The 56,905-nt window shown below is 72.5% G+C and carries 50 protein-coding genes and 1 pseudogene (1 of these 51 cut by a window edge); 30 read left to right on the top strand and 21 right to left on the bottom strand.

The features are described from left to right. On the bottom strand, positions 1-801 hold the 5' portion of the coding sequence (locus ACIQM4_RS20095; RefSeq protein ID WP_401593111.1) for an ABC transporter substrate-binding protein. The gene continues 561 nt to the left of window position 1, outside the view; 801 of the gene's 1,362 nt are visible here — the first part of the coding sequence; the start codon lies at positions 799-801; its stop codon lies beyond the left edge, outside the window. A gap of 359 nt (positions 802-1,160) precedes the next feature. Between ACIQM4_RS20095 and ACIQM4_RS20090 the strand changes: the two genes are divergently transcribed. Together ACIQM4_RS20090 and ACIQM4_RS20085 are read left to right on the top strand one after the other, a co-directional pair. Continuing rightward, positions 1,161-2,420 carry an ROK family protein gene (locus tag ACIQM4_RS20090; protein WP_401593109.1) on the top strand — a complete coding sequence of 420 codons (1,260 nt, stop codon included), beginning with the start codon at positions 1,161-1,163 and terminating at the stop codon, positions 2,418-2,420. A 32-nt stretch (positions 2,421-2,452) separates the two neighbouring features. Continuing rightward, positions 2,453-3,805, top strand: coding sequence for a glycoside hydrolase family 18 protein (locus ACIQM4_RS20085; protein ID WP_401593107.1), 1,353 nt, complete (start codon positions 2,453-2,455; stop codon positions 3,803-3,805). A gap of 31 nt (positions 3,806-3,836) precedes the next feature. Here the strand turns inward: ACIQM4_RS20085 and ACIQM4_RS20080 are convergent, their stop codons facing one another. Together ACIQM4_RS20080 and ACIQM4_RS20075 are read right to left on the bottom strand one after the other, a co-directional pair. Continuing rightward, positions 3,837-4,193, bottom strand: a complete 357-nt coding sequence (locus ACIQM4_RS20080; RefSeq protein ID WP_401593105.1) for an STAS domain-containing protein — start codon at positions 4,191-4,193, stop codon at positions 3,837-3,839. Beyond that, complete coding sequence (locus ACIQM4_RS20075) at positions 4,190-4,516, bottom strand: SpoIIE family protein phosphatase (RefSeq protein ID WP_401593103.1); 327 nt, start codon at positions 4,514-4,516, stop codon at positions 4,190-4,192. The genes ACIQM4_RS20080 and ACIQM4_RS20075 overlap by 4 nt, the downstream gene beginning before the upstream one ends. 330 nt (positions 4,517-4,846) lie before the next feature. On the opposite strand from ACIQM4_RS20075, the gene ACIQM4_RS20070 reads away from it, so the two are divergent. From ACIQM4_RS20070 to ACIQM4_RS20050, 5 genes are read left to right on the top strand one after another with little or no spacing between them, the layout of a single operon-like run. Then, entirely contained in the window at positions 4,847-8,827 is a 3,981-nt protein-coding gene (locus tag ACIQM4_RS20070; RefSeq protein ID WP_401593214.1) for a SpoIIE family protein phosphatase, read from the top strand. Further along, on the top strand, positions 8,827-9,186 hold the full coding sequence (locus tag ACIQM4_RS20065; protein ID WP_401593101.1) for an STAS domain-containing protein: 360 nt from the start codon (positions 8,827-8,829) through the stop codon (positions 9,184-9,186). The genes ACIQM4_RS20070 and ACIQM4_RS20065 overlap by 1 nt, the downstream gene beginning before the upstream one ends. A gap of 24 nt (positions 9,187-9,210) precedes the next feature. Next, positions 9,211-9,774 carry a DUF664 domain-containing protein gene (locus tag ACIQM4_RS20060; protein WP_401593099.1) on the top strand — a complete coding sequence of 188 codons (564 nt, stop codon included), beginning with the start codon at positions 9,211-9,213 and terminating at the stop codon, positions 9,772-9,774. 38 nt (positions 9,775-9,812) lie between these two features. Continuing rightward, positions 9,813-10,235 carry a VOC family protein gene (locus ACIQM4_RS20055; protein ID WP_401593097.1) on the top strand — a complete coding sequence of 141 codons (423 nt, stop codon included), beginning with the start codon at positions 9,813-9,815 and terminating at the stop codon, positions 10,233-10,235. A gap of 50 nt (positions 10,236-10,285) precedes the next feature. Further along, positions 10,286-10,627 carry a hypothetical protein gene (locus tag ACIQM4_RS20050; protein ID WP_401593095.1) on the top strand — a complete coding sequence of 114 codons (342 nt, stop codon included), beginning with the start codon at positions 10,286-10,288 and terminating at the stop codon, positions 10,625-10,627. A 136-nt stretch (positions 10,628-10,763) separates the two neighbouring features. On the opposite strand, the gene gdhA is transcribed toward ACIQM4_RS20050, so the two are convergent. Both gdhA and ACIQM4_RS20040 read right to left on the bottom strand, forming a co-directional pair. After that, complete coding sequence (gene gdhA / locus ACIQM4_RS20045) at positions 10,764-12,119, bottom strand: NADP-specific glutamate dehydrogenase (RefSeq protein ID WP_401593093.1); 1,356 nt, start codon at positions 12,117-12,119, stop codon at positions 10,764-10,766. A 113-nt stretch (positions 12,120-12,232) separates the two neighbouring features. Continuing rightward, a complete protein-coding gene (locus ACIQM4_RS20040) occupies positions 12,233-13,165 on the bottom strand; it encodes a LysR family transcriptional regulator (RefSeq protein ID WP_401593091.1) in 933 nt (310 codons plus the stop codon). A 365-nt stretch (positions 13,166-13,530) separates the two neighbouring features. On the opposite strand from ACIQM4_RS20040, the gene ACIQM4_RS20035 reads away from it, so the two are divergent. Then, positions 13,531-14,649: a PP2C family protein-serine/threonine phosphatase gene (locus ACIQM4_RS20035; RefSeq protein ID WP_401593089.1), complete on the top strand. Its 1,119-nt coding sequence runs from the start codon at positions 13,531-13,533 to the stop codon at positions 14,647-14,649. A gap of 40 nt (positions 14,650-14,689) precedes the next feature. Here the strand turns inward: ACIQM4_RS20035 and nadE are convergent, their stop codons facing one another. The 6 genes from nadE to ACIQM4_RS20005 all read right to left on the bottom strand — a co-directional run bounded on the left by nadE (position 14,690) and on the right by ACIQM4_RS20005 (position 21,407). Beyond that, positions 14,690-15,520, bottom strand: a complete 831-nt coding sequence (gene nadE, locus ACIQM4_RS20030) for an ammonia-dependent NAD(+) synthetase (protein WP_401593087.1) — start codon at positions 15,518-15,520, stop codon at positions 14,690-14,692. A gap of 107 nt (positions 15,521-15,627) precedes the next feature. Beyond that, entirely contained in the window at positions 15,628-16,755 is a 1,128-nt protein-coding gene (locus tag ACIQM4_RS20025) for an LLM class flavin-dependent oxidoreductase (RefSeq protein WP_401593085.1), read from the bottom strand. A gap of 60 nt (positions 16,756-16,815) precedes the next feature. Further along, a complete protein-coding gene (locus ACIQM4_RS20020) occupies positions 16,816-18,249 on the bottom strand; it encodes an NtaA/DmoA family FMN-dependent monooxygenase (protein ID WP_401593083.1) in 1,434 nt (477 codons plus the stop codon). A gap of 17 nt (positions 18,250-18,266) precedes the next feature. Beyond that, entirely contained in the window at positions 18,267-19,520 is a 1,254-nt protein-coding gene (locus ACIQM4_RS20015; RefSeq protein ID WP_401593081.1) for an LLM class flavin-dependent oxidoreductase, read from the bottom strand. A gap of 687 nt (positions 19,521-20,207) precedes the next feature. After that, positions 20,208-20,543 carry a thioredoxin family protein gene (locus ACIQM4_RS20010; RefSeq protein ID WP_401593212.1) on the bottom strand — a complete coding sequence of 112 codons (336 nt, stop codon included), beginning with the start codon at positions 20,541-20,543 and terminating at the stop codon, positions 20,208-20,210. Positions 20,544-20,693: 150 nt separating this feature from the next. Continuing rightward, positions 20,694-21,407, bottom strand: coding sequence for an SRPBCC family protein (locus tag ACIQM4_RS20005; RefSeq protein WP_401593079.1), 714 nt, complete (start codon positions 21,405-21,407; stop codon positions 20,694-20,696). Positions 21,408-21,565: 158 nt separating this feature from the next. Here ACIQM4_RS20005 and ACIQM4_RS20000 point away from each other — a divergent pair, with 158 nt between their 5' ends. Next, the gene (locus ACIQM4_RS20000; RefSeq protein ID WP_401593077.1) at positions 21,566-22,252 is read left to right on the top strand and encodes a TetR/AcrR family transcriptional regulator; all 687 of its coding nucleotides are present in this window, start codon (positions 21,566-21,568) and stop codon (positions 22,250-22,252) included. A 131-nt stretch (positions 22,253-22,383) separates the two neighbouring features. On the opposite strand, the gene ACIQM4_RS19995 is transcribed toward ACIQM4_RS20000, so the two are convergent. The 3 genes from ACIQM4_RS19995 to ACIQM4_RS19985 form a co-directional block, all read right to left on the bottom strand. Continuing rightward, positions 22,384-23,685, bottom strand: a complete 1,302-nt coding sequence (locus tag ACIQM4_RS19995) for an amidohydrolase (RefSeq protein ID WP_401593075.1) — start codon at positions 23,683-23,685, stop codon at positions 22,384-22,386. A 195-nt stretch (positions 23,686-23,880) separates the two neighbouring features. Next, positions 23,881-24,582, bottom strand: a complete 702-nt coding sequence (locus tag ACIQM4_RS19990) for a GntR family transcriptional regulator (protein ID WP_401593073.1) — start codon at positions 24,580-24,582, stop codon at positions 23,881-23,883. A 62-nt stretch (positions 24,583-24,644) separates the two neighbouring features. Continuing rightward, on the bottom strand, positions 24,645-25,829 hold the full coding sequence (locus ACIQM4_RS19985) for an aminotransferase class V-fold PLP-dependent enzyme (protein WP_401593071.1): 1,185 nt from the start codon (positions 25,827-25,829) through the stop codon (positions 24,645-24,647). Positions 25,830-25,980: 151 nt separating this feature from the next. On the opposite strand from ACIQM4_RS19985, the gene ACIQM4_RS19980 reads away from it, so the two are divergent. Continuing rightward, positions 25,981-26,916: a LysR family transcriptional regulator gene (locus tag ACIQM4_RS19980; RefSeq protein ID WP_401593069.1), complete on the top strand. Its 936-nt coding sequence runs from the start codon at positions 25,981-25,983 to the stop codon at positions 26,914-26,916. Between the two features lie 125 nt (positions 26,917-27,041). Here the strand turns inward: ACIQM4_RS19980 and ACIQM4_RS19975 are convergent, their stop codons facing one another. Continuing rightward, complete coding sequence (locus ACIQM4_RS19975; RefSeq protein WP_401593210.1) at positions 27,042-27,746, bottom strand: TetR/AcrR family transcriptional regulator; 705 nt, start codon at positions 27,744-27,746, stop codon at positions 27,042-27,044. A 107-nt stretch (positions 27,747-27,853) separates the two neighbouring features. Between ACIQM4_RS19975 and ACIQM4_RS19970 the strand changes: the two genes are divergently transcribed. The 5 genes from ACIQM4_RS19970 (at position 27,854) to ACIQM4_RS19950 (ending at position 32,507) form a co-directional block, all read left to right on the top strand. Beyond that, complete coding sequence (locus tag ACIQM4_RS19970) at positions 27,854-28,795, top strand: alpha/beta fold hydrolase (protein WP_401593067.1); 942 nt, start codon at positions 27,854-27,856, stop codon at positions 28,793-28,795. 118 nt (positions 28,796-28,913) lie between these two features. Further along, a complete protein-coding gene (locus tag ACIQM4_RS19965) occupies positions 28,914-29,252 on the top strand; it encodes a hypothetical protein (RefSeq protein WP_401593065.1) in 339 nt (112 codons plus the stop codon). 144 nt (positions 29,253-29,396) lie between these two features. Beyond that, on the top strand, positions 29,397-30,020 hold the full coding sequence (locus tag ACIQM4_RS19960) for a dihydrofolate reductase family protein (protein ID WP_401593063.1): 624 nt from the start codon (positions 29,397-29,399) through the stop codon (positions 30,018-30,020). 166 nt (positions 30,021-30,186) lie between these two features. Then, positions 30,187-32,160 carry a bifunctional metallophosphatase/5'-nucleotidase gene (locus ACIQM4_RS19955; RefSeq protein WP_401593061.1) on the top strand — a complete coding sequence of 658 codons (1,974 nt, stop codon included), beginning with the start codon at positions 30,187-30,189 and terminating at the stop codon, positions 32,158-32,160. Between the two features lie 140 nt (positions 32,161-32,300). Then, the gene (locus ACIQM4_RS19950; RefSeq protein WP_401593059.1) at positions 32,301-32,507 is read left to right on the top strand and encodes a cold shock domain-containing protein; all 207 of its coding nucleotides are present in this window, start codon (positions 32,301-32,303) and stop codon (positions 32,505-32,507) included. A 129-nt stretch (positions 32,508-32,636) separates the two neighbouring features. Here the strand turns inward: ACIQM4_RS19950 and ACIQM4_RS19945 are convergent, their stop codons facing one another. Both ACIQM4_RS19945 and ACIQM4_RS19940 read right to left on the bottom strand, forming a co-directional pair. Then, positions 32,637-33,200, bottom strand: coding sequence for a DoxX family protein (locus ACIQM4_RS19945; protein ID WP_401593057.1), 564 nt, complete (start codon positions 33,198-33,200; stop codon positions 32,637-32,639). Positions 33,201-33,282: 82 nt separating this feature from the next. Then, positions 33,283-33,522, bottom strand: coding sequence for a DUF6479 family protein (locus ACIQM4_RS19940; RefSeq protein WP_401593055.1), 240 nt, complete (start codon positions 33,520-33,522; stop codon positions 33,283-33,285). Positions 33,523-33,709: 187 nt separating this feature from the next. Here ACIQM4_RS19940 and ACIQM4_RS19935 point away from each other — a divergent pair, with 187 nt between their 5' ends. From ACIQM4_RS19935 to ACIQM4_RS19915, 5 genes are all read left to right on the top strand, one after another. Next, positions 33,710-34,309, top strand: a complete 600-nt coding sequence (locus tag ACIQM4_RS19935; RefSeq protein ID WP_401593053.1) for a TetR/AcrR family transcriptional regulator — start codon at positions 33,710-33,712, stop codon at positions 34,307-34,309. Continuing rightward, positions 34,306-35,514: a GDSL-type esterase/lipase family protein gene (locus tag ACIQM4_RS19930; protein WP_401593051.1), complete on the top strand. Its 1,209-nt coding sequence runs from the start codon at positions 34,306-34,308 to the stop codon at positions 35,512-35,514. Before ACIQM4_RS19935 ends, ACIQM4_RS19930 begins: the two co-directional genes overlap by 4 nt. A gap of 131 nt (positions 35,515-35,645) precedes the next feature. After that, on the top strand, positions 35,646-36,317 hold the full coding sequence (locus ACIQM4_RS19925) for a histone deacetylase (RefSeq protein WP_401593049.1): 672 nt from the start codon (positions 35,646-35,648) through the stop codon (positions 36,315-36,317). 27 nt (positions 36,318-36,344) lie between these two features. Then, positions 36,345-36,863 carry a DUF1203 domain-containing protein gene (locus tag ACIQM4_RS19920; RefSeq protein WP_401593047.1) on the top strand — a complete coding sequence of 173 codons (519 nt, stop codon included), beginning with the start codon at positions 36,345-36,347 and terminating at the stop codon, positions 36,861-36,863. 76 nt (positions 36,864-36,939) lie between these two features. Beyond that, positions 36,940-37,254: a DUF6401 family natural product biosynthesis protein gene (locus tag ACIQM4_RS19915; protein ID WP_401593045.1), complete on the top strand. Its 315-nt coding sequence runs from the start codon at positions 36,940-36,942 to the stop codon at positions 37,252-37,254. Positions 37,255-37,328: 74 nt separating this feature from the next. Here ACIQM4_RS19915 and ACIQM4_RS19910 read toward each other — a convergent pair whose 3' ends face one another. After that, the gene (locus ACIQM4_RS19910; RefSeq protein WP_401593043.1) at positions 37,329-38,159 is read right to left on the bottom strand and encodes a hypothetical protein; all 831 of its coding nucleotides are present in this window, start codon (positions 38,157-38,159) and stop codon (positions 37,329-37,331) included. Positions 38,160-38,448: 289 nt separating this feature from the next. Here ACIQM4_RS19910 and ACIQM4_RS19905 point away from each other — a divergent pair, with 289 nt between their 5' ends. Further along, a complete protein-coding gene (locus tag ACIQM4_RS19905; protein WP_401593041.1) occupies positions 38,449-38,880 on the top strand; it encodes a hypothetical protein in 432 nt (143 codons plus the stop codon). A gap of 72 nt (positions 38,881-38,952) precedes the next feature. On the opposite strand, the gene ACIQM4_RS19900 is transcribed toward ACIQM4_RS19905, so the two are convergent. Together ACIQM4_RS19900 and ACIQM4_RS19895 are read right to left on the bottom strand one after the other, a co-directional pair. After that, entirely contained in the window at positions 38,953-40,653 is a 1,701-nt protein-coding gene (locus ACIQM4_RS19900; protein WP_401593039.1) for a chitinase, read from the bottom strand. 148 nt (positions 40,654-40,801) lie between these two features. Further along, on the bottom strand, positions 40,802-42,469 hold the full coding sequence (locus ACIQM4_RS19895) for an alpha/beta fold hydrolase (RefSeq protein ID WP_401593037.1): 1,668 nt from the start codon (positions 42,467-42,469) through the stop codon (positions 40,802-40,804). Positions 42,470-42,599: 130 nt separating this feature from the next. Here ACIQM4_RS19895 and ACIQM4_RS19890 point away from each other — a divergent pair, with 130 nt between their 5' ends. Further along, positions 42,600-43,568: a MerR family transcriptional regulator gene (locus tag ACIQM4_RS19890; protein WP_401593207.1), complete on the top strand. Its 969-nt coding sequence runs from the start codon at positions 42,600-42,602 to the stop codon at positions 43,566-43,568. A gap of 45 nt (positions 43,569-43,613) precedes the next feature. Here ACIQM4_RS19890 and argG read toward each other — a convergent pair whose 3' ends face one another. After that, the gene (gene argG, locus ACIQM4_RS19885) at positions 43,614-45,059 is read right to left on the bottom strand and encodes an argininosuccinate synthase (protein WP_401593035.1); all 1,446 of its coding nucleotides are present in this window, start codon (positions 45,057-45,059) and stop codon (positions 43,614-43,616) included. Between the two features lie 210 nt (positions 45,060-45,269). On the opposite strand from argG, the gene ACIQM4_RS19880 reads away from it, so the two are divergent. The 8 genes and pseudogenes from ACIQM4_RS19880 to ACIQM4_RS19845 form a co-directional block, all read left to right on the top strand. Beyond that, complete coding sequence (locus ACIQM4_RS19880; RefSeq protein WP_401593033.1) at positions 45,270-46,385, top strand: M24 family metallopeptidase; 1,116 nt, start codon at positions 45,270-45,272, stop codon at positions 46,383-46,385. Between the two features lie 327 nt (positions 46,386-46,712). Further along, positions 46,713-47,387, top strand: a complete 675-nt coding sequence (locus ACIQM4_RS19875; protein ID WP_401593031.1) for a carbonic anhydrase — start codon at positions 46,713-46,715, stop codon at positions 47,385-47,387. A 54-nt stretch (positions 47,388-47,441) separates the two neighbouring features. Beyond that, complete coding sequence (locus tag ACIQM4_RS19870) at positions 47,442-48,938, top strand: SulP family inorganic anion transporter (protein ID WP_401593029.1); 1,497 nt, start codon at positions 47,442-47,444, stop codon at positions 48,936-48,938. A 121-nt stretch (positions 48,939-49,059) separates the two neighbouring features. Beyond that, positions 49,060-49,989 carry a DUF5829 family protein gene (locus tag ACIQM4_RS19865; RefSeq protein WP_401593205.1) on the top strand — a complete coding sequence of 310 codons (930 nt, stop codon included), beginning with the start codon at positions 49,060-49,062 and terminating at the stop codon, positions 49,987-49,989. A gap of 245 nt (positions 49,990-50,234) precedes the next feature. Then, positions 50,235-52,907 carry a class III lanthionine synthetase LanKC gene (gene lanKC / locus ACIQM4_RS19860; protein ID WP_401593027.1) on the top strand — a complete coding sequence of 891 codons (2,673 nt, stop codon included), beginning with the start codon at positions 50,235-50,237 and terminating at the stop codon, positions 52,905-52,907. An 11-nt stretch (positions 52,908-52,918) separates the two neighbouring features. Continuing rightward, entirely contained in the window at positions 52,919-53,053 is a 135-nt protein-coding gene (locus ACIQM4_RS19855; RefSeq protein ID WP_401593025.1) for a SapB/AmfS family lanthipeptide, read from the top strand. A 127-nt stretch (positions 53,054-53,180) separates the two neighbouring features. Beyond that, complete coding sequence (locus ACIQM4_RS19850; RefSeq protein WP_401593023.1) at positions 53,181-55,019, top strand: ABC transporter ATP-binding protein; 1,839 nt, start codon at positions 53,181-53,183, stop codon at positions 55,017-55,019. Between the two features lie 569 nt (positions 55,020-55,588). Then, positions 55,589-56,710 (top strand): annotated as a pseudogene (locus ACIQM4_RS19845) (ATP-binding cassette domain-containing protein); the annotation flags it as partial. Between the last annotated feature and the right edge of the window lie 195 nt (positions 56,711-56,905).

Genomic DNA, 56,905 nt, shown 5'->3' with positions numbered 1-56,905 from the left:
GCCCTTGGGGAAGTAGGCGCCCTTGATGAGCTTCTCGATGTCCTTGGCGGCGGCCAGGAAGGCAGGGTCGTCGAAGGTGGCACCGGTCTTGTCCTGGCCGGCCTTGTTCAGCAGCCCGGCGCCGCCGTGCCGGGTGAGGCTGTAGATGTACCAGTACGCCTGGTAGCCCGCCTGATCGCCCTCGACGGCGAGCGGGGCGCGCCCCTTCGCCTTCAACTCGTCCAGCTTCGCGGTGAATTCGTCCCAGGAGCCGGGCCGCTTCGCGGTCAGCCCGGGGTCGCGTACCTCGTTGAACCAGAGCGAGACGCCGAGAAGTTCGTACGGGACGACGAGCGGCTGGCCGTCCCTGGTCCGGTGGTCGGCGACCAGCTTCCCGGGTACGAGCTCGGAGATCTTCCGCGTCTCGCCGGTGGGAGTGGCGTCGTAGACGTCCCGGAGTCCGAGTGCGGCGTCGGTCGGGGCGAACTGGGCGGTGAGCTTCCCGCTGTCCTGGTCGACCAGGTCCGGGGCCTTGCCGGAGTTCAGCCGCGGCATGACCTGCTGCAGGACCTGGCGGCCCGCCCACTGGACGTCGACCTTGACGCCGGTCTTCGCGGTGAACTCGTCGATCGACCTCTGCAGGACCTTCTGCTGGTCCTCGCCCTGCTTCCACATCGACCAGTAGGTCAGTGACCTGCCGTCTCCGGAGCCGCCGGATCCGCCCGGGGTGCTGTTGCCGCAGGCGGCGAGGGAGCCGACGGCGAGGGCCGCGGCGACTGCGGCTGCCGCCGCGCGGCGCGGGGAGTTTCTGTACGAAAGCATGGTGCTCGGTACCGCCTTGTCCGAGGAGGGGGCGTGGCTGCGACTCTGTCGGGTCATGGGCCGGGGCCGGTCCCGGTACTGGTCCGGTCATGGGCCGGGTCCGGACGCCGGGGCCGGCTCGGATCAGGTCGCGACCCGGGTCAGGTCGTGGACCGGGTCGGTCGCGGGGGGCCGGGTCCCAGGGTGTGGGCCGATTCCGGTAGGGCCCCGGCCGAATTGGTTCGGCTAGTGTTCTAACTAAGTCCGGCCAAGTCAATACCCCGTCGGCCAGGCGCCGATCGACCACGTGCACCTCAACCACCGGAACGCACAACAAGGTTGACTGTTGCCGTCCCGTACACACCACCGATGGAGGCCCGTTGAACCAGCGCACCCGAAGCTTCGGCGCGACCGCCGGGGACGGCCGGGACCCCGCCGACCGCGCCTCGATCCGGCGCAACAACCTCGGCATGATCCTGCGGTACCTCCGCGACCAGGGCGCGCGTTCGCGGACCGTGCTCGCCCAGGAGACCGGTCTGCCCAAGGCGACCATCTCCAGTTTTATCGCCGAGCTGGCCGAACTCGGACTGGTCCGCGAGGGCGACTTCGAACGGGACGCGCGGAGCGTCGGACGGCCCCGGCAGTCGGTCGAGCTGGACGGGCGGGGCGTCTGCGGCGTCGGCGTGGAGATCGACGCGGACCACGTGAGCGTGATCGCCATCGACCTGCGGGGCCGCGACCTGTTTGAACGGCGGGTCCCCGTCGACGTGCTCGGACTCGGCGCGGAGGGTGCCCTAGACGCCGTCGCCGCCCTCCTGCGGGAGGTGCTGGCGGCGCTTGCCTCCCGGAACGTCCGGGCCGTCGGCATCACCGTGGCGATGCCCGGCAGCACGGACGCGGCCACCGGGAGCTCCCTGGTCTCCGCCAACCTCGGCTGGCACGACGTCGGCATCACCACCGGACTGCGGGCCCGGCTCGGCGGGCAGGCCCCGCCGCTCGGCATAGGCAACGACGCCCGGCTCGGCGGCATCGCGGAGTACCTGGCGATCTCCCACACCGGTGTGCGGAACCTGCTGTACATCACCGGGGACATCGGCATCGGCGGCGGCATCATGGCCGACGGTCTGGAGCTGCTGGGCCACAACGGCAACGCGGGCGAGATCGGCCACATGCCGATGAACCCCGAACCGGTGGCCTGCGCGTGCGGCCGGCGCGGCTGCTGGGAGACGATGGTCGGCCTGGGCGTCCTGCTGTCCCGCGCCGCCGATCCGGACGACCCCGTCCACGATCCGCGAACCGACCGCGAGCAGCGGCTGGCCGAGATCCGCCGCCGGGCCAGGCAGGGCGACGCCAGGACGCTGGAAGCGCTGGAGCGGACGGCTGCCGACCTCGGGCGGGGCGTGGCCCTGCTGGTCGACGTGCTCAGCCCGCAGACCGTGGTACTGGGCGGCTACTTCGCCTACCTGGGCGAGTTCCTGCTGGAGCCCGTGCAGCACACGGTCGACGAGCGGGTCCTCTACCCGGGGGCCGGCGGAAGCACGGTGGGCCTCGCGGTGCACGGCTTCACCTCGGCCCTGCGCGGCGGGGCGCTGTTCGCACTGGAGGCGGTGTTCCAGGACCCAGGGGGACGGGCCTCTTGACCATGCGTGGTCCAGACCAATAGTTTCCACGCATGCGTCGAAGACTTCTGAAAGGGTCGGCCCTCGTGGCCGCCGCCTGCGTCACTTCGCTCCTGGCCGCTCTGGCCCCCTCCGCGACCGCCGCACCGGTCTCCGCACCTGCCTCCCAGCAGAGTGCGGGCCACGGCACGTCGCCCTCACTCAAGCGGGTCGGGTACTTCACCCAATGGGGGGTGTACGGCCGCGACTTCCAGGTTCAGGACCTGGACACGAGCGGTACGGCAGCCCGCCTCACCCACCTCAACTACGCCTTCGGCAACGTCGACAAGAACGGCAGGTGCTTCCTCACCCCGACCCCGGGCGAGAGCGACCCGTGGGCGGACTACCAGCGCCCGCTGGACGCCGCGACCTCCGTCGACGGCGTGGCCGACACCGACACCCAGGCCCTGGCCGGCAACTTCAATCAGATCCGTGAGCTCAAGGCCAAGCACAAGGGCCTCAAGGCGATGATCTCGCTGGGTGGTTGGAGCTGGTCGACCCACTTCTCCGACGCCGTGCTCACCCCCGCATCACGCAAGGCCCTCGTCTCCTCCTGCGTCGACCTGTACCTCAAGGGCAACCTGCCCAAGGACGGCGTGCGCGGTGGCGAAGGGGCGGCCGCCGGAGTCTTCGACGGCATCGACATCGACTGGGAGTGGCCCGGCTCCGCCGGCGACACCGACACGGTCTACCGGCCCGAGGACAAGCAGAACTTCACCGCGCTGGTACGGGAGTTCCGCACCCAGCTCGACGCGTACGGCAAGCAGCAGCGCAGGCACTACGAGCTGTCCGCCTTCGTCCCGACCGCCGACGAGAAGATCGACGCGGGCTTCGAGGTCCGTAAGGTCATGCGGGACTTCGACTTCGTCAACCTCCAGGGGTACGACTTCCACGTCAGCGGCGAGAAGACCACCGCGCAGCAGTCCGCGCTCTTCGCGCCGGGCGACTTCAGCGTGCACGGCACGGTCGAGTCCTGGCTCAAGCGCGGGGCGCCGGCCCGCAAGCTGGTCGTCGGCATGCCGTTCTACGGACAGGGCTGGACCGGTGTCACCGGTGGCGGCAACGGCCTCGGCAAGCCCGCGACAGGACCGGCCCCCGCCAAGTGGGCGGCCGGCTACGCAGACTACAAGGAGCTCGAACCCCTGGTCGCCGAAGGGAAGTTCAAGGTCCACCGGGACCTGCTGCGCGGCCATGCCTGGCTGTTCGACGGCACGACCGTCTGGACGTACGACGACCCGCTGGTGCTGGCCACCAAGGCGGCCTACGTGCGGGCCAGGGGGCTGGGCGGCGCGATGGCCTGGTCGCTGGACGGCGACACCGCCGACGGCAAGCTGATGCGGGCCCTCGACCGGGGGCTCGGTCGCTGAGGGCCGGACACCGGTGCGGCCCGCCGTGGGCTCAGGACGTCAGCGATTCGAGGGCGTGCTCCACGGTGGGCCGGAAGGTGAAGACCTGGTCGAGTCCGACGGTGTGGAAGACGTGCGCCAGATCGGGGCGCAGCCCGGTGAACAGCAGCCGGGAGCCGGTCGCGTTCGCCCGGGTGTAGGCCGTGATGAGCGCCGTGATGCCGGTGGAGTCGCAGAAGCTCAGCTCCGAGAGGTCGATCACCACAGGGGCCCCGGGGCCGAAAGGCGTCTGTTTCAGGGTGTCGGTGAGTTCCGGTGCGGTGTGGTGGTCGAGCTCGCCGGTCACGGTCAGCACCGTGGTGCCTGACGGGTGGGACCGGCGGACGACGGACAGCAGGGAGTTTCTCACCAGTTCTCCTGAGCGGGCTCGGCAGTGGGTACGGCAGCGGGTGCGGGATCGGCGGTACGGCCCGGGGGCGGGACCGAGAGGGCCAGCAGCGCGGTGTCGTCACTGACTCCCGGCCCCAGGTCACTCAGCAACTGGTCCACGGCGGCGACCAGGCCGCCGGCTCCGCGCCGGCCGGCCGTGGACAGCCGACGGGCCGGCCCGTCCTCACCGAGCCTGCTGCCGTCGCCCTGGCGGGCCTCCGTCAGGCCGTCGGTGCAGAGCAACAGGGTGTACTCAGCGGTCACGCCCTCGCGGAGGACCGTGGTGCCGTCGGTGATTGTCATCGGTACCTCCCTACGACCTCGGCAATATCCGCAGTATCCACACATCCGCGCGTGTGGCGTGCGGTTTTCTCCTACTGTGGTGTCACCGAACTCCGTCGGGTGATCGATCTGTTCGGTTTGCCCGGCTGCGGACGGCCGGTGGCCGCCGGAGATCGGCAGGTACGGAGAGAGGGACGATCTGTGACGCATTCCGAAGTGTTCGCCGCCGACGACGAGATCGGCAGCGACCTTGCCGCGGTGAACTGGGCGGACACCGCGGTCGGACCGCCGGACAACTGGCCGCAGAGCCTGCGGACCGCGGTCAGCATCCTGTTGTCCTCCCGGTTCTCGATGTGGATGGCGTGGGGCCCCGAGCTGACGTTCTTCTGCAACGCCGCCTACCGGGAGAACACGCTGGGCGGCAAGTACCCGTGGGCGCTGGGCCGCCCGGCCGGCGAGGTGTGGGCGGAGATCTGGGACGACATCGGGCCCCGCATCGACACCGTCATGGCCACCGGCCGGGCGACCTGGGACGAGGCGCTGCTGCTGTTCCTGGAGCGCTCGGGCTACCCGGAGGAGTCGTACCACACCTTCTCGTACAGCCCGCTGCGCAACGACGACGGGCGCGTGGTCGGGATGCTGTGCGTGGTCAACGAGGACACCGAACGGGTCATCGGCGAGCGGCAGATGGCCACCCTGCGCGACCTCGGTTCCGATCCCAGCGTGGCCAGGACCGAGCAGGAGATGCTGGCCTTCACCGGTGACCAGCTCGGCCGCAACCAGCGGGACCTGCCGTTCACGCTGACCTACCTCTTCCAGGAGGACGGATCCGCCCGACTGGCCGGGGCGACCGGCATGGCCCCCGGGCACCCGGCGGCCCCCGCGCTCGTACCGGCGGACGACGGCCCCGACGCGGTGTGGCCGACGGCCGCGCCCGCCCGCGGGGAGTCGTCGGTGGTGGAGCTGAGTGGTCCGCCGTTCACCGGCCTGCCCACCGGCGGCTGGCCGCAGCCGCCCCAACAGGCGCTGGTGACACCGCTGTTGCAGCAGGGCGGCGCGCCGTACGGGTTCCTGGTGGCGGCCCTCAACCGGTACCGGCCGCTGGACGGCGGCTACCGCGGGTTCGTGGAACTGGTCGCGGGACACGTGGCCGCCGGCATCGCGGGCGCGCGCAGCTACCAGGCACAGCAGCGGCGGGCGGAGGAGCTGGCCGAGCTGGACCGCGCCAAGACCACCTTCTTCTCCAACATCAGCCATGAGTTCCGCACCCCCCTGACGCTGATCATGGGGCCGGTGGAGGAGCTGCGCGGCCGGCTGGCAGAGGCCGGCCCCGAGGTGCTGGAGGAACTGGAGGCGGTGCGCCGCAACGGGCTGCGGCTGAGCAAACTCGTCAACACCCTCCTGGACTTCTCCCGAATAGAAGCAGGCCGGGTCCAGGCCAGGTACGAACCGGTCGACCTGTCCACGGTCACCGCGGAGCTCTCCAGCCTCTTCCGCTCGGCCGTCGAACGGGCCGGGCTCTCCTTCGACGTCTCCTGTCCCCCGCTGGGCGAACCGGTCCATCTCGACCGGAGCATGTGGGAGAAGGTGATCCTCAACCTCCTCAGCAACGCGCTGAAGTTCACCTTCGACGGCTCCATCGGCGTCCGGGTCCGCGCCGAGGGCACGTCGGCGGTGGTCACGGTCACCGACACCGGCATCGGGGTGCCGGCGGCCGAGCTGCCCAAGCTGTTCGAACGTTTCCACCGCATCGAGAACGCCCGCTCACGCTCCAACGAGGGCAGTGGCATCGGGCTCGCGCTGGTGCGGGAACTGGTCTCGCTGCACGGCGGTTCGATCTCCGCCGAGAGCACCGAGGGCGAGGGCACCCGCTTCACCATCCGGCTGCCGTTCGGCTTTGCCCACCTGCCGGCCGACGCCCTGGTGCCGGCCACGGACACCGGAGGCGAGTTCGCCGTGGCCAACCCCTACCTCCAGGAGGCGCAGCGCTGGCTGCCCGCCCCGCCCGACGGCACCCTCGCCGCGTCCGCCCACGCCGCCTCCCCCCGGACGGGCCACGCCGCCCCCGGCGCCGCCCCGGCCCGCGTGCTGGTCGCCGACGACAACGCGGACATGCGTGACTACCTCGTGCGCCTCCTGGCCGGTGCCGGTTACCGGGTCAGCGCCGCGCGCGACGGCCAGGAGGCCCTGGAGGCCGTTACCAAGGCCGCCCCCGACCTGGTGGTCAGCGATGTGATGATGCCCAGGCTGGACGGCCTCTCCCTGGTCAGGGCGCTGCGCGTGGATCCGCGTACGGTGGCGGTCCCGGTACTGCTGCTGTCCGCGCGCGCGGGGCAGGAGGCGTCCATCGAGGGGCTGGACGCGGGGGCCGACGACTACCTGGTCAAGCCGTTCGCCGCGGCGGAACTGCTGGCGCGGGTCCGGGCCAACGTGGAGTTGGCGCGGTTGCGCACGCACCACGCCCGCTGGCGTACGGCGCTGGTGGACTCCCTGCAGGAGGCGTTCTTCGTCTGCGACGAGGACGGCGCCATCATCGAGATCAACGCGGCCTTCACCGACATCCTCGGCTACGGGCCCGATGACCTGCCCTACGCGGCGATCCACCCCTGGTGGCCGGATGCCGACACCGACCCCGAGGCGCACCGCCAGGTCGCCGCGGCGTTCGACACGCTGCTCGGGCAGCACAAGGGCAGCTACACCATTCCCGTCAACCACCGTGACGGGCACCGGCTCTGGGTGGGCGCCACCTTCAGCCAGGCGCAGGACCCCGACAGCGGGCGGCGCGTCATCGTCGGCACCTTCCGCGACGTCACGTCCGAGCACTACGCCGTCCAGCGCGAGAGCGCGCTCGGCGCGCTGAGCACCCGGCTGTCCCAGGCCGCCAGCCTGCCCGACGCCCTGGCAGGCGCCCTGGCCGAGCTGAAAAGCCTCTGGCACGCCCGGAGTGTGCTGGCCGCCGTCTTCGACGGCGGCGGCGAGCCCTTCCTCACCGCCACGGGACCCGCGCCGGACTGGCACCAGCTGCCGGAGGAACGCCGGCTGGCGCTGGACGGGTTGCGCTCACGTCCACTGCTCTCGCCGACCGCGGACCAGTCGGGTGCGGGCATCCTGCTTGAGCACCCGCGGGGTCCGCTCGCCCTGTGGATCGACCTGGGCCACCGCAGGCAGTTCACCGCCGAGGACCAGCTGCTCCTGTCGCTGCTGGCCGGGCACCTCGCCCAGGGGCTCACCCGGGCCCACCAGATCGACCAGCAGCGCGAGACCGCGATCGAGCTGCAGCGCGCCATCCTGGGCCCGTCCCAGCTCCCCGACGGTTTCGCCGTGCGGTACGAGCCGGCCACCCAGCCCCTGGAGGTCGGCGGCGACTGGTACGACACCGTCGCGCTGCCGGACGGGCGCATCGGCATCGTCGTGGGCGACTGCGTCGGCCGGGGGCTGCAGGCCGCGGCCGTGATGGGCCAACTGCGCAGCGCCTGCCGCGCGCTGCTGCTCCAGGACGCCAATCCCGCGCGCACCCTGATGGCTCTGGACCACTTCGCCGCGGGCATCCCCGGCGCCCTGTGCACCACCGTGTTCTGCGGGGTCCTCGACCCCGCGACCGGGCACCTCGTCTACTCCAGCGCCGGGCACCCGCCGGGCATCCTCGCCCACCCCGAGGGAGACACCCGGCTGCTCGACGCGGGGCGCTCCACGCCACTGGCCGTACGTCCGGGGCACCCTCGCCCGGAGGCGGCGTGCGTCATGCCGGCCCGCGCCACGCTGCTGCTGTACACCGACGGCCTCGTGGAGCGGCGCCGCCGCCCCCTGATGGACGGCATCGGTCAGGCGGGCGAAGCCGTCCAGGACGGCCGGGACACCACGGTCGACGACCTCGCGTCCGAGGTGATGTCACGGCTGGCCCCGGCCGGCGGCTACGACGACGACGTCGCCCTGCTGCTGTACCGCCATCCCGCTCCGCTGGAGGTCACCTTCCCTGCCGAGTCCTCCCAACTCGCCCCGGTGCGCTCGGCGTTGCGGAGCTGGCTCAACGAGTGCGAGCTGCCCCCGCACACCATGCAGAGCGTCCTCGTCGCCGCCGGTGAGGCCTGTGCGAACGCCGTCGAGCACGGCCACCGGCACACCCCTGGCAAGAGCATCAGGCTGCGCGCCGAGGCCATGGTCGACACCCTGCGGCTCAGCGTCGCCGACTCCGGCCGGTGGAAGACCCCCCGTCCGGAGGCCAATGCCCACCGGGGGCGTGGTGTCACTCTCATGCAGGCCATGATGCAGCAGGTCACCATCACACCGGGCCCGTCCGGTACCACTGTCGAAATGCACGCGAGGATTTCCTGATGACGACTCCGCTCACCCTCACCCCGGGCCGGTACCCGGACGGCACCGCCCTCCTGAAGGCCGTCGGGGAGATCGACATGAGCAACAGCGGCGCCCTCGCCGACGCGCTGGAGAGCGCCGGCCCCCCGGCAGGCGCCGGCGTTCCCACGGGCACGTCGGGCGTCGTGGGCGCGGCGCAGCGGCTCGTGCTCGACCTGACCGACGTCGGTTACCTCGACAGCGCCGGGCTGAGCGTCCTGTTCGCCCATGCCCATCACGTCGAACTCGTCGCCGCTCCCCTGCTCGCCCCGGTCCTGGCGATCTCGGGCCTCGCCGACCTGACGACCATTCACGACGCGGCGCCCCCGGAAATCCAGTAGCGGGCGGGGGCGGCGCGCAGCAGGATGGCCGGCATGAGCGAGCAGCCCGCACGATGGACCCAGGCGACCGTCTACACCGACATGTGGGCGGATCCGCAGGACGACCCCCGCGAGGGCGAGAGTCCGCAGGGCGAGCTCGCGACCCTGCTGGACTTCCTGTCGGGCTACCGCCTCACCCTGCGGATGAAGTGCGAGGGCCTGGACCCGGAGCAGCTGGCCCGCAGGTCGGTGCCGCCTTCGACGATGTCGCTGCTCGGCCTGGTCCGGCACCTCGCCGAGGTGGAGCGGGACTGGCGCAACTGGATCGACGGCAGTGCTCCGTTGGCCAAGCTGTACGGAAAGCGTGACGCGGACTTCGAGGGGGCGCTCGCCGAACAGGGCCTGGTCGACGCCGCGTTCGCCGACCTGGAGCGCGAGCAGGCGGCGACCGACGCCGCGCTCGCCGCACACCAGGACCTGGGCGGGCGACTGCCGAAGGACGGGATCGCGGTGCGGGAACTGATGGTGCACAGGATCGAGGAGTACGCCCGCCACTGCGGACACGCGGACCTGCTGCGTGAGTGCGTGGACGGCCGGGTGGGCCAGTAGCGGGAGCGCGGGGAGGTGCCGCGCCCTAGCATTTCGGCATGGACATCACGATTCACACGAGCTTCCTGCCGCACGACGACCCGGACGCCTCCGTGGCCTTCTACCGGGACGTCCTCGGCTTCGAGGTACGCAACGACGTCGGCCAGGGCAAGATGCGTTGGATCACGGTCGGCCCGGTGGGTCAGCCCGGCACCTCCATCCTCCTGGCGCCGCCGGCCGTCGACCCCGGCGTCACCGAGGACGAGCGCCGCACCGTCGCCGAGATGATGGCCAAGGGGACGTACGGCTGGATCCTGCTGGCGACCCCCGACCTCGACGCCGTGTTCGCGAAGGTGCGGGCGGGCGAGGCCGAGGTCGTCCAGGAACCGACCGAGCAGCCGTACGGCATCCGGGACTGCGCCTTTCGCGACCCCGCGGGCAACCTGGTCCGCATCCAGGAGCTCCGCCGGGCCGGGACCTGACGGGACCTGCGGAGCAGGGGCCCGGCCGGCCGGGCCCCTATGATCAAGGGATGACTTCCGCGCATCCGTCCCTGGCCGAGATCCTTGAGGGCGAAGGCCCCGACCACGAGGACCTGCTGGTCGCCGTCGTCGCCCACGGCGTGATCATCGCGGTGGACGGGAGCGGGTCCGTCGTCTTCATCCACGGCGAGGACGGAAAGCCGTGGCTGCCGGCGTTCGCGGACGAGGCGACTTGCGCCCGGGACGTCGTGCACGGCACCCCGTTCCTGTGCGACGCGGCCCGGTTGCTCGACATCGCCGCGCGTACCGGCGTCAGGACGATGACGGTCGCCTCGGCGACGCAGTGCGCGACGGTGCCGATCGCGCTGGTGGGCAGGGCGGCCGGCCGGTAGCGGCCCGGCCGCCCTCGGGCCCCGGCCGCCCTCGGGCCCCGGCCGCCCCCAGGTCCCGGCCGCCCTCAGGCCCCGGCCGCCCCCAGGCCTCGACCGCCCTCAGGTCGCGGCCCCCGCCCTCAGGCTCCGTGACCCGTCAGATCAGCCCCTGCGCCAGCATCGCGTCGCCGACCAGCTCGAAGCCGGCGATGTTCGCGCCGACCACGTAGTTGCCGGGAGTGCCGTAGCGCTCGGCCGTGGTGTGGCAGGCGTTGTGGATGTGCCGCATGATCTCTTCCAGCCGCTGCTCGGTGTGCTCGAAGGTCCACGAGTCGCGGGACGCGTTCTGCTGCATCTCCAGGGCGCTGGTGGCCACACCGCCCGCGTTCGCCGCCTTGCCGGGGGCGAACGCGACGCCCGCCTCCTGGAAGATCCGGACGGCCTCCGGGGTGGTGGGCATGTTGGCGCCCTCGGCGACCGCGCGGACACCGTTCGCCACCAGGGTGCGGGCGTCGTTCTCGTCCAGCTCGTTCTGGGTGGCGCAGGGCAGCGCCACGTCGCACGGGACGTTCCAGACGCCGCGGCCGGCGGCGAACTGGGCATGCGCGCCCCGGCGCTGCGCGTACTCGGAGACCCGGCCGCGGCCCGCCTCCTTGATCTCCCTGAGGAGGGCGACGTCGATGCCCTTGTCGTCCACCACGTAACCGCTGGAGTCCGAACAGGTCACGACGGTCGCGCCGAGCTGCTGGGCCTTCTCGATCGCGTAGATGGCCACGTTGCCCGAACCGGAGACGGCGACCCGGCGGCCGTCCAGGTCCTCGCCCCTGGCGCGCAGCATCTCGGCGGTGAACATCACGCAGCCGTACCCGGTGGCCTCGGTGCGCGCCTGCGCTCCGCCCCAGCCGAGGCCCTTGCCGGTGAGGACTCCGGACTCGTAGCGGTTGGTGATGCGCTTGTACTGGCCGAAGAGGTAGCCGATCTCGCGGCCACCCACGCCGATGTCACCGGCGGGGACATCCGTGTACTCGCCGATGTGACGGTGCAGTTCCGTCATGAACGACTGGCAGAAGCGCATGACCTCGGCGTGCGAACGGCCCTTGGGGTCGAAGTCGGAGCCGCCCTTGCCGCCGCCGATGGGCATGCCGGTCAGGGCGTTCTTGAAGATCTGCTCGAAGCCGAGGAACTTGACGATGCTGAGATTGACCGAAGGGTGGAAGCGCAGACCGCCCTTGTACGGGCCGAGCGCGCTGGAGAACTCCACCCGGAAGCCTCGGTTGACGTGCACGCCGCCGTTGTCGTCCGCCCACGGGACCCGGAAGATGAGCTGCCGCTCGGGCTCGCACATGCGCTCCACGATGCGCGCGTCCATGAACTCGGGGCGGGCGGCCAGCAGCGGCGAGAGCGTTTCGAGCACCTCGCGCACCGCCTGGTGGAACTCGCTCTCGCCCTGGTTGCGGCGCAGTACCTCGCCGTACAGCTTCTCGATGACACCGTTCTCGGCCGTGGTAGACATCAGTTCCCATCCTCCGTGACGCACGTGCATGGTGAGTTGCTTCGGTTGCCGGTCATCCGATGTTCGGAATTACTGGTCCGGGCAGCGATTGTTCCAGTGCTGATCACGCACCCTCAGGAGCGTCCACATTCTGGCGTCCAGACCCCGTCCGCGGGTCGGCTCTGGTATACGGCGGCGAGGTGGTCGCGCAGTGCGGCGAGGGCGGGGTGGGGGTTGTCCGTGCGCCAGATCAGGGAGTGCGGGTAGACCGGGGTCGGGCCGTGCAGGGGGATGCGCCGCAGGTCGTGGCCGACCGGCCAGACCAGTGGGGTGCGCTCGCTCACGAAGGTCGCCAGGGTCGCGGAGTCGGCGATCGTGTCGAGGAGGTGCTCGATGCCGAAGTTGGGGCCGATCGCGTCGATGGTGAGTCCGAAGGCGGCGGCGAGTTCGTCGTAGTAGGCGGCCCACTCGGTGCCCGGGGTGTTGCCCGGCATCCAGATCCGGCGACCGGCGAGCTGGGCAGGAGCGACCGAGGCAGCGGTGGCGAACTCGTGGGCGGGCCCGGTGAACAGCTGGAGCGGCTCGTCGTAGACCGGAGCGGCATCGAGGCCGTCCGGGAGCCGGCGGCCGGGCAGCTCGACGGTGCGGAAGGTCGCGTCGATCGTCCCCGACCGTACGGCGGCGACGGCGGTGTCGAAGTCGAACAGCGTCACCACGTCGAGATCGGTCCCGGGGTGTGCCTGGTGGAACTCGCGCAGCAGGCCCGCCACCGACAGCCGGCGGCCGATCACGTCGACCCGCAGCGCCCGCCGGCCGGGCCGCACCGAGGCGGCGGCCCGCTCCTCGGCCTGGAGCAGGGCCCGTGCGTACGGCAGGAAGGCCTGGCCGTCGATGGTGAGCCGGGCTCCGCGCGCTGTGCGGCTGAACAGCTGCACCCCGAGGTCCTTCTCCAGCACGGCGACGCGCTTGGAGACGGCCTGCGGGGTGATCGACAGGTCGACGGCGGCTTCCTGGAACTGTCCCGCGTCGACGGCGGCGACGAAGGTGCGTACTGCGGTGAGGTCCACGTGGCCATCCTAGGTGGACAACCATTCGTTGTTTCCCGGAGGTCGCAAGGTGATCGCCCGGCGATCTGCCAGCGTTTGCGGGACCCTTCGTCACCCCTGTGACCAACCTCAGGTTTCGTGACTACCGGCGAAAGTCCCGAATCCCGCCCGCCAAGGGTCCCCGGCAGAGGGGCCGAAGGGCCCGTGTCGCGGCGGCGTTCCACGGTCACCATGAACAGGATCCGCACCACGGCCCGTCCACCGATGCGGCCCGTCCACCGATGCGGCCCGTCCCCCGACGCGGCCCGTCCCCCGACGCGGCCCGTCCACCCGCAACCCGACCCACCCGTCCGCTCCGTAACGCAAATTGTCGTGAGGCCTTCGCCATGCCTTCGTCCGCCCCGCCCCTGGAGGACTCCCTCGCCGGGCATTCCTGGATCGCCCGGACGATCCCCCGGCTGCCCTGGGCGGTCTGGGCACTCGCCGTCCTGGTGGAGCTGCTGACCGGCGACAACATCCGGATCGGCGCCGTCATGATGGCCGTTCCGCCGCTGGTCGCGGTCGCGCACGGCTGGCGGGCGGTACTGACCTCGGGGGTGCTGGCCGCCCTCACCCAGATGTTCTTCCTGCACCTGGTGCCGCCCACGAGCGAGCACCAGTGGACGTCGATGACGACCGCCGCCACCGGCGTGACCCTGGCCAGCGCCCTGGCCGCCGCCGCCCGCGGCCGCGGCGAACGGCGGCTGGAGGAGATGCACACCATCGTCGGCGGGGTCCAGCGCGCCCTGCTGCATCCGCTGCCGCCCGAGATCGGCGGGTACCGGATCGCCGGCTTCTACCAGGCCGCGCAGGCCGAGGCCAGGGTCGGTGGCGACTTCTACGAGGCGCTGGAGACGCCGTACGGGCTGCGCATGGTGCTGGGCGACGTCTGCGGCAAGGGCCTCGTGGCGGTCGACGCGACGGTCACCCTGCTGGGCGCCTTCCGGGAGGCCGCGTACGAGGCGGAGCTCACCGACGTGGCGCGTGCCATGGACCGTGCGTTGCGGCGCCGGCAGGACGCCACGGCGGACCACCGTTTCGCGACCGCGCTGATCGTGGAGGCGGGCCCGGACGGGGTGCTGCGGATGGTCAACTGCGGGCACGTGCCGCCGCTGCGGGTCGACCGGGACGGGGCGCACGAGATCGCGCTGCCCTCGGGCGCCCTGATCGGCCTGTTCCGGTTCATGAGCGCCCGGCCGCCCGTCATGACCACACACACGCTTGCCCCGGGCACCTCGCTGCTGGTCGTCACGGACGGCGTCACCGAGGCCCGTGACGAGCACCGGGAGTTCTTCGACCTCGCCGGCGCCGTCAGGGATCCTGAGCTCGGTGCCTGTCCCAGGGCGCTCAAGGACGCCGTCCTGTCCGACCTCGCCCGGCACACAAGGGGCCGCTTCTCCGACGACGCGGCGGCCCTCGCCGTGACCCGGCCCGCCGACGCCGACGAAGCCGGCGCCGACGAATGAGACGAGGGGCGCCGGGCGTGTGCCGGTCGGGGCCCCTCGCTCAGGGGGCGTACGGCAGCTGGCGCTTGTGGTCGGTGAGGCGGTAGCGGCGGACGATCGTCTCGACCACGGACTCGTCCACCGGCCTGCCCTCCAGGAAGTCGTCGATCTGGTCGTACGTCACCCCGAGGGCGTCCTCGTCGGGCCTGCCCGGGTCGAGGGTCTCCAGGTCCGCCGTCGGCACCTTCCGCACCAGCTCGGCCGGGGCGCCCAGCGCGTCCGCGACGGACCGCACCCTTCGCTTGGTCAGCCCGGTCAGCGGGACGACGTCGGCGGCGCCGTCCCCGTACTTCGTGAAGAATCCCGAGACCGCTTCGGCAGCGTGGTCGGTGCCCACGACCAGGCCGTCCTGCGCGCCCGCCACCGTGTACTGGGCGATCATGCGCTGCCTGGCCTTGATGTTGCCCTGTACGAAGTCCTGGTGGCGCTCGTCCCTGAAGGTCAGGCCGCCCGCCAGGGCGGCCTCCAGCGAGGCGTCGCTCGCGGACCTCACGTCCACCGTCAGGACCTGGTCCGGCTTGATGAAGTCGAGGGCGAGCTGCGCGTCCTTCTCGTCGGCCTGGACGCCGTACGGCAGCCGCATCGCGTAGAAGGTCGCCTCGTGCCCCGCGGCGCGGGCCCGCTCGACGGCGAGCTGGCACAGCCGGCCCGCGGTCGTGGAGTCCACCCCGCCGCTGATGCCGAGCACCAGCGCCCGCAGGCCGGACGAGGTCAGCCGCTCGGTCAGGAAGGCCACCCTCCGTTCGATCTCCTGCGCCGCGTCGAAGCTCGTGGGCACCTGGAGGTCCCGTGCGATTTCCTGCTGCAGGGTGCTGGACGCCGGGTCGGTCACGGCTGCTCCTCGTACTCGTTCGTCATGGGCTGGGGGCAGAGGGCGGAACCTCCGCTGCTCCCGACTCTATGCTGCGGGCCCCACACCCTCACCGTGTGTCCCGCCAGTCACCTCTTACGCCACTCGTCGGCCAGCAGCTCGTACGAGCGCACCCGGTCCGCGTGGCCGTGCGTGATGGTGGTGATCAGCAGTTCGTCCGCGCCGGTGGCCTCCTGGAGCTGGGACAGGCGGTCGGCGACGTGGTGCGGGGAGCCGACGAACTGGGTCTCCACCCGGTCCTCGACCAGCGCCAGGTCCGCGTCGGTCCACACGTGGGCGCGGGCCTCCTCAGGAGTGGGGAAGGGGATCGCGCCCTCGGCGCTACGGATGCTGCGCACCCAGAGCGCGTAGCCGGTGGCCAGTTCGCGGGCGCTCTCGTCGTCCTCGGCGACGACGACGTCCGCCGACACGGAGAGGTACGGCTCGTCGAGGATTTCCGACGGCCGGAACGCGGCGCGGTATCCCTCCGCCGCCTCCAGCACGGTGCCGGGGCTGACGTGGTAGTTCGCCGCGAAGCGGAGCCCGCGGCTGCCCGCGGCCACGGCGCTCTCGCCCCCGCTGCTGCCCAGGATCCACAGCTCCAGATCGGCGCCCTCGCCCGGCACCGCATGTGCCTCGACGCCCTCGTCGGAACGGTACGTGCCGGCCAGCAGTGCCCGGATGTCGTCGATCTGCTCGCCGTACTCCTGTGCCTCGGCGTGCGACTGCTGGAGCAACCGCCGTTGGAGGGCGAGCCGCGGGGAGCCGAGCAGGTGCGCGAACGAGAACCGCGGCGGGATCCGCAGGCCGTTGGGGGCGCGGCCGTCGACCACCGGGGTCGCGCCGGGCAGCGGCGCGGCGGGCCCGGCCGGCGGCCGTCCACCGGAACGGCCCAGGCCGAGGTCCAGGCGGCCGGGGTGCAGGGCGTCGAGCAGCCCGAACTCCTCGACCGTGGACAGGGCGGTGCGGTGACCCAGTTGTACGGCGCCCGCGCCGAGCCGGATCCCGGAGGTCGCCGACGCGGTCAGCGCGAGGACGACGGCGGGCGAGGTGCCTGCGACACCGGGGTTGAGGTGGTGCTCGGCGAACCAGTAGCGGGCGTAGCCGAAGCGCTCGGTCTGCCGGGCCAGGTCGATGGAGTTGCGCAGCGCCTCGGCGGCGGTGGCACCGGACGGGACCGGAACCAGGTCGAGGACGCCGAGGGGTATGCCTGACATGGCGGAGGGTTCTCCTCGGTTCGGTGGTCGGGGTGGCGGCAGATCAGGAGCTCGGGGGCTTCAGGAGGAGGTTCGTACGGCGTGGGCGTCGGGGCGGGCAGCGGCTACGGGGCGGCCGGCGGCATCGGGGTGGGCGAGGCCGAGGTGCTCCCGCAGGGTGGTGCCCTCGTACTCGGTGCGGTGGACGCCGCGTTCCTGGAGCAACGGGACCACGGTGTCGGCGAACCGGTCGAGGCCGCCGGGGGTGATGTGCGGGACGAGGATGAAGCCGTCCGAGGCGTCGGCCTGCACGAGGTCGTCGATGGCGGCCGCGACCGTCGCGGGGGTACCCACGAAGGTCTGGCGGTTGCCGGTCTCGATGACCAGATCGCGGATGGACCAGCCGTGGGCGGCCGCGCGCTCGCGCCACTCCTTGGCGATGGCCAGCGGGTCACGGTACGAGCGGACCTGCGCGCGGCCCCGGGCGACGGTGTGTTCGCCGGGGTCCGGATCGATGTCGGGCAGCGGTCCGTCCGGGTCATAGCCGGACAGGTCCCGGTTCCACACGAACTCCAGGTGCTTGACGGCCGTGGCGCCGCTGACCTGCAGGCGCCGTACCTCGCGGGCCAGCTCCTGCGCCTCGGCGTCGGTGTCGCCGAGCACGAAGGTCGCGGCGGGCAGGACCAGCAGCTGGTCGCGGGTGCGGCCGTGCCGGGCGAGACGGCCCTTGACGTCCGCGTAGAACGCCTGGCCCTCCTTGAGCGTGGCGTACCGGCTGAAGATCGCGTCGGCGCTCGCCGCGGCGAACTCGCGGCCCTCGTCGGAGTCCCCCGCCTGGAAGATCACCGGGCGGCCCTGCGGGCTGCGCGGCACGTTGAACCGGCCCTCGATGTCGAAGTGCCGTCCCTGGTGGGCGAAGGCGCCGGCCCGCGCGTCCCGCAGGAAGGTGCCGGCCCGCTGGTCGGCGACGATCTCGTCACCCTGCCAGGAGTCGAAGAGTTCGTGCGCGGTGGCCAGGAACTCCTGGGCGCGGGAGTAGCGCTCCTCCTGCGGCAGGAAGCCGCCGCGGCGGAAGTTCTCACCGGTGAAGGCGTCCCAGGAGGTGACCACGTTCCAGGCGGCGCGACCGGCGGAAAGGTGGTCGAGGGTGGCGAACTGGCGGGCCACCTCGTAGGGCTCGTTGAAGGTGGAGTTGATGGTGCCGGTCAGGCCGAGGCGTTCGGTGACGGCGGCGAGCGCGGCCAGGACCGTGAAGGTGTCGGGGCGGCCCACTACGTCCAAGTCATATATCTCGCCGCCGTGTTCGCGCAGCCGCAGCCCTTCGGCGAGGAAGAGGAAGTCGAACTTGGCGCGTTCGGCGGTCCGCGCGAGATGTGCGAAGGAGGCGAACTCGATGTGGCTGCCTGCCTCCGGGTCGCTCCACACGGTGGTGTTGTTGACGCCGGGGAAGTGCGCGGCCAGGTGGACCTGCTTGAGGGGCTTCTCGCGGCCCGCCTTGCTGGTGAAACTGCTCATCTTCGTTTCCTCGCTGCTCAGGTGGTGGACGCTCCCGCGTAGCGGTTGGCGGGGCGGGCGAGACCGAGCAGGCCGCGCAGGGTGCCTGCCTCGTACGACTCGCGGAAGACGCCGCGGCGCTGGAGTTCGGGCACCAGGCGCCGCGTGATCGCCGGGAGGTCGTGGCCCGCGACGGCGGGCCGCAGCCGGAAACCGGACAGGCCCGCCGAGGCCAACTCCTGCAACAGGTCGGCGAGTTCTTCGGCGGTGCCGGTGAAAATCCGGGCGTCGCTGGTGTACGGGTCGCCCGCGAGGGAGTCCAGCCGGTCCCTGCGGGCCGCGGCGGCGCCGGGGTCGTCGTCGAGGAACACCACCAGGTCACCGAAGACGTGCAGGGTGTCGTCGGCGCGGCCGGACGCAGCCTGCTCGGCCCGGATCCGGGCGACGACGGCGCGGGCCTGGGCGCCGTCGTGCGGGGTGACGTACCCGATGTCGGCGGACCGGGCGACCAGGCGGAACGGGGCGCCCGCGTGGGCCAGTGCGCTGACCACCGGCTGGCCCTGGGGCGGCCGGGGCGTGATCGAGGGCCCCCGCACGCGGAAGTACTCGCCCTCGAAGTCGATGTGGTGGAGCTTCTCGCGGTCGACGAAACGTCCGGTGGCCGCGTCCCGGATCTCCGCGTCGTCCTCCCAGCTGTCCCACAGCCTGCGCAGGACCTCGACGTGGTCGGCGGCCTCGTCGAGGAGTTCGCCGACCACCTGCTCCCCGGCGGCGGCGTCGTCACCCCCGGCGGGGACCGGCGCGACCGTACGGCGCCCGAAGTGGGCCGCCTCGTGGGGCCGGGCAGTGATCTGGACGCGCACGCCCGCGCGGCCGGAACTCACGTGGTCCAGGGTGGCGATCGCCTTGGAAATGTGGAACGGCTCGGTGTGGGTGACCACCGCCGTCGGCACGAGCCCGATGTGCCGGGTGCGCGGGGCGACCCGAGCGGCGATGAGCACGGCGTCGAGCCGGCCGCGCACCTGGTCGGTGCGGTCGTCGGGCCCGGTGGGGTGTGAGGACTGGAGCCCGAGGCCGTCCTCGATGGTCACGAAGTCGAGCAGCCCGTGCTCGGCCTCGGTGACGAGGTCCAACCAGTAGTCGGCGCTGAGGAGTTCGCGGGGACGGGCGACGGGCTCGCGCCACGCGGCGGGGTGCCAGCCGGCGCCGTCCAGGGCGACGGCGAGGTGCAGGGGGACGGCCGAGGATGACACGGGAGAGGGTTCCTTCCTGATCGGACACGGCTCACGCATGTCGGAGGCTTACGCGGGTGCGGACTCATCCGTCGGAGGCTTACGCGGGTGCGGACGTCATCCGTCGGAGGCCTCCACGGGTGCGTGCGCCGTACGTCGGAGGCTTACGCGGATGCGCACGTCATCAGGGGCTCACGCGGATGCGCACATCACGGTCCGCGCGGGTGCTCGCGTCAGGAGCTCGGGCACGGAAGGGCCGACCGGCGGCCGGGCGGCCCGCGACGGGCGGGGAACCCGAACCGTCAGGCTCGACGCCAAGTGGCCGTACACAGCGCGCTGTTGACGCGCAGAAGGTCGACGGAGCGGTCCGCGCACAGCAGGACGCGACCGCGGGACCGCCAGGCGGTCGTCCCCTCGGCTGCGTACATCGCGCTCACCCTCACCCGTCCGGCCCCAGGGGCCCCGACCTTGCCGGACGCGCGGCGCACATCCGTTCTGCGCCGAAGCTAGGCGGGCCCCGGGGCGATGTCAACGCCGTCGCGCCGGCCCGGAATTGACCTCTGCGGGCACTCGGACACCACCCCGAGGCGCCCACGCCTGGCCCTGCCGACCGGAATCGGCGTGCGGCGGGCAGGCGTGGAGCCCGGAAGGAGTTCACGAACCTGACACAGTGGTGCGGGGCCGGAGGTACGGACTCAGAGGTACGGACTCAGAGGTGCGGGGCCGGCGCCGGAAGGCCGTACCGGCTCAGAGGTGCGGGGCCAGGAAGTCCGTGAAGCCCGCTCGGTCCAGCGGCCCGGTCCCGGCCACCGCTTCGCCGTCCTTGATCAGTACGAAGGACGGAGCGCCGGTGACGCCGAACCGCTTCGTCGGCCCCGGGCACCGGGTCATGTCGGTCCTGATCACCGTCAGCCTGCCCGCGTAGTCCGAGGCCAGCTCCCCCACCACGGAGTCCATCTCCTTGCAGGCCTTGGCCGCCTTGGGCCAGGTCCCGAAGAAGTACGCGAGTACCGGGCCGGCCGTCCGCGCGAGAACGAAGTCGAACTCGTCGCTCTCCAACGGCTGATGCATCCTGCTCGCCACCGGCACTCCTCGGGTCCTGAATGTCTGCATGTGCGGAACTTCCACGGGATGCCGAATGTACGGGGCGCCGCGGGCCGGCACACCGCAGGGTGGGCCGCGCCCCGCGGTGTGCCGGCCCGCGGGCTCCCTCACTCCCTCAGGAGCGCTCTCTCAGGAGGAAGCAGGCCGGCCGGGCGACCCGCCGTCGTGGGCGCGGGCCTCGGCGGCGGACTTGAGCTGGTGCAGCCATGCTTCGAGGCCCTCAGCGAGAATTCTGGTCGCGGTGGGCACGTCCGCGTCGACCTGCGGCCCGGTGTGGGTCTCCTCGGTGGTCACCCGGACACCGCCCCTGACCTTCGTGAAGGTCCAGACGTGCACCCCGTCGATGTGCAGCCCCTCACCGACCGCCGGCCCCGTCCAGCGGATGCACGCGCCGCGCTCGATCTGCCGGACGGTCGAGGTGATCTCCAGGCTGGTGGCCGGGGTCGAGGGGTTGGGGGGTATCGGCGTCGTCCACCGGAACGCCGAACCCCGGCGGAGGGGGCCGTGGTCGAGCCGGTCCACGGCCTCGACCGGCGTCTGCCAGGACGGCCAGTCCTCCACGTCCGTCTGAAGCTTCCAGACGGTGTGCAGCGGGGCGTGGATGACGGTCCCGGTCCGGTGCCGGACCCGGGCGTCAGGGTCAACTCCCTTCCCGCCGCAGATGAGGGAGTTGCCGGGGTGGGCGGCGCCGGACGCACCGGCGGTACGGGAGGGCTGGCCGGCAACGGCTGCGGCTGCGGCTGCGGCTGCGGCGGGCACGGCACCGACCGCCACGAGACCGAGCACGAGCGGGACAGCGAGCAGGGCGTTGCGGGTGCTGCGGGTGCTGCGAAGGCCGGACATGACGTTCTCCTCTGCCGGTACCGCATGGATGGAGCTTCTCGCTTTAGTTAGAAGCTATAACGCCTGGGCTCGGGCGGTCAACACCGAGGGTGATACCTTCTCGCCAACCCTTGAGGGTGTAAGCAGACGCGGCGAAACGAACGAGGACGGTGGCCGGCATGGCGGCAGCGCGTGCGGAGACCCCGCGGGAGCGCTATCGGGCCCAGGTGCGGGCAGAGATCACCCAGCGCGCGTGGGAGCAGATCGCGACGGCGGGCGCGTCGGCGCTCTCACTCAACGCGATCGCCAAGCAGATGGGCATGAGCGGGCCCGCGCTCTACCGCTACTTCGCGGGGCGCGACGAGCTGATCACCGAACTGGTCCGGGAGGCGTACCGCAGCCTCGCCGACACCCTCCGCACTGCCGCGGCCACCGGCAGCACGGCCCCCGACACCGGCCGCCCACGTCTGACGGCGCTGGCGTACGCCTTGCGCGGCTGGGCGCTCGCGGACCCGCACCGGTACTTCCTCATCTACGGCACGCCGGTCCCCGGTTACCGGGCGCCGCAGGACACCACCGCGATCTCGAACGAGATCATGACGACCCTGCTCGACGCCTGCGCGGCCTCCCCGGCGCTCGCGCCGGACGGTACGGCGACGCCCTTGCGTACCCACCTCGCCGACCATCGGGACTGGGCGGCGGGCCACCCCGCCGGGCCCGGGGAGCTGCACCGGTTCCTGATTTTCTGGACCCGGCTGCACGGCGTCCTGTCCCTGGAACTCGCGGGCCAGTTCACCGGCATGGACTTCGACCCCGCCCTGCTCTTCGCGGCGGAACTCGACGCACTGCTGCCCCCCGGGAGCTGAGTTGCGCGAACCCGGACCAACTCGACGCTCCGGGCGCTGAGGTGCGCAGACCCGGACCAGCTCGCCACCCCGGGAGCTGAGTTGCACGGACTCGGACCAACTCGACGCTCCGGGCGCCGAGTTGCGTGGGCTCAGACCAGCTCGCCGCCCCGGGCCACCACCCGTCCCGCGTGCACGACCATGTCCCGCTGCGGCATGTCCACCACGACCTGCGGCGTGCACTCTGCCCGCAGCAGGATGAAGTCAGCCGGGTCGCCCGGCGCGAAGCCGGCCCGCGCCAGGCCCATCACGTCGGCGCCGCCGTGCGAGCCCACGGTGTAGCAGTCGTTCAGCTCCTGGTCGAGACGGACGTCGGTGACCCAGCCCAGGATGTGCGTGCGGTGCAGCATGTCGGCGTTGCCGAACGGGCTCCAGGAGTCGCGCACGCCGTCCGAGCCGAGGCCGACGCGCACCCCGTGCTCGTGCAGCTTCGCGATGGGCAGCACCAGCGACTCGTTGGGCGCCACGGTGGTCAGGGCGATGTCCAGGTCGCCGAGGTCGGCCGCCATCGTGTCGAGCTCGCCCTCTGCCATCTTCGTCAGACAGAAGACATGACTGACCGTCACCTTGCCGCGCAGGGACAGCGAGCGGGTGCGGTCGATGATGCCGCGCAGCACCTTGACGCCCTTGTCGTCCCGGTCGTGCAGATGGATGTCCACCCCGACGTCGTACCGGTCGGCGAGCCGGAAGACCAGGTCGAGCTGTTCGTCGAGGGCGTTGTCGAAGCTGATCGGGTCGATACCGCCGATCATGTCGACGAGGCCGCTGCGCGCGGCGTCCTCCAAGAGACGCGCCGTGCCGGGCGTGCGGATCACTCCGTGCTGCGGGAAGCCGACGATCTGCACGTCCAGGGCGTGCGCGAGTTTTTCGCGTGCCTCGGCGACGCCTTCGAGCCCCTTCAGGCCGTAGGCGGGGGCCACGTCCGCGTGGGCGCGCATGGCGCGGGTACCGCGCGTCACTGCGTGCGCCATCAGCCCGTACGCGCGCTCACCCACCGAACGGCGCTCACTGCGGAACACCTCGACGTCCTGGGCGCAGTAGTCGGCGATCCCGTTGGCGGGCCTGCGCGAGCGCCAGTCGCCGCCCCAGGTGGTCTTGTCGGGGTGGATGTGGGCGTCCACGAGGCCGGGCAGCGCGAGCCGTCCGCCACCGTCGACGGTCCGGGCGTGGGCGGGCGCGGGACGGTCGCTGATCCGGCCGTCGACCACAGTCAGGTCGACGGCCTTCTTCGCACCGAAGGGCCGTACGTTCTTGAAGACCACGGTCTCGCGGGGGCGGCGGTCGTGGCCGCCCGCCCCGGCGGCGGACGCGGCGGGCGCGAAGGCCGCGGTACCGGCCAGGGAAGCGGCTCCGGCGGCGAGGACGCCACGCCGGGAGAGGGGAGGGGGAACCATGGGGGGACTCCTTTTGACGACTGTCGCTGCGCGACGAGCACCGCCGTGGGGGTCGGTGGCTCGCGGCAGCCTCGATGCCAGTCGCACTTTTGTATACCAAAGCGCGGACGCGGACAAGAGCCGTCACCCAGTTCACGGAGATTACGGGGGTAAATGGGCGCGGTGCCGGTAGGTGACTACACCTTGGTATACAAATTACCCGTCACCGAAGAGCGAGCGCAGCGCCACCGCACGGCTGTCCCGTACGTGCAGGAACGTCACCGCCGCCGCCCCCTCCTCGTCACCGGCCGCGATGTGCCGAAGCATCTCGGCGTGCTGGGCCCGCATGGAGGCGGGTTCCTCCCGCATGCCGAAGAGGAGCTGTAGCTGCCAGCTCAGCTGCTCCATCGTGCGCACCAGCAGCGGATTGCCGGCCAGTGCCACGACCTCGTCGTGGAACGCCACGTGCGCGGCCACCTCGCGTGCGCCCTCGTCGACTGCGGCCGCCCGCTCCGCGCGCTCCAGCAGACCGCGCAGCGCCGTGACCCCCTGCGGCTCCCCCGCGACGGCCGCCACCCGGCGGGCCGCCAGCCGCGAGGCCTGGACGGCGAGCGGCTCCCACACCTCGTACAGGTGCCGTACGTCGTCCCGCTCAAGGCTGCGCACCCGGACCCCGCTGCGCGGCAGCAGTTCGAGGAGCCCCTCGGCGACCAGGGCGCGCAGGGCCTCGCGGACCGGCACGCGGGACATCCGGAGCTCCTCGGCGACCTCCCGTTCCACCAGGCGCGCGCCCATCGGGTAACGCCGGTCCACGATCCGCTGCCGCACCGCGTCGCGGGCCTGCGCGCTCAGTGAGGCACGGGGCGCGGGCGCGCCCTTCGCCGGCCGTTCCCCCGCGCCCGCTCTGTCGCCTGCCACCTGGACCGTCCTTCGCTCGCCGTGTTCCGCGAGAATACGCGGCCGGTCCGGTGCTGCCCCCGTCAGCGGCCGGTGGTGGCCCTCGGCAGCACTTCGAACAGGCGGTCCAGCTCCTCGTCGGTGTTGTAGTAGTGCACCGACGCCCGGACGGCCGTCTCCAGGCCGCGCGGTACGAAGTCCCAGCGCGCGTGGTCCGCGACGGCGACCGAGACGTTGACCGCATCGGCACGTAGCTGGTCGGCGATGCGGCGGGGGTCATGACCCTCGACGGTGAAGGTGACCAGCCCGCACTGCCGCCTGCCCCGGTCGTGCACCTCGACCCCCGGCAGTTCGCGCAGCCGGCTGCGGAGGGTGTCGGCGAGCCGGGTGACCCGCCCTTCGATGGCGTCGAGCCCGAGGTCGAGGGCGGTGTCGACGGCGACGCCGAGGCCGATCTTCCCCGCGTAGTACGTCTCCCAGTTCTCGAAACGGCGTGCGTCCTCGCGCACCGTGTAGGTGTCGGGTCCCGTCCAGGTCGCCGCGTGCAGGTCGAGGAAGGGCGGCTCCATCCGGTCCAGCATCGTGCGCGAGCAGTAGAGGAACCCGGTGCCGCGCGGGCCGCGCAGATACTTCCGGCCGGTGGAGGTCAGCAGGTCGCAGCCGATCTCGGCCACGTCGATGGGCATCTGGCCGACCGACTGACAGGCGTCCAGCAGATAGGTGACGCCGAACTCGGCCGCCACCTTGCCGATGTCGGCGGCCGGGTTGACCAGGCCGCCCTGCGTCGGCACGTGGGTGACGGAGATGAGCTTCACCCGCTCGTCCATCATGTCCCGAAGGGCCTCGACGTCCAGCTGGCCGCTCTCGTCGTCGGGGACCACCTCGACGCTGACGCCGTGGCGGCGGGCGGTCTGGAGGTACGCGACGGCGTTGCTGACGTACTCGGCGCCCGCCGTCAGGATGCGGTCGCCCGGCTGGAAGGACAGCGAGTAGAAGACCATGTCCCAGGCCCGGGTGGCGTTCTCGACCACCGCGATCTCGTCGCGGCCGGCGCCCACCAGGCGGGCGAGCGCGTCGTAGGTGTGCTCGATCTTGTCGGCGGCGGCCGCAGCGGCCTCGTAACCGCCGATGGCGGCCTCAAGTTCGAGGTGCGAGGTGACCGCGCTCAGGGTCTGACGGGACGTCAGCGCGGCGCCGGCGTTGTTGAGGTGGACCCGGTTGGCACACCCCGGGGTGTCGCGGCGGAGCATCTCGATGTCCATGCACATGCCTGCCTTCTACTCGCCTCCGGTACGCGCTCCACGATCGCAAGCGGGCTCCGCTCGGTAAAGTGAATGTTTCCGGCCGCCATCGGTCGGAATTCCCGATGGTTCGCCGTCGGCGCCACCCGCGGCGAGAGCACGAGCACCCACAAGCACCGTGGACGGAGCGACCCCCGTGTACAACCTGCGCCGTCTGCAACTCCTGCGCGAGCTGAAGCACCGCGGGACGCTTGCCGCGGTCGCGGCGGCGATGTCGTACAGCCCGTCCTCCGTCTCCCAGCAACTGACCCTCCTCGAAAGCGAGGTGGGCGCCCCGCTGCTGGAGCGCGAGGGCCGCGGGGTACGGCTGACGCCGCAGGCGGAGATCCTGGTCGCGCACACGGAGGCGGTGGTGCGAAGGCTCGACCTGGCCGGGGCGGAGATCGCCGCGTCGCTGCGCGGCCTGTCAGGCACCTTGCGGGTCGCCGCCTTCCAGACCGCTGCGCTGGTCCTCGTACCGGTGGCGCTCGGCACGCTGCGTACGACGCACCCCGGAGTGCGCGTCGAGGTCGTGCAGGCGGAACCCGACCGGGCACTGCCCGCGTTGCTGGTGCGGGACGTGGAGCTGGTGATCGACGAGACCTTCCCCGGCCACCCGCGGGCGGCCCGCGCCGCCGAGTTCGAGAACCACGTGCTGTGCGAGGACCCGATGCGGTTGGCGGCGGACTCTGCGGGAGAGTCCCTTCGGTCCCTCGCGGACCGGCCCTGGATCATGGAACCGCTGGGCACTCCGGCCAGGGACTGGGCGATGCGGGTGTGCCGCGAGGCGGGTTTCGAGCCGGACGTGGTCTTCCAGTCCCCCGACATGCTGGTGCACGCGCGCATGGCGGAGGCGGGCCACGCGGTGGCGTTCCTGCCCGACCTCGTGTGGTGCGACCGGGCCCCCTCGGTCCCCCTGCGCCATCTCACGCCCACCCACCGGCGCACGATCACGGTGACCACGCGCACCGGCTGGGGCGGGCACCCGCTCGCGGCGGCGTTCCTGCGGGCGCTGCACCACGCGGTGGAGCACACCGGGGCCGAGGTGCGGCGACACCTGCCCGCCACACCCTGACGAGGCCCGGCGCCGCTCAGCACAGGTCGAGCCGCATCAACACCCGGTGGCAGACGGTTCCTCCCCGCCCATCCTGCCGGTCCCCTCCTGCCTGCGGCCCGCCGTGCCAACCCGCTCCCCCGGTGTTACCGCAGGAGCCCAGCGAGGACCCTGCGCACGGTCCGTTCGAACATCACCCTGGGGTCTTCTGCCGGCGCGCTCCCGGGCGACTGCGCCAGCGCGGAGGCGAGATGGGGGCGGTCCCCGCGGGCGGCCGCCCGGCCCAGGTAGCCGGCCTGCGCGGCGTGGCGGTCGCCGTGCGCGGACGAGCCCGTCCGTGGCGCTTCCGTACGCGCGAACTGCGCCACCAGCGCGCTCAGCAGCGCGACGATCTCCATCTTGGCGCCACCGGGCAGCCGGACCGGGGACATCGCCCGCAGCGCGTACTCCAGGAAGTCCAGCCCGCGCGGGCCCAGCCGGAGCGGTTCCGGCGGGACGTCGAGCAGCCAGGGGTGCCGGAGCTGGACGTCCTTCGTCCGGGACGCGAGGGCGGTGAGGTCGTCGACGGGGTCTCCGCCGAGTGGGACGTCGAGGGCGATCTCCCCGGTCACCGCGTCCACCATCAGGTCGAGCAGGTCCTCGCGCCCGGGAACGTAGCGGTAGAGGGACGCCTGTCCCGTGCCGAGCGCCCGGGCCACCGCGCGCATCGACACCGCCGGCAGGCCGCCGCGGTCCGCGAGTTCGACCGCGGCGGCGGCGAGCTCCGCGCGGCTGTGCAGGGCCGCCGGGCCGCGCGCACCCCGGTCCGGCCGCTCCCAGACCGTGACGGCCGGCGCGGGCTCCCGCTCCACTCGGTCCACTGTTCTCCTCGCTCGTTCTTCCGTCGGTCGTTGCTCGTGGTGGTCCGTGCCCTACTCTAAAACTGCGAACAATGATCGCAGTTAAGGGAGGTATACCGGTGTCCTCGTCCTCGACAGGTATCTGGAGCCCGGTCCGCCGGGCCGTCAACGGCTCCGTGCGGCTGGCATACGACCAGCTGGTTGAGAACACCGGCGGTGAACCGCTGTTGGTGGCGACGGGACTCGGCGCCAACCGGCACTGGGTGCCCGACGGGCTGTGCCGCATGCTGGCCGCCCGGGGCTTCGCGGTGGCCAGGTACGACCAGCGCGACGGCGGCGATTCCACGCACCTGCCGCCCGGCGCCGTCCGCAACCCCGTCTCCGCCCTGTTCACCGGGCGCGGGGACGCGTACTCGGCCGAGGACATGGCCGACGACGCCGCGGCGGTCCTGGACGCGCTGGGATGGCGGTCGGCGCATCTGCTGGGCGTCTCGCTGGGCGGCGCCGTGGTGCAGCGAGTGGCGCTTCGCCACCCCGGCCGGGTCCGCACCCTCACCACCATGGCCGCCGTGCCCGGCGACATCTCGGGCCTGCGCACCCTGCGTCACGTACGCGTGGGGACCGTCGCGAAGTTCGCCAGGCTGCGGTTTCCCGACACGGCCGAGGGAGGGGTGGCGGCGGGGGTGGCCGTTTCGCGTCTCGTCGCGTCCCCGCGCCACCCGTTCGACGAACGGGCCGCGCGAGAGGCCGCCGAGCGCGGTGCCGACGGCGGGCTGCACGACCGCGAGGCGCAGGCCCGTCAGATCGGGGCACAGTGGCACGGCCCGCCGATCAGTGCGATCGCCCGGCCCACGCTGGTCCTGCACGGCGCGGACGACCCGCTCATCAGGCCCACCGCGGCACGGGCGATCGCCACCCGGGTCCCCGGCGCACGCCTGGTGCTGCTGCCCGGCGTGGGCCATGAGTTCCCCGAGCGCGCCTGGCCGGACGTCACCGGCGAGATCCGCGCCCTGGCCGACGGCTGCCCCGGTGACCCCGAGGACTTGGCGCCGACGGTGTGACATACGTCCCCGCACATCCACGGGTGAACCGGCCGGTCGCGGGCAGGCAGTGCAAGATCCACACGTCGTACGGCGGGGCGCCCGCCGTACGGCCGCCAGAGAACCAGAGGAGTTCGGCATGACCCACGACCACGACCAGGACCTGCTGCCCGCACCCGCCGTCGCCGAGGCGCACGAGGGGCAGCTGAACCGGGGGCGGATGCCCACCGACGCCGTGCACGTCACGGTCAACGCCCTGCCCACCGCCGAGGAGGGCGACCAGGTGAACCTGTGGCTGACCGGCTCGGGCAACGAGTACGTGGACGGGCGCACCGTCGGCGCCGGGGGCAGCGTCGTCTTCGCGGTGCCCGCCGACACGCTGCCGGCCGCGCCCGCCAAGGTGAACGTCTCGTACCACCTGCACCGCAGTACCCATCTGCTCGGGGTGTCGGAGGTACTGCACCTCACCGTGGCCTGAGAGGCTGCCGGCCTCGGCGGCCCTGTACTGCTGCGGACCTCTCCGGCGCGCGGCGGCGATGAGTTGCCGGCGGCCACGGAGTCATACCTGGTGCCAGGGGATTCCACGCGGGATCCCGCACCCGGAAGTCAGGCAGGCAGCGTCATGAGCACACTGATCGTCACCGCGTTCGTCACCCTGGACGGAGTCGTGCAGGCCCCCGGCGGCCCCGACGAGGACAAGAGCGGCGGCTTCACCCACGGTGGCTGGCTGGTTCCGTACGGCGACGAGGGGTTCGGGGAGCTGATGGACAGGATCTTCGTACGGTCCGCCGACCACCTGCTGCTCGGCCGCAGGACGTACGACATCTTCGCCGCCCACTGGCCCCGGTTCACCGATCCCGACGACGCGATCGCCGTGAAGCTCAACTCCATGCCGAAGTACGTCGCCTCGCGCTCCGGGGACAGCCTGGAGTGGCACAACAGCCACCTGCTCAAGGGTGACGCGGGCGAATCGGTCGCCATGCTCAAGCAGCAGCTGGACGGGGTGCTCATGACGCAGGGCAGCAGCGATCTCATCGCCACCCTGCAGCAGCACGACCTCGTCGACGAGTACCGGCTACTGATCAGCCCCGTGGTGCTGGGCACCGGCAAGCGGCTGTTCCACGAGGGCGCCACCCCCGTCTCCTGGACGCTCGCGGAGTCCCTCACCACCGGCGCCGGGGTGCAGTACTGCGCCTACCGGCGGGAGGGCAGGCCCTCGTACGGCTCCTTCGAATCCGCCGAGTGAGCGGTCGACGCCAACTCCCTTGTACATGCGAGGGGTTCATGGGGAAGTTGTGACGCTGCCAAGTACGAGTCGTGCCTGATTCCTGGACTCTTCACCCGGGCGTACGCACCATCGTCAGGTGACGAAACCGTCGAACACCTCGCCTCGCAACTCCCTCCTCCCGCGCGTGAGTTCACGTCGCGGCAGCTCGGGCCGCCGGAACTTCCTCACCGCGCTGGGGGTCCTCGCGACCACCACCGCCCTCGGCGTACCGGCCTACGCCTCCGAGGCGGCCCGTGACGCCGGGTCCAGCACCGACCTCGTCGACTTACAACTGCTCAACATCACCGATCTGCACGGGTACTTACAGGGCCCGACGGGCGCCGACTCCGTCATCCGCGGCAACGGCGGCCGGGAGTACACGGTGGGGGGCGTCGCCGCCATGGGCACCCATCTGGAACGGCTCAGGGACGGGCGGCGCAACTCGCTGTTCTTCGCGCCCGGGGACCTCTTCTCCGGGTGGGAGTTCGACGCCGCCGCGTTCTCCGACGAGCCGACGATGGAGGCCCTGAACAAGCTGGGGCTCGACTTCGCGACCGCCGGGAACCACGAGGTCGACAAGTTCCCGGCCAACCTGGTCCAGCACATGGAGCGCGGCTACCCCTACCCGGTCGTGGGGCGGGACACCGGCTTCCGCGACTCCACCGGCCGGCCGTTCCACGGCGCGGACTTCCCGTACTACAGCGCCAACCTGGTGCGCACCCGCAACGGGCAGACCGTCGTACCGCCGTACCACATCGAGTACGTGCAGGGACCGGGCGAACAGCGGATCCCGGTCGGTTTCATCCATCTCACCGCCATCGGGACGGAGTTGTTCCCCGCCTCCTTCCAACCGGGGCTGAAGACCCTCGACATGGTCGCCACCGCCGACCGGTACGCGGGGCTGCTCAAGGACCGCGGGGTGAACGCCATCGTGCTCAGCATGCACGACGGCGCCGACGCGGGCGCCGACTTCAACAGCGGGAGCGACCCGTACGGACCCGCCTACGACCTGGCCCTGCGCGCCTCGCCGCACATCGACGCCATCGTCACCGGACACTGGCACTGCCGGTTCAACATGATGGTGCCCGACCCGGACGGCGTGCCCCGGCCCTTCGTCGAGGCCGGGTTCCACGGCCAGGTCATCAACGAGATCAACCTCAAGCTCGACCCCCGCACCGGGCGGGTGGTCCGGGAGCTGACCGTCTCCACCAGCCACCCCAACACCCGCGACGTCACCCCGCACCCCGGCCTCAAGGCGATCGCCGACTACTGGGCCGGACAGGCCACCGCCCGCGAACGCAGCACGATCGGCCGGCAGACCGCGCCGTTCACCCGCGTCCGCAACGCGGCCGGGCAGAGCACCATGGGCGACCTCGCGGCCGACTGGGCGATGTGGGCGGCGCTCAGCCCCGTGCCCGGGTACGACGACTCCAACGTCCACCGGTTCGCCCCGGCCCAGCTCGCCCTCGTGCCGCTCGCCCCCACGGTCGGCCAGTCCGTGGTGCGCGCCGACCTGACAGCGGCGGCAGGCTCCGGCGGAGCGGTGAGTTTCGGACAGGCCTGGCGGGCGATCGGCTACGGCAACCCGACGGTCTGCGCCACCCTGACCGGGCAGCAGATACACGACGCCCTCGAACAGCAGTGGTCCACCGGCCCGCAGAACCAGCTGCGGTTCGCACCGCTCGCGGTGTCCGGCAACGTCCGGTACTCCTTCGACGCGACCGGCGCCGTGGGTGACCGGATCGACCCGTCGGACGTCCTCGTCGACGGCTATCCGCTGCAGCCGGGCCGGAACTACCGCGTGGCCACGGCCGCCTACACCTTCCTCGGCATGGACGGCTATCCGGCGCTCGGCGCGTTCCGCGAGCCCTACCGGCACCAGCGTGACTTCGAGAGCTTCGTCGCCTACGTGCGCGAGCGCGGGGTCCTGGCGCCGTCCGCGCTGGACCGCGTCACGGCCAAGAACGCGGCGCTGCTGGGCGCGGACACCGGCCGGATCACCGACCCGCCGACGGCCGTACGGGAGGACGGCAGCGCCCTGCCGGCGGCGGTCGCGGCCATCGTCACCGCGGGCGGCCCGAACGCCGGCCGGTTCGGCGGCTACCGGCCGCCCTGCTGAGCTCAGGGCTCCGGCAGATTGGCCCGTTCGGCCCAACGGGGGCGCCGCAGGGGTGGGCGAACCAGGTGAATGCCGCCAGAGTCGAATGAGGGAGGGGTCGCGGCACGGCCGGGGGCGAGCCTGGAAGGGATGCGGCTGAAATGGACAACCGGTGCACGGGATTCGTCGAGTGGTGGGACCGGGCGGCCGGACGGGGCTTCATCGTCCCGCTCGGCTGGCAGGACCCGATACCGGTGCTGCGCGAGGACATCGAGGGCGACTGCAAGAGTCTCTCCGCCGAACAGCAGGTCTCCTTCGCCCTCACCCTGGGAAACGGCGGGTTCGAGGCGAAGGAGGTGCGGCCCTAGGGCCGCGAAGGGGCGTTCGGGGGCCGGAGCGGTGGCTGCCGCAGCCGGATTTGTGGCCGCCGCGGCCCGGGCGGTGGCCGCCGCTCCGGTCGGCCTCCGGTCAGGAGGAACGCCCCCCGAGCGGCTCCGTCAGTGGGACGGCACCCGGGAGCGGACCGAACCGGCGGCGGCGTGGGCGCGCTTGCGGGCCTCGTTCACGGAGCTCACCCGCGCGAGCTCGGCGCGGCGCCCCGCGTGCCGGACCGCCCTGCGGCCGTCCGCGGCCGACCTCCGGGCCCGCCAGGCCACCGACGGCTTTCCGTGGGTGTCGGCCGCCGTGATCAGCAGACCGCCGATCAGGGAGAGGTTCTTGAGGAAGTGGGTGCGCTGCTGCGCCTTCGCAGCGGGGTCCTTCTCCTCCCAGAACCGGTGGCCCGCCAGCGTGGTGGGCACCAGCGTGCCGGCCAGTGCCAGGGCCGCGAACCGAGGGAAGCGCCCCAGCGCGAGCAGGGTGCCCGCGCCCAGCTGCACGGCGCCGTTGATCCGTACCAGCTGCTCGGGATCCGTCGGCAGGGCCGGGATCCGCCGGGTCAGAGGTTCTGCCACCGGCTCGGCCTTCGCAGCGACGTGCTCCGGGTGCCGCAGGGTGCCGTAACCACCGCTGATGAATGTCGAGGCCAGCAAGGGCCTTGCGATCCTCCTGATGAGTGCCATGCGCCGCGAGTTCCCCTCATGCCGTCCGTTATGCGCCGATGGTGTGCGCACCTTACGGGCGCGCGGACCGTGACTGCCGCCGTCAGCGGTGCGGGTGGCCCTGGTCGGGGTCGTCGTCGATGGTCTGCCAGGTGTCGCCGCGCTGGCTGCCGCCGGACTCCTGTTCGGCCCGGGTCTCCTCCGGGGCGACCGGCTGCTTCTTCTCCGACGCACGGCGGCTTCCCCACATGAAGGCACCCAGCAGTACGAGGACCACCACGACGCCCACCACAATGAGGAGCAACGTACTGTTGCCGGCGGCCAGGACCACTGAAGAGTTCATGTCTTCCTGGTTACCCCCGAAGTGCGCGCTCAGCAATCGGAGATGCCCGTGGGGCTCCGTTCCCGGGCAGCCGGGTGAACGCTGCACCCCTGCGCCGCAGCACGGAGCGTTTGCCTAAAGGTATTAGGTGAATGCAGAATGGGTGCAGCCGCACGGACGAGCCGTGTTGGTTGAGGGAGGGCTGCCCATGGGGCGCGAGAGACTGACGGTGGAGCGCCTGACCCGGGCAGGGGCCGAGCTCGCCGACGAGGTCGGCTTCGAGCAGGTGACCGTCTCGGAGATCGCCAGGCGGTTCGACGTCAAGGTCGCGAGCCTCTACTCGCACCTGAAGAACTCCCACGACCTCAGGACCAGGATCGCCCTGCTCGCCCTGGAAGAACTCGCCGACCGCTGCGCCGCCGCACTGGCCGGCCGGGCGGGCAAGGACGCGCTGACCGCCTTCGCGGACGTGTACCGCGACTACGCCAGGGAGCACCCCGGGCGCTACGCCGCCACCCAGTTCCGGCTCGACCCGCAGACCGCCGCCGCCAGTGCCGGTGTCCGCCACTCGCAGATGACCCGTGCGATCCTGCGCGGCTACGACCTGGCGGAACCCGAGCAGACGCACGCGGTCCGCCTCATCGGCAGTGTCTTCCACGGTTACGTGAGCCTGGAGATGGCCGGCGGGTTCAGCCACAGCGCACCGGACTCGCAGGAATCATGGTCGCGGAGCCTGGACGCCCTGGACGCCCTGTTGCGGAACTGGCCGTCGATCCACCCGCATTCGGCCGACAAGTTGGGACGATGAACAACAGCAGCTGGACCACCACCCCCGTCACCGCCTCCCTCCTGCGCGGTGCGCTCGACCTGGAGCACACCGAGCACGGTGTGCTGCCGCACCGGTTGCCCGCGTGGGCACGCGCGCAGATCCCCGACGGACAGCTGGCCATGGCAGAGGCCCAGCCGTCCGGCGTACGGCTGGCCTTCCGCACCCGCGCCACCTCCGTCGAACTGGACACACTGCGCACCAAGAACGCCTACGTGGGCGCCCCGCCCCGCCCGGACGGCACCTACGACCTGCTCATCGACGGCGCACTGTTCGGCCAGGCCGCCACCACCGGTGGCAACGTCCTCCAGGTGGACATGGCCGCCGGCACCACGGAGACGATTCCCGGCCCGGTCGGCACCGTCCGCTTCGAGGGTCTGCCCGACCGCGTCAAGAACATCGAGATCTGGCTGCCGCACAACGAGATCACCCAGCTCGTCTCGCTGCGCACCGACGCCCCGGTCGAGGTGTCCCCCGTCCCGCCGGGCCGCAGGACGTGGCTGCACCACGGCAGTTCGATCAGCCACGGCTCGGACGCGGCCAGCCCCAGCGCCACCTGGTCGGCGCTGGCCGCCGCACTCGGCGGTGTGGAGCTGACCAATCTCGGTTTCGGCGGCAGTGCGCTGCTCGACCCGTTCACCGCCCGCGCCATGCGGGACACGTCCGCGGACCTGATCAGCGTCAAGTTCGGCATCAACCTGGTCAACACCGATCTGATGCGGGTGCGCGCGTTCGCCCCCGCGGTGCACGGCTTCCTCGACACGATCCGTGAGGGGCACCCCACCGCCCCGCTGCTGGTCGTCTCGTCGATCCTGTGCCCGATCCACGAGGACACCCCGGGCCCCAGCGCGCCCGACCTCGGCGCCATGAGCGAGGGCCGGCTCCGCTTCATGGCGACCGGCGACCCGGCAGAGGTGGCGGCCGGGAAGCTGACGCTCAACGTCGTACGGGCCGAACTCGCGCGCATCGTCGCGCGGCGCGCCGCGGACGACCCGAACCTGTACCACCTGGACGGCCGCGAGCTCTACGGCGAGAAGGACTTCGCCGAACTGCCGCTGCCCGACCAGCTGCACCCGGACGCGGCCGCACACCGCCGCATCGGCGGGCGCTTCGCCGAGCTGGCCTTCGGCACGGACGGCGCGTTCGCGACGGACCGCGGGGCGGACGCCGACGGCCCGGCCCGGTAGCCGTGCGACCGGAAGCCGGTCCACGGGAGGCCGGTCCACCGGAGGCCGGGCATCCGACGGCCGGGCGACCCGCGCACCCGGAGGCCGTGCACCCGGAGGCTGTGCGTACGCCCGCCGTACGCCCGGAGGCCGTGCGCACGCCCGACGGTGACGGCCGCTCGCCCCGGCTCGTCTGGTACACCTCGTACGGTTCCAACACGCACGCGCACCGGCTGTCGTACTACCTCATGGGCGGCCGGCCCCCCGGCGCCGCCCGCGGCTGTCCTGGCAGCCGTGACCCCCGGCCGCCCGCCGCGTCGGTGCCGGTCGAGCTGGCAGGCGTGCTGTACTTCGCCACCGAGTCCCCGGTGTGGACCGGCGGCCGGGCCTTCTACGATCCGGACGCTCCGGGCCGGGTGCTTGCTCGGGCGTACCTCGTGAGCACCGAGCAGTTCTCCGACATCGCCGCGCAGGAGATGTACCGGGAGCCGGGCACCGACCTCGATCTCACGGGCGTCCTGCGGGACGGCAGGGCCGTGCTGGGGCCCGGCAGGTACGAGACGCTGGTCTGCGCGGGAACCCTGCGCGGCCACCCGCTCCTCACCTTCACGGCGCCCTGGAGGGTCGAGGAGGTGGCGGGAAACGCACCCTCGGCCGGCTATCTCCGGCACCTGTGCGCGGGCCTCACCGAGACCGGCGCCTGGACTCCGCGGACCCTCGCCACGTATCTGGCACGCTGCCCGGGGGCGGCCGGCCGGTGGAGCGCGGAGGAGGTCGCCGCCCTGCTGCGGGCGGAGCGCGATGTCCGGTTTCCGCCAGCGTGAGGGTGGGCGGCCCCCGAGGCTGGAGCCATGACCACCTATACCGCGCTGCCCATCGCCCCCGACGCTCTGGAGGAACTGCGGGCCGTCGACGACTCGGGCCGTCGGCCGCAACCGTTCACGGCGCGCGCGGACGGCGTGCCCCTCGCCTGCGTGGGCAGCCCGCTGCGCTGCTGTCTGCGTGCGGTCGAGGCGGGGGAGCGGATCGCCCTCGTCTCGTACGCGCCGCTGCGCCGCTGGGCGGCGCGGACCGGGGCCGAGCCTGGTGGCTACGACGAGGCGGGGCCCGTGTTCGTGCACGCCGACGTCTGCGCGCAGCCGCGGCCCGGCCTCGGATACCCCTTCGCCAGGCCCGGTGCGTTGCGTACGGTCCGGCGGTACGACGCGGCGGGGCACATCGTGGGCGGCCGGCTGTTCGAGATCCCGCAGGACCCCGGGGCCGGCTTCGACGCGGTCCTTGACGAGGCGTTCGCCGATCCCGGTGTGGCCCTGGTCCATGTGCGGGCGGTGGAGTACGGCTGCTTCCAGTTCGAGGTCCGCCGTCCCTGACCCCGCCGGACGTGAGATATGCCGCAATGCACGTCATCCGGGCAAGCCGGGCCGGTGCGTCGCCTAGCGTACGGACATGCCCTGTGTCCTGACCCAGGTGTGCTCCGGCTTCGAGCAGCGCTTCGCCGAGTTCGCCTTCGAGCCCGGCTTCGCCGCCGCGGTCGACCAGCACGTGGCCGAGATCCGCGAACGCCTCGGGGCGACCGCGCCCGGCCTGGAACCTGCCGCACCCGACCGGGGCGCCCTCGTCGACTACGCCCTCGGCTTCACCGACGCCCTGGCGGAGACCGGCTGGCGCGAGCCGGTCGGGCACGACTACGCGGTCTGCCGGCTGACCGCCCTGAGCTGGCTCGTCAGGCGGCACAGCATGGCCGGCCCGCGCGGCGCCTGAAGACACCGCGGGGGCCGGCCGGCCACAGCGCCGCCGGCGGGGGCCGGTCGCCCGGACCCGCCGCCCGCGGCCCGTCACATGGGGTCGACGTGCTCGGGGTCCGTGACGGGCTGGTTGCGCAGCGCGTCCTCGCGGCCCGCCCGGTAGGCGCCCTCGTGGGACGCGTCGGCGCCCGGCTGCCGGCCCCGCATCCGGCCGGTCTCCGCCTCCGCCGTGTCCATCCACCGCTCGATGCGCCCGCGCATGGGCTGGATCAGCGCACCGCCGACGCCCACGATCAGGATGCCCGCGACCGCGGCCAGCGCGGCGATCAGGACCGGCTGGGTGACGGTGGTCGCGATGCCGACCTGACCGAGTGCCGCGATCACACCGAGGGCGACGATGACCGCCCAGACGATCCGGGCCACCATCGGACCGTACGAGGCCGCCGACAGCACACCGGAGACGATGCCGCGCACGGCGTTGGCGATGGCCATGGCGACCACCACCAGCACGAGGGCGATCAGTGCCCTCGGCAGCCAGGCGACGATGCCGTCGATCATGCCGCTGACCGGGTTGGGCCCGAACACGCCGAACGCCAGCTGGAGGGTGACCAGCAGCAGCGCGTAGTAGACGACCTTGCACACCAGGGAGGTCGCGTCGTACTTGGAGTTGTCGAAGACCCGGGCGGAGCCGGCCCGTTCGCTGAGCCGCTCGAAGCCGACCTTGCGCAGCACCCGGTCGAGCACCTTGGCGATCATCTTCGAGACGAACCAGCCGATCAGCAGGATCACCAGGAAGCCTGCCAGCTTCGGCACGAACTGGGCCACCTTGGACCAGGCGTCGGAGAGCCCCTGCTGGAACTCCACCGCCAGTGCGGTGTCCGCAGGGGACGAGAGCGGGGCTGAGACCTGGGCTGGGAGCACGAGCAGACCCTTCCTTCGACGTCGACGCGCTGGTTCCGCTGATGTCCGGCCTATCAGCGTCCTGCCGCGAGCGCCTGCGGCCACCGCCGGGAAGCCGCCGAACGGGTGGTGATCACCGGCGGATCGTCGCGCACCCTCCCCGCGGCCAGGGCCGGACGGGGGAACTCCGGCGTGTTCGCGGTACGCAAACACCTCGGGGTCGCACTAGTCCTGGTAGAGGCGCGGTTCCCGCACGGCAGTGACTCGGGGCAACGGAGCAACGAGGCCGCGCGCTCGACGGAGGCCGGCCATGCGTTCCACCCGTTCCATAAGTTCCGCGAGTTCCGTACGTTCGCTGCGCACCCTCACGGGTCTCGCGCTCGCCGGTGCCGCGCTCGTCGTGTCCGCGCCGTACGCGCAGGCGGTGACACCGAGCTGCCAGAAGGCGCTGGACGACGCGGAGATCGCTCAGCGCAACTCCGACATCGTGAACAAGGACCCGAACGCGTCGGCGGAGGACAGGAAGCGCGCCCAGGACGAGGCCAACATGACCGCGTCCACCGCCCAGCGCTTCTGCAACTCCACGGATCCGGCGGTCACCGGTCCGGTGCGCGGCGGGGAGGGCGGCTCCCAGAGCGGCACGGGCCCCGCCGAGATCGCGGGCGGCACGGCGCTCCTCGCGGTGGGCGCGGTCGGCGCCGCCCTGGTGGTCCGCCGCCGCGCCGCGGCGGGCCGCGGCTGACGTGACACACGGCTGCCCCCTCCTTCCCGCGTCGCACGGGGGAAGGAGGGGGCAGCCGGTTCGGGTGAGTGGTTACGGCAGGCCGTGGACGTGCGGGCCGACCGCGTTCGACCAGGCGTTGCCCGCCGTGGCGTCCCAGTTGGTGGACCAGGTCATCGCGCCGCGCAGACCCGGGTAGGTCTTCGACGGCTTGAAGCTGCCGCAGCCGGTGCCCTTGGTCAGGCAGTCCAGTGCGTTGTTGACGATCGCCGGGGAGACGTAGCCGCTGCCGGCGCCGCGTGTCGAGGCGGGCACTCCGAGGCCGACCTGGGACGGGTCGAGGCCGCCCTCCAGCTGGATGCAGGCGAGCGCGGTGAGGAAGTCCACCGAGCCCTGGCTGTAGACCTTGCCGTCGCAGCCCAGCATCGAACCGCTGTTGTAGTACTGCATGTTGACGACCGTGAGAATGTCCTTCACGGCGAGCGCCGCCTTGAAGTACTCGGTGCCGGTCGACTGCATGTCGATGGTCTGCGGTGCCATGGTCAGGACCATGTTCGGGCCCGCCTTGGCGGAGAGCTGGTGCAGGGCCTTCGACAGGTAGGTGGAGTTGATGCCGTGTTCCAGGTCGATGTCGACGCCGTTGAAGCCGTACTCCTGCATGAGCTGGTAGGCGCTGTTGGCGAAGGCGGTCGCCGAGGCGTCACTGTTGATGGTGACGTTGCCCTTCTCGCCGCCGACCGAGATGATCACCGACTTGCCGGCCGCCTTCTTCGCCGCGACGTCCGCCTTGAAGTCGGCGACATTGGTGTAGCCCACCGCCGGGTCGAGGTTGAAGACGATCTGGCCGGGGGTGGCCGTGGAGTCCGCGAAGGACACGGCGATGATGTCGTACTGGGCCTGGACGTCGCGCAGCTTCTGGACGGTCGCGCCGTTGTTGAAGTTCTGCCAGTAGCCGGTCAGTGCGTGCTTGGGGACGTTGGGGTTCGGCCCGCCGGTGCCGCCCGTGGACGTACGGCCGCTGACCGTCGCCGACTTGGCCGACTCACCCGCCGGGTTGACCGCGCTCACCTGGAAGTCGTACGCGGTGTCGGCGGTCAGTCCGGTGACCGTGGCGGAGGTGCCGGTGGCGGACTGGACCTTCGTACCGCCGCGGTAGACGTTGTACGAGGTGGCGCCGGACACACCTGACCAGGACAGGGCGATCGACGAGGAGGTACGGGCGCCCACGGCGAGGCCCGTGGGGGCGGCCGGGATGCCGGGCTCGGGGTCGGTGCCGCCGCCTCCGTCGGGACCGAAGACGGAGAGGTCGTCGACGTAGTACGGGGCCTGGCCGTACCAGCCGTGGGTGTAGACGGTGACGGACTTGGTGCTCGGGCCCGCCTTGAAGGTGGTGGTGAGCTGTTTCCAGCCGGTGGAGCCCGGCGACCAGGTCGAGACGTCCGTGCTGCCGGTGCCGCTCGCGCCCAGGTAGGCGTACCCACCCTGGGTCCAGGCGGAGAGGGTGTACGTCGCGCCGGGCTTGACCGCGACGGTCTGCGCGCAGCGCGCGTGGTCCTGGCCGGCCGGGGTGCCCTGGAGTGCGGCGGCGCCGCCGTGCACCGGCGAGGAGACCGAGGTCCCCGCGGTACAGGTCCAGTTGGCGAGCCCCGATTCGAATCCGGCGTTCTTCGCCACGTTCAGGTCGGCGGCCTGGGCGGCGGGTGCGGTGGCCATGCCGACGGCGGCGAGGGATGCGGCGGTCAGGGCGGCCGCGAGTGCGGAGCGGCGTCTTGCGGGCAGGCGTTGGCGGTCCACTTGCTGCCTCCGGGGAGAGGGGTGGGGGCGGGGAGGGACGGTGGCCACCGTTGGGGGTAAAACTGGTCCAGACCATTGAGGTTGTCAAGACCTCTGGCAGCCAAAGGGAGTTGCGGTTCGGTTCCTGCTCGCCCCCGCCCCTCCCCGCTCACGCCCGCAGGTGACCCAGCACGGCGTGCACCGCGCGGTGCACGGCCTCGCGGGACGCGTCGGTACGGTCGAGGGACTCGAAACCGTGGTGGCCCTCCGGCACGTCGACCACCTCGACGTTCGCCCCGCAGTCCGCCGCCGCAGTGAGGAACTCCTCGACCGTGCCGGCGATCACGGGTGTCTCAAGGCCGGCCCGGGTGAGCACGACGGGCAGGCCGCCCGCGCCCGCAACCGCCCGCGCCGGACGGAACCGGCTGCCCCTGAGCCCCCAGTTCGGCAGCGGGGCCATGATCGGGTAGGTGGCGGCCAGGCAGCGCAGCCACGGCGGGGGCGAGGCCAGCCAGTCGGCCGTGAGGGGACCGCTGCCGGAGAAGAACCACAGCGCGATCCGGTCCGCGTCCACCCGTGGGTCGGCCCGCACCCGCTCCACCGCCGCGGCGATGTCGGCGGCGGCGCGCGGGAAGTCGCCGACGTCGTGCAGCCGGTGGTCGACGGTCGCGCCGATCACGCCTTCGGCCGCCGCGTACCTGGCGTACCCCGTGAGGGTCGGCCACTCGCGCGGCGTCGGTCGCGCCCCCGCGGGCACGGGCCCGCCGTGCACCACGACCACCGCGGGCAACGGACCGCGCGCGCCGGCCGCTTCGGGTACGTACAGGTCGACCTCGGGTACGTACCGGTCGGCTTCGGGTACGTACCGGTCGGCCTCGGGTACGTACCGGTCGACGTTGCCGGCCCGCTCCCGGGGGATGTCCGGCAGGTCCAGCAGGAAGGGTTGCAGGTGCGGGGGTGTCGCGCTCTCGTCGGGCAGCTCCAGCCGGTGCCCCCCGCCGGCCGCCGCCTGCCGCAGGACCTCCGCGAGCTCGGCGGGGCAGGACAGCATCGGCCAGTGTCCGGTGGGGAGTTCGAAGAAGCTGACGGCGGGGTCGGCCAGCGCCCGCATGGCCGGGTCACCGAGGTTCAGCACGGTCTGGACCATCTCGATGCTCGCCCCGTTGCGGGTGCACAGCACCCCGGTGGAGGGCACGCCCGCCGCAGCGCCGGTCAGCTTCAGCGGCTGGAGGAGGGTGGCGAGCGGCTGCGGCGCGGCGAGCGCGGTGAGCCGGTCGAGCGCGGCGTCGGAGACACCCTCGGTACTCCCCCAGCGCTGCCATTCCGCGCTCCCGGCCGGCGCCGCCAACTCACCGCCCACACCCAGTACTTCGGCCCGCTCGGCCAGCTGTGCGCGCAGCGACCCGTCGGGCAGTGCGGCGAGCACGGGGACTCCGTCCTGCGGCAGGCCCGAGTCCAGGTGGACGATGCGGGTGACGTGCCCGGCCCGGCGGTCGGCGGCCCCCACGGCCGGGTGGATCCCGTAGTCGTGCCCGACCAGCACGATGTCAGGGCCCGAGCTCCCGCCCCTCCGTCCCGCACTCCCCTCGGCCCCCGCGCCCGCGTCCGCGCCCGCGGCGACGACCGCGTCGATGACCGCCACCACGTCCGCGATGTGCGTCTCCAGGTCGACGTCCGGTGCGGCCGTCGCCTGCGCCCCGGTACCTCCTCCGGAGTCGCCGAGTCCCGTCAGGCACACCGTGTGCACCTCATCACCCGCCGCGGTCAGCAGGGCGGCGGTGCGCTCCCACACGTGTGCGTCCGTGAACATCCCCGACACCAGGACGAATGCGGTCATGGGGCCCTCCTCAGTACGTCGTTGCCGCTGCCCGGAGCGTCTCTCCGGGCCCGGTCGCCGTACGATAGGAACTCCCCCTGCGGGAGATTCAAGCGTCGGCCACGGGGGGCAACAGCATCGGGGGGTGTGGGTGTTCGCGTCGTACGACGGGCTGTGCAGCATCGGTGAGCTGGCCGAGCGCGCGGGCGTCACCGTCAAGACGGTGCGCTTCTACTCCGAACGCGGGCTGCTGCCAGAGGCGGGCCGCAGCGCGGGCGGTCACCGCAGATACGGCTCCGACGCGCTGGAGCGGCTGCGTCTGATCCGCGCGCTGCGCGCCCTGGACCTGCCGGTCCGCGAGGTGCACCGGATTCTCGACGCGGACGCCACCGGGGAGAGCGTCGGGGCGTGCGGGACGGGCAGCGTGCTGGAGGACGCCGTCGCGGGGCAGTTGCGTGAACTGGGCTCGCAGCTCAGGGCGTTGCGCTGGCGGGAGGCGGCGCTGCGGCTCGTGCAGGAGTGCCCGCCCGGGGAGCGGGCCGGCCGGCTGAGTCTGGTCGGCGCGGTGGCCGCCCCGCCGACCACGGACTCCCTGGTGAGGTTCTGGCGCGGCTGGCTGCCTGCCAGGATGCCGGCCGCGGCGGCCGCCGCCTTCCTCGACGTGGCGGTGCCGCAGCCGCCGGACGACCCGCAGCCCGCCCAGGTGCTGGCCTTCGCGCGGCTGCACGCCTTCGCTTCGAGCCCTTGCCCGGGTGCCGGCCGGCCCCAGCCCGCCGCGCACCGGGCCACCGGGGCGCGCGGCGCGGCCGTCCTGTACGCGGCGCTGGCCGAGGCGTACGAACTGGCGGGTACGCAGCTGCGGGGGAAGCGGCAGCCGCACCGGGGCGAGGCGCTGGACAGCTTCGTGGACGCGTACGTGCGCGCGTACGGCAGTCGGGACACGCCGGATTTCCGCCGCGTCCTGGCCGGGCAGCTCGCGTCGGACCCCCGTATCGACCGGTACTGGGAGCTGGTCTCCCAGGTGGTCACGCCTCCGGGCGGCCGGCCGGCAACCACGCCAGGGGCCGCGCACGACTGGCTGTGCGCGGCCCTGGCTGCGGAGACGGCGGCCACGGCCTGAACCGTGGCCGCCACCGACACGTAAGGATCGGTCCGTCTGCCCGGACTAGTCCGTGCCGAACTCCATCGCCGCGCGGTCCAGCATCTCGTCGTCGCCCGAGACCTCGCCGCGAGAGGCGATCGCCTGGGCGCCGCCCTCCGGCATGGAGCCGATCAGTCCGGTCGCCGCGGCCTGGGCCGCACCGATCGACGGGTTGGCGGTGCCGATCAGACCGAGGCCTGCGTACTGCTCCAGCTTGGCGCGGGAGTCGGCGATGTCGAGGTTGCGCATGGTGAGCTGGCCGATCCGGTCCACCGGCCCGAACGCGGAGTCCTCGGTGCGTTCCATGGACAGCTTGTCCGGGTGGTACGAGAAGGCCGGGCCCGTGGTGTCGAGGATCGAGTAGTCCTCGCCGCGCCGCAGCCGCAGGGTGACCTCGCCGGTGACGGCCGCGCCGACCCAGCGCTGGAGCGACTCGCGGACCATCAGCGCCTGCGGGTCCAGCCAGCGGCCCTCGTACATGAGGCGGCCGAGGCGCCGGCCCTCGTTGTGGTACTGGGCGAGGGTGTCCTCGTTGTGGATGGCGTTGACGAGGCGCTCGTACGCGGCGTGCAGGAGGGCCATGCCGGGGGCCTCGTAGATGCCGCGGCTCTTGGCCTCGATGATGCGGTTCTCGATCTGGTCCGACATGCCCATGCCGTGGCGGCCGCCGATGGCGTTCGCCTCCATCACCAGATCGACGGGTGAGTCGAACTCCTTCCCGTTGACCGTGACCGGGCGGCCCTGGTCGAAGCCGATGGTCACGTCCTCGGTGAGGATCTCGACGGACGGGTCCCAGAACCGGACGCCCATGATCGGGTCGACGGTCTCGACGCCGGTATCCAGGTGCTCCAGGGTCTTGGCCTCGTGTGTGGCGCCCCAGATGTTGGCGTCGGTGGAGTACGCCTTCTCGGTGCTGTCGCGGTAGGGCAGCTCGTGGGCGAGCAGCCACTCGGACATCTCCTTGCGGCCGCCGAGCTCGGTCACGAAGTCGGCGTCCAGCCAGGGCTTGTAGATCCGCAGGTGCGGGTTGGCGAGCAGCCCGTACCGGTAGAACCGCTCGATGTCGTTGCCCTTGAAGGTCGACCCGTCGCCCCAGATCTGGACGTCGTCCTCCAGCATCGCCCGCACCAGGAGGGTGCCGGTGACGGCGCGGCCCAGCGGTGTGGTGTTGAAGTAGGCGCGCCCGCCGGAGCGGATGTGGAACGCTCCGCAGGTGAGGGCCGCGAGCCCCTCCTCGACCAGCGCCGCACGGCAGTCGACCAGGCGCGCGATCTCGGCGCCGTACGCCTTCGCGCGGCCCGGCACCGAGTCGATGTCGGGCTCGTCGTACTGGCCGATGTCGGCGGTGTAGGTGCACGGGACGGCACCCTTGTCGCGCATCCACGCGACCGCGACGGAGGTATCGAGGCCGCCCGAGAAGGCGATGCCGACGCGCTCGCCGGCGGGGAGGGAGGTGAGGACCTTAGACATAGGAAGAGTATGCATGACATCGCATGGTCATGCAAAGCGGTTCCGTCAACCCGCACACCGCACCATCGCACCACGGATCGGTCCACGGCTTCGGAGCGCCCGACCCTTGTGTCCGGTGTCCTGTCGGAGACCCTTGAGCGACCGAATTCGGCAGCAGGGTGGCCGTCGGCCCGTCCCGGCCGCCCAGGACCCACCACGGAGGAGCTTCCCTTGTCCGCTCACCCCCTCTACACGGCCGACCGGCTCGACCGGGCCGCCAAGGCCGCGGCAGCCGCCGGACTCGATGCCCTCCTCGTCGGTCCCGGCGCGGATCTGCGTTTCCTCACCGGGTACGACGCGCTTCCGCTGGAGCGCCTCACCTGTCTCGTCCTGCCCGCCTCCCGGGACGCCTTCCTCGTGGTGCCCGCGCTGGAACGGCCCGCCGCGCTCGCCTCCCCCGCCGGGGACCTCGGCATCGAGATCGTCGGCTGGGGCGAGAGCGAGGACCCGTACGCACTGATCGCCGCCCGGCTGCCGCACACCGTCGCCGCGGTCGCCGTGGACAACCACATGTGGGCCGAGAAGGCCGCCGCCTTCCGCGAGGCGCTGCCCGAGGCGCGCCAGGAACTGGCCGGGCAGGTGCTCGGCGCGCTGCGGACGCGCAAGGTGCCCGCCGAGGTCGAGGCCCTGCGGCGGGCGGGGGCCGCCATCGACCGGGTGCACTCGCGGATGGGCGAGTGGCTGCGGGCCGGGCGCAGCGAACGCGAGGTGGGCAGGGACATCGCCGCGGCGATCCTCGACGAGGGGCACGTCCGGACCGACTTCGTCATCGTCGGGTCCGGGCCGAACAGCGCGAGCCCGCACCACGAGCTGTCCGACCGGGTGGTGGAGCACGGTGATCCCGTGGTGGTCGACATCGGCGGCACCACGGCGGACGGCTACTGCTCGGACTCCACCCGTACGTACGTGGTCGGCGAGCCGTCGCCGGAGTTCCTGCGCCTGTACGAGGTGCTGCTGGCCGCCCAGTGCGCGCAGACGGACGCGGTGCGCCCCGGCCTCACCTCGGGCGAGCTGGACGCGGTCGGCCGGGACCCGATCACCGCTGCGGGGTTCGGTGCGCACTTCATCCACCGCACCGGGCACGGCATCGGCCTCGACACGCACGAGGAGCCGTACATCGTGTCCGGTTCGCCGGTGGTGCTGGAGCCCGGCATGGCCTTCTCCGTGGAGCCGGGGATCTATCTCGAAGGGAAGTACGGGGCACGGATCGAGGACATCGTGGTGTGCGGCGAGCACGGCGGCGAGCGGCTCAACCTGACGAGCCGTGAGCTGCGGGTCCTGCCGTGACGCGGCCACCGGTCGAGCACCCGAACGGCATGCGAACGGAATGTCCGGACCCCACCACGAAATCTGCACGTAAACCCCTGACCAACGGTTGATTGCTGGACCAACTCCCAGGTCAACGGCGGTTATTACTCAATCTTTGGCAGGAATTTGCTCTGTCATCAGAGGTTAATGAGATGGCAAAGTGAGAGACACGGCAGCCGTCCAGGCTGTGTGCGGGGCGGCGCGGCCCACCGGTCACCGGAGGACCCCACGCCGCCCCCTCGCGACCATCGACCCGACCACACCGCGTCCCGGCCCCACGCCGAGCGGCGCAGGAGGCAGGCCACCTTGAAGTCTCTGATCGACAACGCCCGTTCGTTCGCCACCACACATGTGGCGGACCCCCAGAACGCCGCGGCCTTCCGGGCCCTGGGCGCCGGGCAGTCGCCCGACGCCCTCTTCATCACCTGTTCCGACTCGCGCGTCGTCCCGGCGCTCATCACCGGGGCACGCCCCGGTGAACTCTTCGAACTCCGTACGGCGGGCAACGTCGTACCGCCCTACCCGGGCCCCGGGGCCGAACCCGCGGGCGAGGCCGCCACCGTCGAGTACGCGGTGTGCGTGCTCGGGGTCCGCGACATCGTCGTCTGCGGACACTCCCACTGCGGCGCGGTCGGCGCCCTGGTCCGCGGCGACGACCTGTCCGCCATACCCGCGGTGCGGGACTGGCTGGAGCACTCCGTCGCGCCCGACGCCGCCGTGCGGTCCCTCGCACCCACGTCGGCGGATGTCGCCGAGGCCGTACAGGCACACGCGCTCGCGCAGTTGGAGAGGCTGCGCGGCTACCCCTGCGTGCGGGAGCGGACAGCGGACGGTTCGCTCACCCTGCACGCGTGGTACTACGAGGTGCACACCGGGGCCGTCCTGGCCCACCGCCCGCCGTCCGAGCAGCCTCCGCCGGCCCACGCGCCGGGCGAAGGGGCCCGACCGGCAGGTGTGCGGCCTGCGTTCGGGCCGCTGTGAGAGCCGCCGCTCCCTGCCGACCGGCTCGCTCTCCAGGACAGGAAACCCACCCTCATGCGCTCCCTTCCGCCCTCCTTCCGTGAACCCTTCCAGGCACTGCGCTCACCGGGCGTCCTGCGTCAGGACCTGCTCGCCTCCCTGGTCGTCTTCCTCGTCGCCCTGCCGCTGTGCGTCGGCGTGGCGGTCGCCTCCGGCGTCCCCGCCGAACTCGGCCTGGTCACCGGCATCGTCGGCGGGCTGGTCGTCGGTCTCCTGCCGGGCAGCGCCCTTCAGGTGAGCGGCCCCGCCGCCGGTCTCACCGTGCTCGTCTTCGAGGCGGTGCGGGAGTTCGGGCTCGGCATGCTCGGGGCGATCGTGCTGCTCACCGGCGTGCTGCAGATCGCGCTCGGACTGCTGCGCTGCGGCCGGTGGTTCCGTGCCATCTCGGTCTCCGTGGTGCAGGGAATGCTCGCCGGCATCGGTCTCGTACTGATCCTCGGCCAGCTGTACAGCATGGCCGGGGCCGCGCAGCCGCTGTCCGGCACCGAAAAGATCACCGGGTTGCCGGGGCTCGTCGCCGACACGCTCTCCTCCACCACGGCGCTCACCGCGGCGGCCCTCGGGCTCGGCACGATCGCCGTGCTGGTGCTCTGGCCGAAGCTGCCCGCCTCCGTACGCAAGGTGCCGGCTCCGCTGGCCGCCGTCGCCCTGGTGACCGCCGTGGCCGCGGGGCTGCGCCTCGACGTGGCGACCGTGACCGTGAAAGGGCTGTTCGAGGCGGTGCAGCCGCCGGGCGCGGACGACTTCGCGGCGCTGGGCGGCATCGCCGTGCTCGGCACCGTCCTGGCGTTCACCCTGATCGCCTCCGCCGAGTCGCTGTTCAGCGCGGCGGCCGTGGACCGGATGCACGACGGGCCACGCACGCACTACGACAAGGAGCTCGTCGCCCAGGGCGTCGGCAACACGGTGTGCGGCGCTCTCGGGGCGCTGCCGATGACCGCGGTCATCGTGCGCAGTTCCGCCAACGTCCGGGCGGGCGCCCGCACCCCGCTCTCGCGGGTCGCGCACGGCGGGTGGCTGCTGCTGTTCGCCGTGCTGCTGCCCGCCGCGCTCGGCCTCATCCCGCTGGCCGCGCTCGCCGGCGTCCTGGTGCACGCCGGCTGCAAGCTGCTGCCCGTCAAGGAGATCGTCCCGCTCGCCCGCGCCCACCGGGGTGAGGCACTCGTACTGGTGGTGACCGCGGTCGCCATCCTGGTGACCAACATGTTCGAGGGAGTCCTCATCGGCCTGGCCCTCGCGGTCGTCAAGAGCGCCTGGGACACCTCGCACGCCCACGTGGAGGTACGCGAGCTGACCGGCGGAAGGCTCGTCGTGACCCTCACCGGGAACGCCACCTTCCTGCGGCTGCCCCGCCTCCTGGAGACGCTGGAGGCACTGCCCAAGGACCGCCCCATAGAGCTCGACCTGACCACCGTGCACCACCTGGACCACGCGTGCCGTACGACGCTGGAGAACTGGGCGGTACGGCACAACGACAGGGGCGTGGAAGCGGTCCGGGTCACGCGGCAGTGAGCGCGGGCGGGCCGCGCCGGCGAGGCGTCGCGGGCCCTCGCGAATCCGGCCGGAACGGGCACGGCACATCGGCCCGGCGCGCTCTACGATGCCTCGCATGTTACGACGCCAAGTGCTCCGAATGACCCTCGTTCCCGCCGCCGTCCTCACCGGCCTCACCACAGCCGCGCAGAGCGGCGCGGTGGCCGCGCCGTCCGCCGGAGGCCGTCGGCGGACCACCGGACAGCGCCAGTCGCTGTTCTACAACCACGCCTACGGAGTGTTCGACCGCGCCACGGCCGACGCGGTCGAACACTCCGCCTATCTGCGCGAGTTCGCCAACTTCCAGGTCCGCACCACCACCGGCAGCGACGGCCAGACCTGGAAGGGCCGCTACCTGCTGGGCCGCGAGACCTATCTAGAGGTGTTCGGGGTGGGCGACCTGCCCGGCCAGGACGCCACGTTCGGCGCGGGCGGGATGGGCGTCTCGGTCGAACAGGCCGGGGACCTCGCGCAGGTTCTCCGACGGCTGCGGGAGCTCGGCATCGAGCGGCCGGTCGAGTTCCGCCAGACCCGGGACTTCGGCGACGGCGTCCCGGTGCCGTGGTTCGACGCCGTGTTCACCACGGACGCCTACGACGCCTTCGGCGCCTGGGGCATGGAGTACCGGCCGGAGTACTTCGCCGACCCGCGCTCCCTCACCGAGCCTGCCTCGTACCCCGGTGACGTCGGCCGCGAGCGCGCCCTGCCCGACGCCTACCGCGACCGTCTGATGCGCGACGTGACGTCGGTCAGGATCGCGGTCACCGCACGCGATCTCGCCAACACGGTGCCGCTGCTGCGGGCGGGCGGGTTCACCCTCACCGAGGGCCGCGGCGGCGTCGTCGCACAGGGCGGCGGCACCACCATCCGGCTCGACGCCGTGCCGCGCGACCGGGCGGGCCTGCGGCAGGTCGGCATGTCCCTCAACCGGCCGCTCGGGCACCGGCACCGGGAACGCATCGGCCTCTCGACCCTGACGGTCGGCCCGCACGCCGGCGCGGTGTGGGACTTCGACCGGCCGCACGGCTGACCCGGCAGCACCGGTCACGCACCACCCGCCACCGGTCACGCACCACCCGCCGCCGGGCGCCCACCAGCCGCCACCTGGCACGCACCACCCGCCGCCGGGCCGGGCGCTCCGGCGGCGGGACATTCAACTCCCCTGTGTTACTTGTGAGTTACGCACCGTCGGATGGTGACAGCTGTGACTGTCCGGCCCCCGTACCCGCATGACAGATTCGGTCCGTCAGCGGGTCCGAGGGTGGAGGAGAGCGCGTGAACAAGGGGTATGCCGTGTTCTGCGACGCGGACCGGCACTTCTACGACGCGCCGCACCGGATGAGTGCCGACGCACACGGCGGCAGGGGCGCCCTGTACGCGGCGGCCACCCGTCCGGTGCCCGAGGGCTGGCAGCGCAACCGGTCGGGGGACTGGCTCGCGCTGCGGCCCGTGGACAGCCCGCTGCCCTCCCAGGGGTGGAAGATCCACGTGTCCGCCACCCTGGAGAACGCGGAGACGGTGCTGGAGCGGGTGATGGCGTACTGCCTGCCGCGCTCCATCGCCTTCAAGTTCGTACCCAGCCGGTACCTGCTGCACAACCGCAACGCCAAGTACGCGGACCGTGCGGCCAGCGGGAAGTTCCTCACCGTGTACCCGGTCGACGACGAGCAGTGCAGGACCGTCGCCACGGACCTGGACGCGGCCCTCGCCGGGGAGCAGGGCCCGTACATCCTGAGCGATCTGCGCTGGGGCGCGGGGCCCGTGTACCTGCGGTACGGCAGCTTCACCCTGCGGCACTGCTACGACGAACAGGGCGAGCTGCGGCCGGCCCTGGAGAACGCCGACGGGGTGCTCGTACCTGACGTACGCGGGCCCGCCTTCCGGGTGCCGGAGTGGATCGAGCCGCCCGAGTGGCTGCGCCCGCACCTCCAGGCACGGGCGTCGGCGACCGTCGCTGACCTTCCGTACACCGTCGAGAAGGCACTGCACTTCTCCAACGGCGGCGGGGTGTACGTCGGCAAGGACCGCAGAACCGGGGCCAAGGTGGTGCTCAAGGAGGCGAGGCCGCACGCGGGGCTCGCGGCCGACGGTGCCGACGCCGTGACCCGGCTGAAGCGGGAACAGGACGCCCTGGAAAGACTGTCGGGCCTCGGGTGCACACCCGAGGTGCTGGACACGTTCGTCGTGGGCGACCACCACTTCCTGGTCCTCGAATTCGTCGAGGGAAAGCCGCTCAACTCCTTCTTCGCGCGCCGCCATCCGCTGATCGAGGCCGACCCCGGGCCCGAGCGGCTGGCCGAGTACACGGCGTGGGCGCTGCGCATCCACGCGGCGGTGACGGAGGCCGTGGCCGCCGTGCACAGCCGCGGGGTGGTCTTCAACGACCTCCACCTGTTCAACATCATGGTCTCCGAGGACGAGTCGTCGGTCTCGCTGCTCGACTTCGAGGCCGCCGCGCCCGCCGCCGAGAACAGGCGGCAGACCGTCGCCAACCCGGCGTTCGTGGCGCCCGCCGACCGGCGCGGTTTCGACGTCGACCTGTACGCCCTGGCCTGTCTGCGGCTCTCGCTGTTCATACCGCTGACCAGCCTGCTGGTGCTCGACCGCGCGAAGGCCGCCCATCTGGCCACGATCGCGGCCCGCCAGTTCCCGGTCGCGGAATCCTTCCTGCGGGCGGCGGTCGAGGAGATATGCCGCGACCCTGCCGCACCCATACCCTCGCCCGGTGCGTACGCCGCACCGGCCGCAGAACCGTATCTCCCCGTCGCCCCCGGTGACTGGCCGGACAGCCGCGACTCCCTGGCCGGCGCGATACTCGCCTCGGCGACACCGGACCGCGACGACCGCTGTTTCCCCGGGGACATAGCCCAGTTCGCCACCGCGGGCGGCGGCCAGAACTTCGGGTACGGCACGGCCGGTGTGCTGTACGCGCTGGCCGAGAGCGGCGCCGGGCGGTCCCCGGCGGGTGAGGAGTGGCTGCTCGCCCGCACGAAGGAGCCGGACTCCGGAACTCCGCCCGGCTTCTACGACGGACTGTCCGGCATCGCCTGGACCCTGGACCGGCTCGGCCACCGCGCCCGCGCACTGGAACTCGCCGAACTGACCCTCGGCCAGTCGTGGGAAGCCCTCTCCCCCGACCTGCACAGCGGTCTCGCGGGTCTCGGGCTCGCTCTCGACGCGCTCGGCACGACGACCGGCGAGAGCGCCCTGCACGAGGCGGCGCTGCGCTGCGCGGACCTGATCGCCCGGCCGCACGGTTCCGCGCCGGGCGGCAGGGCGCCACGCGCCGGACTCCTGTACGGGGCTTCCGGCAGCGCCCTCCTCTTCGTACGGCTGTACGAGCGCACCGGCGACAACGCCTTCCTGGACCTCGCGTCCGACGCGCTGCACCGTGATCTCGACCGGTGTGTACGCGGCGCGAGCGGCACCCTCCAGGTCGACGAGGGCTGGCGCACGATGCCCTACCTCGGCGCGGGCAGTGTCGGCATCGGCATGGTGCTCGACGACCTCCTCGCGCACCGGCCCGACCCGGAGGGCCCGGACGGCACGTTCGAGCGGGCCCGCCGGGACATCGTCGCCGCCGCACAGGCCACCTTCTACGCGCAGCCCGCGCTCTTCCGGGGCGCGGCCGGCATGGTGCTCCATCTGAGCCGAACCACGACCGGCGGCCCCGGCACCGGGCCCGCCGACGTACGGCGCCAGATCGACGCGCTCGCCTGGCACGCCGTGCCGCACCAGGGCCGGCTCGCCTTCCCGGGCGAACAGATGATGCGCCTTTCCATGGACCTCGCGACCGGCACCGCCGGTTGCCTGCTGGCACTCGCCGCCGCCTCCGGTCAGCCGACCGTCGATGGCAGGACCGCGCAGCTGCCCTTCCTGCCGCCCTTCCGGCGGCCCCAGAGCCGGCCCCTTCCCGGGGCCGTACCGCAAGAAAACCGTCCCCAGTGAGAGGAAAAGTCATGAGCATTCTTGACCTTCAGTCGATGGAGACCCCGAAGGAAGAGGCAATGGGCGATGTCGAGACGGGTGGCGGCAGCCGCGCGAGCCTGCTGCTCTGTGGCGACAGCAGCCTGAGCATCACCACCTGTAACTGACACTGACACCGTCAGAGGTGCGGGCCCCGGGCGGAACTTCCCCGCCCGGGGCCCGCGCTGCGCAGAGCCCGCACACGTCGGTACGAGGAAGTGGGACGCCGCCCGTGAGGACCCAGGACCGGAATTCGTGAGGACCCAGGACCGCGAAACCCAGGACCGCGAACACGAACGCGTGCCCGCATCGGCAGACGGCACGCGGCGGCGCCCGTCCTCGCCCGCGGACCGGCTCCTGCGGGACGTGGCCCGGCGCAACAAGGGCCGCGCGGCAGGGGTCTTCACCACCTCCGCCCTCTGTGCCTGCGCCGCCGTCGCCCTGCCCGCCGTCGTCGGACGCACCCTTGACCTGCTGCTCGCGCGGGACCCGGCAGCGCGCGCCTGGCTCGTGCTGTGCGCCGTGCTGGTCGCCGCCGAAGTACTGCTGGAGGCCGCCGAGGCCTTCTTCACCGGGACCGCGCAGGCCCGCTCGACGGCCTGGCTGCGCACCCTCGGGGTGTCCCGGCTGCTGGGGTCCGCGCCGCGGGACGCGGCCCGCTTCTCCCCCGGCGACACGGCGACCCGGCTGTCCGCCAACGCCACCGAGGCGGGCGCCGCCCCGGGCGCCGCCGCAGGGCTGGTCGCGGCACTGATCGCCCCGGTCGGCGCGCTCGTCGCGCTCGCGCTCGTCGACCCCTGGTGCGCGCTGGCGTTCGCGGCCGGCCTGCCGCTGCTGCTGCTGGTGCTGCGCGCCTTCGCCGTCGGGTCGTCCGACAGCATCGCCCGCTACCAGCAGGTCCAGTCCTCCCTCGCGTCGCTGCTGACCGAGGCGCTGACCGGCGCCCGGAGCATCGCGGCCGCGGGCACCGTGGACCGCGAGCGCGCCCGGATCCTGGCTCCGCTGCCCGAACTGGGCCACCAGGGGCGCCGCATGTGGGTCGTGCACGGCAGCGCCGTGGCACGCAGCGGCGTGCTGCTCCCGCTGCTGACCACCGCCGTCGTCCTGGTCGGCGGCCTGGGCGTGGTTTCCGGCCGTATGAGCGTCGGCGAACTCCTCGCCGCCTCCCGGTACGCGGCCCTCGCCGCGGGGGTCGGCGCGGTGGCCGGCCTGCTCGGCTCGCTGGTCCGCAGCCGCACCGCCGCCCGCCGGCTGACCGAGGTACTCGCGCTGCCCGCCCTGGCCCCCGGTACCCGTACGCTCCCGCCCGGCGGGCCCGGATCCCTGGAGCTGCGCGGTGTCGACGTCCAGCAGGATGGGAAGTTCCTGCTGGCAGGGGTGTCGCTGGTGCTGCCCGGTGGGACGACCACGGCGGTAGTCGGCCGCAGCGGCGCGGGGAAGTCGACCCTGGCGGCGGTCGCGGGCCGGCTGTGCGACCCGGACGCCGGAACCGTGCTCCTGGACGGCGTGCCACTGCGGGAACTCACCGGGCGGGAACTCCGCACCGAGGTGGGGTACGCCTTCGAGCGGCCCGCGCTCTTCGGGGACACCCTCGCCGACGCGCTTGCCTCGGGTGCGCGCACGGCGTCGCCCGCCGAGGTGCGGTCGGCGGCCGTCGCGGCGGGCGCCGACGACTTTGTCACGCTGCTTCCGCAGGGGTACGACACCGTGCCCGCCGACGCCCCGCTGTCCGGCGGTGAGCTCCAACGACTCGGCCTGGCAAGGGCGTTCGCGCACGCCGGACGGCTGTTGATCCTCGACGACGCGACCTCCAGCCTGGACACGGCGACGGAGCGGCGGGTCGAGGAGTCGCTGGCCCGGGACGTCGGCCCCGGCACCCGCCTCTGCGTCGCCCACCGGCTGTCCTCCGCCGCGCGCGCGGACCTGGTCGTCTGGCTGGACGAGGGCCGGGTACGGGCGGTGGGCCCGCACCGGGAACTGTGGCGGCAGGACGCCTACCGGGACCTCTTCGCCGCGGGGGCGACAGCCACCGAGGACCCGGGGGGCCCGGGGACCGGCGCGGACGGTCCGGACGTACGCGGGGACCAGGCGTGAAGGCGCGCGGGCGCGTGCGCGGCCACGGTCGCGGCCGGAGCGGGGACACGGCACGCGGACAGGACGTGTCGGCGCGCGCCGGGCTGCGGCGGGACGGCCGGAGGTTCTTCGCGCGGCGCAAGGCCGTGCTGGTGCGGATCTCCGCGTGGTCCCTGGTGGAGTCGGTACAGACCTTCCTGGGCGGCTACTGCCTGGCACAGGCACTCGACCGGGGCTTCCTGGCGGGCAGTGCGGGCACCGGTGCGGCATGGCTGGCTCTCGCGGCGCTGTCGATCCTCGCGGGCGGACCGGTCGCCAAGGGGGTGTTCGTCCAACTCGCCGCGCTGGTCGAGCCGTTCAGGGACGCACTGGTCCGCAGGGCCGTGGACCAGGCCCTGCGCCCTTCCGGCGCAGGACGGGACAGCGTGGCACCCGGCCCGGCCGCCGGGGCCGCCCGGGGCCGCGCCGCCACCCCCGGCAGCGCCGTCTCGCGTCTCGTGCAGCAGAGCGAGATCGCCCGGGACAGCTTCGCCGGGCTGGTGCTCACGGCGCGGTCGTTCGTGTTCACCGCGGTGGGCGCGCTCGCCGGAATGTTCGCGCTGGCACCGGAGTTGCTGCTGGTCACCGTGCCGCCGCTGGTACTGGGTCTCGGGCTGTTCCTGGCGACGCTACGGCCGATGGCCGCCGCCCAGCGGGTCGCCCTGGACGCGGAGGAGGAGTTCACCGACGGGACGCGGGCGGCCGGCGCCGGTCTGCGCGACGTGGTGGCCTGCGGAGTGCAGCGCGAGGTGGGTGCGCGGAGCGCCGACGCGGCGCGGGCGGCGGAGCGGGCGGCGAGCGTGCTGGCACGCTGGTCGGCCGTGCGGGTACTCGCTCTCGGGGTGGCCGGTCAACTGCCCCCCGTCATCCTGTTGTTGGCCGTGCCGTGGCTGCTGGACCGGGGTCTCACCGCGGGCACGCTGACGGGTGCGCTCACCTACCTCGTACAGTCCCTGCTGCCCGCCCTGCACACGCTCATGACCGCCCTGGGCGCGGCGGGCACCCGGCTGCTGGTGGTGCTGGACAGGTTCGCTCGGCCCGGCGACGCGGACTCCGGCGAGGACCGGTCCGGTGACGTGGGCTCCCGTGACGTCCGGTCGGGCGACGTGGGCTCCCGTGACGACCGGTCGGGCGACGTGGACTCCCGTGACGATCCGTCGGCCGCAGCGGCCCCGGAGGGGGCAGAGAAGGCATCCGATGCCACGACTTCCTCTCCCGGCCCCACCCCCGCTCCCGCTCCCGCCGCCGAACTGCGCGGCGTCACGCTCGCCTACGGGCCCGGCGCCCGCCCCGTGCTGGACGGTCTCGATCTGTCCGTGGGCGCGACGGAGCACCTCGCCGTGGTGGGGCCCAGCGGCATCGGCAAGTCCACCCTGACGAACGTACTCGCGGGCCTGCTGTCCCCCGACCGCGGGACGGCGTTCCTCGCCGGGCGGCCGGTCAGGGGCCGTACCCCCGCCGAGCTGGCCCTGCTGCGTGCGCTCGTCCCCCAGCAGGCGTATGTCTTCACCGCGAGCGTCCGCGACAACCTCGTCCACCTGCGGCCCGACGCGACGGACCGCCAGGTCGCGGACGTGGTGGCCGCGCTGCACCTGGGCCCGCTGCTCAGCAGAATCGGTGGCCTCGACGCCACCCTCGTACCCGGTGAACTCTCCCAGGGCGAAGCACAGTTGCTCACCCTGGCCCGCGCCCATCTGTCACCGGCCCCGCTCCTCGTGCTGGACGAGGCGACCTGCCACCTGGACCAGGAGTCGGAGGAACGGGCGGAACTGGCCCTGGCCGCCCGGCCCGGCGCACTGGTCGTGGTGGCGCACCGGATGTCCTCCGCGCTGCGCGCCGACCGGGTCCTGGTGCTGGACGGCACCAGG

It is taken from the genome of Streptomyces sp. NPDC091272 (assembly GCF_044757485.1).
Lineage (GTDB): Bacteria > Actinomycetota > Actinomycetes > Streptomycetales > Streptomycetaceae > Streptomyces.
This window is presented reverse-complemented; position numbering and strand designations above follow the sequence as displayed.

Excerpts from the sequence above, each read along its gene's own strand:
- ACIQM4_RS20085 (WP_401593107.1), top strand. The coding sequence starts at position 2,453 with ATGCGTCGAAGACTTCTGAAAGGGTCGGCCCTCGTGGCCGCCGCCTGC.
- ACIQM4_RS20075 (WP_401593103.1), bottom strand. The coding sequence starts at position 4,516 with ATGACAATCACCGACGGCACCACGGTCCTCCGCGAGGGCGTGACCGCT.
- ACIQM4_RS20070 (WP_401593214.1), top strand. The coding sequence starts at position 4,847 with ATGTGGATGGCGTGGGGCCCCGAGCTGACGTTCTTCTGCAACGCCGCC.
- ACIQM4_RS20065 (WP_401593101.1), top strand. The coding sequence starts at position 8,827 with ATGACGACTCCGCTCACCCTCACCCCGGGCCGGTACCCGGACGGCACC.
- ACIQM4_RS20060 (WP_401593099.1), top strand. The coding sequence starts at position 9,211 with ATGGCCGGCATGAGCGAGCAGCCCGCACGATGGACCCAGGCGACCGTC.
- ACIQM4_RS20055 (WP_401593097.1), top strand. The coding sequence starts at position 9,813 with ATGGACATCACGATTCACACGAGCTTCCTGCCGCACGACGACCCGGAC.
- ACIQM4_RS20050 (WP_401593095.1), top strand. The coding sequence starts at position 10,286 with ATGACTTCCGCGCATCCGTCCCTGGCCGAGATCCTTGAGGGCGAAGGC.
- gdhA (WP_401593093.1), bottom strand. The coding sequence starts at position 12,119 with ATGTCTACCACGGCCGAGAACGGTGTCATCGAGAAGCTGTACGGCGAG.
- ACIQM4_RS20035 (WP_401593089.1), top strand. The coding sequence starts at position 13,531 with ATGCCTTCGTCCGCCCCGCCCCTGGAGGACTCCCTCGCCGGGCATTCC.
- ACIQM4_RS20025 (WP_401593085.1), bottom strand. The coding sequence starts at position 16,755 with ATGTCAGGCATACCCCTCGGCGTCCTCGACCTGGTTCCGGTCCCGTCC.
- ACIQM4_RS20020 (WP_401593083.1), bottom strand. The coding sequence starts at position 18,249 with ATGAGCAGTTTCACCAGCAAGGCGGGCCGCGAGAAGCCCCTCAAGCAG.
- ACIQM4_RS20015 (WP_401593081.1), bottom strand. The coding sequence starts at position 19,520 with ATGCGTGAGCCGTGTCCGATCAGGAAGGAACCCTCTCCCGTGTCATCC.
- ACIQM4_RS20005 (WP_401593079.1), bottom strand. The coding sequence starts at position 21,407 with ATGTCCGGCCTTCGCAGCACCCGCAGCACCCGCAACGCCCTGCTCGCT.
- ACIQM4_RS20000 (WP_401593077.1), top strand. The coding sequence starts at position 21,566 with ATGGCGGCAGCGCGTGCGGAGACCCCGCGGGAGCGCTATCGGGCCCAG.
- ACIQM4_RS19995 (WP_401593075.1), bottom strand. The coding sequence starts at position 23,685 with ATGGTTCCCCCTCCCCTCTCCCGGCGTGGCGTCCTCGCCGCCGGAGCC.
- ACIQM4_RS19985 (WP_401593071.1), bottom strand. The coding sequence starts at position 25,829 with ATGTGCATGGACATCGAGATGCTCCGCCGCGACACCCCGGGGTGTGCC.
- ACIQM4_RS19965 (WP_401593065.1), top strand. The coding sequence starts at position 28,914 with ATGACCCACGACCACGACCAGGACCTGCTGCCCGCACCCGCCGTCGCC.
- ACIQM4_RS19960 (WP_401593063.1), top strand. The coding sequence starts at position 29,397 with ATGAGCACACTGATCGTCACCGCGTTCGTCACCCTGGACGGAGTCGTG.
- ACIQM4_RS19950 (WP_401593059.1), top strand. The coding sequence starts at position 32,301 with ATGGACAACCGGTGCACGGGATTCGTCGAGTGGTGGGACCGGGCGGCC.
- ACIQM4_RS19945 (WP_401593057.1), bottom strand. The coding sequence starts at position 33,200 with ATGGCACTCATCAGGAGGATCGCAAGGCCCTTGCTGGCCTCGACATTC.
- ACIQM4_RS19940 (WP_401593055.1), bottom strand. The coding sequence starts at position 33,522 with ATGAACTCTTCAGTGGTCCTGGCCGCCGGCAACAGTACGTTGCTCCTC.
- ACIQM4_RS19935 (WP_401593053.1), top strand. The coding sequence starts at position 33,710 with ATGGGGCGCGAGAGACTGACGGTGGAGCGCCTGACCCGGGCAGGGGCC.
- ACIQM4_RS19930 (WP_401593051.1), top strand. The coding sequence starts at position 34,306 with ATGAACAACAGCAGCTGGACCACCACCCCCGTCACCGCCTCCCTCCTG.
- ACIQM4_RS19920 (WP_401593047.1), top strand. The coding sequence starts at position 36,345 with ATGACCACCTATACCGCGCTGCCCATCGCCCCCGACGCTCTGGAGGAA.
- ACIQM4_RS19915 (WP_401593045.1), top strand. The coding sequence starts at position 36,940 with ATGCCCTGTGTCCTGACCCAGGTGTGCTCCGGCTTCGAGCAGCGCTTC.
- ACIQM4_RS19905 (WP_401593041.1), top strand. The coding sequence starts at position 38,449 with ATGCGTTCCACCCGTTCCATAAGTTCCGCGAGTTCCGTACGTTCGCTG.
- ACIQM4_RS19895 (WP_401593037.1), bottom strand. The coding sequence starts at position 42,469 with ATGACCGCATTCGTCCTGGTGTCGGGGATGTTCACGGACGCACACGTG.
- argG (WP_401593035.1), bottom strand. The coding sequence starts at position 45,059 with ATGTCTAAGGTCCTCACCTCCCTCCCCGCCGGCGAGCGCGTCGGCATC.
- ACIQM4_RS19870 (WP_401593029.1), top strand. The coding sequence starts at position 47,442 with ATGCGCTCCCTTCCGCCCTCCTTCCGTGAACCCTTCCAGGCACTGCGC.
- ACIQM4_RS19865 (WP_401593205.1), top strand. The coding sequence starts at position 49,060 with ATGACCCTCGTTCCCGCCGCCGTCCTCACCGGCCTCACCACAGCCGCG.
- ACIQM4_RS19855 (WP_401593025.1), top strand. The coding sequence starts at position 52,919 with ATGAGCATTCTTGACCTTCAGTCGATGGAGACCCCGAAGGAAGAGGCA.